The sequence below is a fragment of the Rhizobium terricola genome, from assembly GCF_012927355.1.
Lineage (GTDB): Bacteria > Pseudomonadota > Alphaproteobacteria > Rhizobiales > Rhizobiaceae > Allorhizobium > Allorhizobium terricola.
The window spans coordinates 1-57,671 of record NZ_JABBGK010000003.1; the positions used below are offsets into that span (position 1 = coordinate 1).

Annotated in this window: 51 protein-coding genes (1 of these 51 running past the window's edge); 26 read left to right on the top strand and 25 right to left on the bottom strand. The window is 62.0% G+C overall.

Annotation, left to right across the window (positions count from 1 at the left end; genetic code table 11):
- Positions 1-233: 233 nt before the first annotated feature.
- The 4 genes from HHL25_RS15100 (at position 234) to HHL25_RS15115 (ending at position 5,665) form a co-directional block, all read left to right on the top strand.
- Positions 234-1,196, top strand: a complete 963-nt coding sequence (locus HHL25_RS15100; protein WP_169592991.1) for an ornithine cyclodeaminase family protein — start codon at positions 234-236, stop codon at positions 1,194-1,196.
- Positions 1,196-3,658 carry an ATP-dependent helicase HrpB gene (hrpB, locus tag HHL25_RS15105; RefSeq protein ID WP_169592996.1) on the top strand — a complete coding sequence of 821 codons (2,463 nt, stop codon included), beginning with the start codon at positions 1,196-1,198 and terminating at the stop codon, positions 3,656-3,658. The genes HHL25_RS15100 and hrpB overlap by 1 nt, the downstream gene beginning before the upstream one ends.
- Positions 3,659-3,689: 31 nt before the next feature.
- Positions 3,690-4,994, top strand: a complete 1,305-nt coding sequence (locus HHL25_RS15110; protein WP_169593008.1) for an ActS/PrrB/RegB family redox-sensitive histidine kinase — start codon at positions 3,690-3,692, stop codon at positions 4,992-4,994.
- Positions 4,995-5,098: 104 nt separating this feature from the next.
- A complete protein-coding gene (locus tag HHL25_RS15115) occupies positions 5,099-5,665 on the top strand; it encodes an ActR/PrrA/RegA family redox response regulator transcription factor (protein ID WP_169593994.1) in 567 nt (188 codons plus the stop codon).
- A gap of 2 nt (positions 5,666-5,667) precedes the next feature.
- Here HHL25_RS15115 and HHL25_RS15120 read toward each other — a convergent pair whose 3' ends face one another.
- Positions 5,668-6,153 carry an MmcB family DNA repair protein gene (locus HHL25_RS15120; protein ID WP_169593012.1) on the bottom strand — a complete coding sequence of 162 codons (486 nt, stop codon included), beginning with the start codon at positions 6,151-6,153 and terminating at the stop codon, positions 5,668-5,670.
- A gap of 177 nt (positions 6,154-6,330) precedes the next feature.
- Between HHL25_RS15120 and HHL25_RS15125 the strand changes: the two genes are divergently transcribed.
- On the top strand, positions 6,331-6,993 hold the full coding sequence (locus HHL25_RS15125; protein ID WP_169593017.1) for a L,D-transpeptidase: 663 nt from the start codon (positions 6,331-6,333) through the stop codon (positions 6,991-6,993).
- Between the two features lie 73 nt (positions 6,994-7,066).
- Here HHL25_RS15125 and HHL25_RS15130 read toward each other — a convergent pair whose 3' ends face one another.
- The 6 genes from HHL25_RS15130 to hslV form a co-directional block, all read right to left on the bottom strand.
- A complete protein-coding gene (locus HHL25_RS15130) occupies positions 7,067-9,238 on the bottom strand; it encodes a malate synthase G (protein WP_169593021.1) in 2,172 nt (723 codons plus the stop codon).
- A 111-nt stretch (positions 9,239-9,349) separates the two neighbouring features.
- Positions 9,350-11,353 (bottom strand): hydantoinase/oxoprolinase N-terminal domain-containing protein, encoded by a 2,004-nt coding sequence (locus tag HHL25_RS15135; RefSeq protein WP_169593024.1) that lies wholly within the window; start codon positions 11,351-11,353, stop codon positions 9,350-9,352.
- A gap of 89 nt (positions 11,354-11,442) precedes the next feature.
- Positions 11,443-12,861, bottom strand: coding sequence for a cytochrome P450 (locus tag HHL25_RS15140; protein WP_169593026.1), 1,419 nt, complete (start codon positions 12,859-12,861; stop codon positions 11,443-11,445).
- Between the two features lie 39 nt (positions 12,862-12,900).
- Positions 12,901-13,812, bottom strand: a complete 912-nt coding sequence (locus HHL25_RS15145; protein WP_246701864.1) for a DUF1402 family protein — start codon at positions 13,810-13,812, stop codon at positions 12,901-12,903.
- A gap of 179 nt (positions 13,813-13,991) precedes the next feature.
- Positions 13,992-15,299: an ATP-dependent protease ATPase subunit HslU gene (gene hslU / locus HHL25_RS15150; protein ID WP_169593031.1), complete on the bottom strand. Its 1,308-nt coding sequence runs from the start codon at positions 15,297-15,299 to the stop codon at positions 13,992-13,994.
- A 32-nt stretch (positions 15,300-15,331) separates the two neighbouring features.
- Positions 15,332-15,859, bottom strand: coding sequence for an ATP-dependent protease subunit HslV (gene hslV, locus HHL25_RS15155; RefSeq protein ID WP_169593033.1), 528 nt, complete (start codon positions 15,857-15,859; stop codon positions 15,332-15,334).
- A 191-nt stretch (positions 15,860-16,050) separates the two neighbouring features.
- Here hslV and hisB point away from each other — a divergent pair, with 191 nt between their 5' ends.
- The 6 genes from hisB to coaA all read left to right on the top strand — a co-directional run bounded on the left by hisB (position 16,051) and on the right by coaA (position 20,298).
- On the top strand, positions 16,051-16,659 hold the full coding sequence (gene hisB / locus HHL25_RS15160) for an imidazoleglycerol-phosphate dehydratase HisB (RefSeq protein ID WP_169593996.1): 609 nt from the start codon (positions 16,051-16,053) through the stop codon (positions 16,657-16,659).
- 101 nt (positions 16,660-16,760) lie between these two features.
- Positions 16,761-17,411: an imidazole glycerol phosphate synthase subunit HisH gene (hisH, locus tag HHL25_RS15165; protein ID WP_169593035.1), complete on the top strand. Its 651-nt coding sequence runs from the start codon at positions 16,761-16,763 to the stop codon at positions 17,409-17,411.
- Positions 17,412-17,438: 27 nt separating this feature from the next.
- Positions 17,439-18,173, top strand: coding sequence for a 1-(5-phosphoribosyl)-5-[(5-phosphoribosylamino)methylideneamino]imidazole-4-carboxamide isomerase (gene hisA / locus HHL25_RS15170; protein ID WP_169593038.1), 735 nt, complete (start codon positions 17,439-17,441; stop codon positions 18,171-18,173).
- Positions 18,174-18,186: 13 nt separating this feature from the next.
- A complete protein-coding gene (hisF, locus tag HHL25_RS15175; protein ID WP_169593041.1) occupies positions 18,187-18,963 on the top strand; it encodes an imidazole glycerol phosphate synthase subunit HisF in 777 nt (258 codons plus the stop codon).
- Between the two features lie 19 nt (positions 18,964-18,982).
- Positions 18,983-19,306 carry a phosphoribosyl-ATP diphosphatase gene (locus HHL25_RS15180; protein WP_169593044.1) on the top strand — a complete coding sequence of 108 codons (324 nt, stop codon included), beginning with the start codon at positions 18,983-18,985 and terminating at the stop codon, positions 19,304-19,306.
- Complete coding sequence (coaA, locus tag HHL25_RS15185; protein WP_169593047.1) at positions 19,303-20,298, top strand: type I pantothenate kinase; 996 nt, start codon at positions 19,303-19,305, stop codon at positions 20,296-20,298. The genes HHL25_RS15180 and coaA overlap by 4 nt, the downstream gene beginning before the upstream one ends.
- A 58-nt stretch (positions 20,299-20,356) precedes the next feature.
- Here the strand turns inward: coaA and HHL25_RS15190 are convergent, their stop codons facing one another.
- The 4 genes from HHL25_RS15190 to HHL25_RS15205 all read right to left on the bottom strand — a co-directional run bounded on the left by HHL25_RS15190 (position 20,357) and on the right by HHL25_RS15205 (position 23,742).
- Complete coding sequence (locus HHL25_RS15190) at positions 20,357-20,983, bottom strand: alpha-ketoglutarate-dependent dioxygenase AlkB family protein (protein WP_169593049.1); 627 nt, start codon at positions 20,981-20,983, stop codon at positions 20,357-20,359.
- 35 nt (positions 20,984-21,018) lie between these two features.
- Positions 21,019-21,489 (bottom strand): peptidoglycan-binding protein LysM, encoded by a 471-nt coding sequence (gene lysM, locus HHL25_RS15195; RefSeq protein WP_169593052.1) that lies wholly within the window; start codon positions 21,487-21,489, stop codon positions 21,019-21,021.
- A 103-nt stretch (positions 21,490-21,592) separates the two neighbouring features.
- A complete protein-coding gene (gene arfB / locus HHL25_RS15200; RefSeq protein WP_169593055.1) occupies positions 21,593-22,030 on the bottom strand; it encodes an alternative ribosome rescue aminoacyl-tRNA hydrolase ArfB in 438 nt (145 codons plus the stop codon).
- A 101-nt stretch (positions 22,031-22,131) separates the two neighbouring features.
- The gene (locus HHL25_RS15205; protein ID WP_169593057.1) at positions 22,132-23,742 is read right to left on the bottom strand and encodes a phosphoenolpyruvate carboxykinase; all 1,611 of its coding nucleotides are present in this window, start codon (positions 23,740-23,742) and stop codon (positions 22,132-22,134) included.
- 330 nt (positions 23,743-24,072) lie between these two features.
- Here HHL25_RS15205 and HHL25_RS15210 point away from each other — a divergent pair, with 330 nt between their 5' ends.
- The 12 genes from HHL25_RS15210 (at position 24,073) to trxA (ending at position 41,683) form a co-directional block, all read left to right on the top strand.
- Positions 24,073-24,795, top strand: coding sequence for a response regulator transcription factor (locus tag HHL25_RS15210; protein ID WP_205927887.1), 723 nt, complete (start codon positions 24,073-24,075; stop codon positions 24,793-24,795).
- Positions 24,796-24,841: 46 nt separating this feature from the next.
- On the top strand, positions 24,842-26,623 hold the full coding sequence (locus HHL25_RS15215; protein ID WP_315853080.1) for a sensor histidine kinase: 1,782 nt from the start codon (positions 24,842-24,844) through the stop codon (positions 26,621-26,623).
- Complete coding sequence (locus HHL25_RS15220) at positions 26,620-27,078, top strand: HPr kinase/phosphorylase (protein WP_169593061.1); 459 nt, start codon at positions 26,620-26,622, stop codon at positions 27,076-27,078. The genes HHL25_RS15215 and HHL25_RS15220 overlap by 4 nt, the downstream gene beginning before the upstream one ends.
- 129 nt (positions 27,079-27,207) lie before the next feature.
- Positions 27,208-27,609 carry a PTS sugar transporter subunit IIA gene (locus HHL25_RS15225; RefSeq protein ID WP_169593064.1) on the top strand — a complete coding sequence of 134 codons (402 nt, stop codon included), beginning with the start codon at positions 27,208-27,210 and terminating at the stop codon, positions 27,607-27,609.
- Positions 27,610-27,628: 19 nt separating this feature from the next.
- Entirely contained in the window at positions 27,629-27,901 is a 273-nt protein-coding gene (locus tag HHL25_RS15230) for an HPr family phosphocarrier protein (RefSeq protein ID WP_169593066.1), read from the top strand.
- Positions 27,902-28,079: 178 nt separating this feature from the next.
- Positions 28,080-29,480: an adenosylhomocysteinase gene (ahcY, locus tag HHL25_RS15235; RefSeq protein ID WP_169593069.1), complete on the top strand. Its 1,401-nt coding sequence runs from the start codon at positions 28,080-28,082 to the stop codon at positions 29,478-29,480.
- Between the two features lie 363 nt (positions 29,481-29,843).
- A complete protein-coding gene (locus tag HHL25_RS15240; RefSeq protein WP_246701843.1) occupies positions 29,844-32,282 on the top strand; it encodes a sensor histidine kinase in 2,439 nt (812 codons plus the stop codon).
- Positions 32,279-33,817, top strand: coding sequence for a tRNA (adenosine(37)-N6)-threonylcarbamoyltransferase complex ATPase subunit type 1 TsaE (tsaE, locus tag HHL25_RS15245; protein ID WP_169593075.1), 1,539 nt, complete (start codon positions 32,279-32,281; stop codon positions 33,815-33,817). The genes HHL25_RS15240 and tsaE overlap by 4 nt, the downstream gene beginning before the upstream one ends.
- Complete coding sequence (locus HHL25_RS15250) at positions 33,814-34,545, top strand: nucleotidyltransferase family protein (protein WP_169593077.1); 732 nt, start codon at positions 33,814-33,816, stop codon at positions 34,543-34,545. Before tsaE ends, HHL25_RS15250 begins: the two co-directional genes overlap by 4 nt.
- Positions 34,546-34,548: 3 nt before the next feature.
- Positions 34,549-37,740 (top strand): double-strand break repair protein AddB, encoded by a 3,192-nt coding sequence (gene addB, locus HHL25_RS15255; protein ID WP_169593080.1) that lies wholly within the window; start codon positions 34,549-34,551, stop codon positions 37,738-37,740.
- A complete protein-coding gene (gene addA / locus HHL25_RS15260; RefSeq protein ID WP_169593082.1) occupies positions 37,730-41,287 on the top strand; it encodes a double-strand break repair helicase AddA in 3,558 nt (1,185 codons plus the stop codon). The genes addB and addA overlap by 11 nt, the downstream gene beginning before the upstream one ends.
- A 75-nt stretch (positions 41,288-41,362) precedes the next feature.
- The gene (gene trxA / locus HHL25_RS15265) at positions 41,363-41,683 is read left to right on the top strand and encodes a thioredoxin (RefSeq protein WP_169593085.1); all 321 of its coding nucleotides are present in this window, start codon (positions 41,363-41,365) and stop codon (positions 41,681-41,683) included.
- Positions 41,684-41,731: 48 nt separating this feature from the next.
- Here trxA and HHL25_RS15270 read toward each other — a convergent pair whose 3' ends face one another.
- From HHL25_RS15270 to HHL25_RS15305, 8 genes are all read right to left on the bottom strand, one after another.
- On the bottom strand, positions 41,732-43,027 hold the full coding sequence (locus tag HHL25_RS15270) for a bifunctional folylpolyglutamate synthase/dihydrofolate synthase (protein WP_169594001.1): 1,296 nt from the start codon (positions 43,025-43,027) through the stop codon (positions 41,732-41,734).
- A 94-nt stretch (positions 43,028-43,121) separates the two neighbouring features.
- Positions 43,122-44,024, bottom strand: coding sequence for an acetyl-CoA carboxylase, carboxyltransferase subunit beta (gene accD / locus HHL25_RS15275; RefSeq protein WP_169593088.1), 903 nt, complete (start codon positions 44,022-44,024; stop codon positions 43,122-43,124).
- 38 nt (positions 44,025-44,062) lie between these two features.
- Positions 44,063-44,902 (bottom strand): tryptophan synthase subunit alpha, encoded by an 840-nt coding sequence (gene trpA / locus HHL25_RS15280; protein WP_169593090.1) that lies wholly within the window; start codon positions 44,900-44,902, stop codon positions 44,063-44,065.
- 1 nt (position 44,903) lies between these two features.
- On the bottom strand, positions 44,904-46,124 hold the full coding sequence (gene trpB / locus HHL25_RS15285) for a tryptophan synthase subunit beta (protein ID WP_169593093.1): 1,221 nt from the start codon (positions 46,122-46,124) through the stop codon (positions 44,904-44,906).
- A 2-nt stretch (positions 46,125-46,126) separates the two neighbouring features.
- A complete protein-coding gene (locus tag HHL25_RS15290; protein WP_169593095.1) occupies positions 46,127-46,795 on the bottom strand; it encodes a phosphoribosylanthranilate isomerase in 669 nt (222 codons plus the stop codon).
- Positions 46,796-46,870: 75 nt separating this feature from the next.
- Positions 46,871-47,626, bottom strand: coding sequence for a M48 family metallopeptidase (locus HHL25_RS15295; protein ID WP_169593097.1), 756 nt, complete (start codon positions 47,624-47,626; stop codon positions 46,871-46,873).
- Positions 47,627-47,711: 85 nt separating this feature from the next.
- Complete coding sequence (locus tag HHL25_RS15300; protein ID WP_169593100.1) at positions 47,712-48,143, bottom strand: DUF2852 domain-containing protein; 432 nt, start codon at positions 48,141-48,143, stop codon at positions 47,712-47,714.
- Between the two features lie 138 nt (positions 48,144-48,281).
- Positions 48,282-49,562: a polyhydroxyalkanoate depolymerase gene (locus HHL25_RS15305; RefSeq protein ID WP_169593103.1), complete on the bottom strand. Its 1,281-nt coding sequence runs from the start codon at positions 49,560-49,562 to the stop codon at positions 48,282-48,284.
- Between the two features lie 343 nt (positions 49,563-49,905).
- Here HHL25_RS15305 and HHL25_RS15310 point away from each other — a divergent pair, with 343 nt between their 5' ends.
- Positions 49,906-50,505 (top strand): nitroreductase family protein, encoded by a 600-nt coding sequence (locus HHL25_RS15310; RefSeq protein ID WP_169593105.1) that lies wholly within the window; start codon positions 49,906-49,908, stop codon positions 50,503-50,505.
- A gap of 68 nt (positions 50,506-50,573) precedes the next feature.
- On the opposite strand, the gene gyrB is transcribed toward HHL25_RS15310, so the two are convergent.
- From gyrB to HHL25_RS15335, 5 genes are all read right to left on the bottom strand, one after another.
- Entirely contained in the window at positions 50,574-53,009 is a 2,436-nt protein-coding gene (gene gyrB, locus HHL25_RS15315; RefSeq protein WP_169593108.1) for a DNA topoisomerase (ATP-hydrolyzing) subunit B, read from the bottom strand.
- Between the two features lie 140 nt (positions 53,010-53,149).
- A complete protein-coding gene (locus HHL25_RS15320) occupies positions 53,150-53,515 on the bottom strand; it encodes a helix-turn-helix domain-containing protein (protein WP_169593110.1) in 366 nt (121 codons plus the stop codon).
- A complete protein-coding gene (locus HHL25_RS15325) occupies positions 53,512-54,069 on the bottom strand; it encodes a Smr/MutS family protein (RefSeq protein ID WP_315853081.1) in 558 nt (185 codons plus the stop codon). The genes HHL25_RS15320 and HHL25_RS15325 overlap by 4 nt, the downstream gene beginning before the upstream one ends.
- Positions 54,069-55,172 (bottom strand): murein transglycosylase A, encoded by a 1,104-nt coding sequence (gene mltA, locus HHL25_RS15330; RefSeq protein ID WP_169593113.1) that lies wholly within the window; start codon positions 55,170-55,172, stop codon positions 54,069-54,071. The genes HHL25_RS15325 and mltA overlap by 1 nt, the downstream gene beginning before the upstream one ends.
- Positions 55,173-55,183: 11 nt before the next feature.
- Complete coding sequence (locus tag HHL25_RS15335; RefSeq protein ID WP_169593116.1) at positions 55,184-55,882, bottom strand: Tim44/TimA family putative adaptor protein; 699 nt, start codon at positions 55,880-55,882, stop codon at positions 55,184-55,186.
- Positions 55,883-56,025: 143 nt separating this feature from the next.
- On the opposite strand from HHL25_RS15335, the gene HHL25_RS15340 reads away from it, so the two are divergent.
- Positions 56,026-56,532, top strand: coding sequence for an FxsA family protein (locus tag HHL25_RS15340; RefSeq protein ID WP_169593118.1), 507 nt, complete (start codon positions 56,026-56,028; stop codon positions 56,530-56,532).
- A 90-nt stretch (positions 56,533-56,622) separates the two neighbouring features.
- Positions 56,623-57,096 (top strand): protein-export chaperone SecB, encoded by a 474-nt coding sequence (secB, locus tag HHL25_RS15345; protein WP_169593121.1) that lies wholly within the window; start codon positions 56,623-56,625, stop codon positions 57,094-57,096.
- A 61-nt stretch (positions 57,097-57,157) separates the two neighbouring features.
- Here secB and dnaQ read toward each other — a convergent pair whose 3' ends face one another.
- Positions 57,158-57,671 carry the 3' portion of a DNA polymerase III subunit epsilon gene (gene dnaQ, locus HHL25_RS15350; protein ID WP_169593123.1) on the bottom strand. Its footprint extends 191 nt past the window's final position, so only the last 514 of its 705 coding nucleotides appear in the window; the start codon falls outside the window, past its right edge — the gene reads right to left on this strand; its stop codon occupies positions 57,158-57,160.

Consider the following 57,671-nt stretch of genomic DNA (forward strand, 5'->3'; position numbering starts at 1 on the left):
CCAAAAATCAAACAAGTTATTGATATTAAACTGGAATTCCAGTCTCTTGATACAGAGACGGCAGAATAGGGGTCAAAAGCCGGACGGCAGGCGCGTCGGCTCGGACCACCATTCCGCACAGACGACATATCCCCGTGTACCGGGCCACACTTCCGCAGACGCCGCGCCGGATTCGCGCTTGAACGGGGCAGCGCAGTTGCTAGTGTCGGCGCCAAATCGACACGGAGAACAACATGCTCGTCCTGCACGAAGGCGAAACCGCCCAGGCCCTGAAGTGGGCCGAACTCATTGATGCGATCGAACGGATGTTCCGCAGCAGCTGCGTGATGCCGGTCCGTCACCATCACGATGTCGCCGTTCCCGGCGAGGCGAACGCGACCCTGCTTCTAATGCCGGCCTGGGTTCCGGGCGACTACATAGGGGTGAAGCTGGTCTCTGTGTTCCCCGACAACCATCTGCGCGGCCTGCCCGCCATCTTCGGCAGCTACATCCTGTCATCGGGAAAGACCGGCAAGATGCTCGCGGTCGTGGACGGCGGCGAGCTGACGGCGCGGCGGACCGCGGCCACCTCGGCGCTCGCGGCCAAGTATCTCGCTCGCGAAGATGCGTCAGACCTGCTGGTCGTCGGAACCGGCCGCCTGTCGCTCAACCTCATCCAGGCGCATTCCGCGGTCCGGCCGATCGGCCGTATCTCGATCTGGGGTCGTAACCCGGCCAATGCGGAAAAGACCGCCGAGGATGCTCGCGCGCTCGGGTTCGCGGTTTCTGTCAGTACCGACCTCGAAAGCGCGGTCCGCACGGCCGACATCATATCCTGCGCCACACTCTCCCATGAACCGCTCGTCCATGGGGCATGGTTGAAGCCCGGGGCCCATCTCGACCTGATAGGCGCCTTCAAGCCGACCATGCGCGAAAGCGATGACGAGGCCGTGCGCCGCGCCAGCGTGTTCGTCGACACCCGCGCCGGCGCGATGAGCGAGGCGGGCGACATTCTTCAACCCCTGAAGGCGGGTATCATCACCGAGGCCGACATCAGGGCCGACCTGTTCGATCTCGCCGTCGCGCGCCACGCGGGCAGGACCAGCGCCGAGGAGATTACGCTGTTCAAATCCGTCGGGGCTGCACTCGAGGATCTCGCCGGCGCCATTCTCGCCTACGAAACAGCGATGGAGCCGTTCGCGCGCCAGGAGGCCTGATGGCGAGAGCCCTGCCCTTCCTTCCGGTCACCGAGAGCCTGCCGGCGTTGACGGCGGCACTCGCGAATGCGAACCGGGCGATCCTGTCGGCGCCTCCGGGCGCCGGCAAGACGACGATCGTACCGATCCACCTGCTCGACCAGACCTGGCGCGGCGACGGCAGGATCATCCTGCTCGAGCCCCGCCGGCTTGCTGCACGCGCTGCCGCGAGCCGCATGGCGAACCTGCTTGGAGAGACGGTCGGGGAGACTGTGGGCTATCGCATGCGGCTCGACAATCGGATTTCGGGTCGCACACGCATCGAGGTGGTGACCGAGGGTGTGTTTGCCCGCATGATCCTTGATGACCCGGAGCTTTCCGGTGTCGCGGCCGTGCTGTTCGACGAATTTCACGAACGCTCGCTCGACGCCGATTTCGGGCTGGCACTGGCGCTCGACACCCAGTCAGCGCTGCGGCCGGATCTCAGGCTGCTGGTGATGTCCGCGACCCTGGACATCGAGCGCATCGCGGCCCTGCTTGTCGATGCGCCCGTGATCCGCAGCGAAGGCCGGAGCTTTCCGGTCGACATCCGCTATCGCGACCGGCCCGGCGGCGAGCGGATCGAGGATGCGGTCACCGCGGCCATCGTCGAGGCGCATCGGACGGAGAGCGGTTCGATCCTCGCCTTTCTGCCCGGCCAGGCCGAGATCAAGCGCGTGGCAGAACGGCTCGACGGGCGTTTCGACCAGACGACGCTGATCACGCCGCTCTACGGCAATCTCGGCCAGAAGGAGCAGGACGCGGCGATCCGTCCCGCGCCTGAAGGATACCGCAAGATCGTGCTTGCCACGTCCATCGCCGAAACCTCGATCACGATCGACGGCGTTCGCGTGGTGATCGACAGTGGCCTGCAGCGGTTGCCGGTGTTCGAGCCCTCAACCGGTATTACCCGCCTGGAAACGGTCAAGGTCTCCCGCGCATCGGCCGACCAGCGGGCGGGACGGGCCGGACGTACGGAAACGGGACTTGCGATCAGGCTCTGGCATTCCGGCCAGACGGCGGCACTTCCGGCCTTCACGCCCCCGGAAATCCTGTCGGGTGACCTGTCGAACCTCGTGCTCGACATGGCCCATTGGGGGGTACTCGATCCTGCATCGCTCTCCTTCATCGATCCGCCGCCCAAAGTCGCCTGGAACGAAGCCAAAGCCCTGCTTCAATTGATCGGCGCCTTGGACGCCGCCGGCGCGATGACACCCAGCGGACGGAAGATCCGCGACCTCGGCCTTCCCGTGCGTCTCGGCGCCATGGTGCTTTCGGCATCGGGCGCCGGCGCCGGCAGGCAGGCGGCGGAGCTTGCCGTACTGCTTACCGAACAGGGGCTGGGCGGAACCGGTATCGACATAGAGGAGCGGCTGCGACGCTTTCGCCAGGAAGGCGGCGAGCGGGCCGCCTCGGCACGCAGGCTGGCCGAACGGCTGGCGCTGAGTGCGGGCGCGGGGAAAGGTACCGAGAGCCCGACGGGTGCCGGCCCGTTGCTGCTTCATGCCTATCCCGACCGTATCGCGATGCGTCGTGGGGCAAGGGGACGCTTCGTGATGGCGAATGGCCGCGGCGCCGAAGTATCGGAAACAGAAAGGCTCGCGGGCGCCGACATGTTGGTGATCGCCGACCTGACCGGCCGGGCCGCCCAGGGGCGCGTCCTTGCCGCCGCGGAAGTCAGTCGGAGTGATATCGAATGCCTGTTGCCCGAGGCCATCCAGCGCCCGGAGGAGTGTTTCTTCGACGCTTCGAGCCGCCAGGTCCGCGCCCGGCGGGTCACGCGGCTCGGTGCCATCGTGCTCGACGAGACACCGCTTGCCAGACCGAACGGACCCCAGGCGGCCGAGGCGCTGGCCGAGGGCGTGCGCCAACTCGGGCTGACGTGCCTGCCCTTCTCGAAAGCGGCGGAACAGCTGCGACAACGCATCGGTTTCCTCAACCGCACGATCGGAGAGCCCTGGCCGGACATGTCGGACGAGGCGCTCATCGCGTCACTCGACACCTGGTTCACGCCGTTCCAGCATACCGTGCGCAGCGTCGACGACGTCACTGCTGCATCGCTTTCCGATGGATTGGCCGCTCTTCTTCCCCATGGGCTGCAGCGCGAGCTCGATCGCCTCGCCCCTACGCATTTTACGGCGCCGACGGGACAGAACCATCCGATTCGCTACGACGGCGCCGAGCCGGTTCTCTCTATCCGGGTTCAGGAACTCTTCGGTCTCAAGTCCCACCCGGCGATCGGTGGCGGCAAACTGCCGCTCGTCCTGGAGTTGACCTCGCCGGCCCATCGGCCCATTCAGACGACGAGGGACCTGCCCGGCTTCTGGGCAGGTTCCTGGAAAGATGTGCGCGCCGACATGCGCGGCCGCTATCCGAAGCATCCCTGGCCGGACAATCCGGCCGACGCCATGCCCACCACCCGCGCAAAGCCGCGCGGGACGTGACGCAACAACAGAAAAGACCGAGAGGCCGCAGATGATCACCACGCCGGATGCAACGCTCCAGTTCGGACCTTCGAGCCGACGCCTGCGGCTGCAGACGCTGGTCTGGCTCAGATGGCTGGCCGTGGCCGGGCAGAGCCTGACGGTCATCCTGGTCGACTTCTGGCTCGAGTTCCCCCTGCCCTTCACGACCTGCGCGGCTCTGATCGGTGCACTGGCGGTCGCCAACTTCGTGTTGTCGGCAAGCTTTCCGCCAACTTATCGACTGGAGCCGCTCGCCGCCTTCGCCGTCCTCAGCCTCGACCTGCTGCAGCTCGCAGCCCTGCTCTACATCACCGGCGGACTGGCCAACCCATTTGCACCGCTGATCTGCGTGCCGGTCATCATCTCCTTTGCCTCTCAGCCGCTGCGGCACGCGGTCGCGCTCTTCATCCTTGCAGTCCTCTTCGTTTCAGCGCTCGCCTTCTCGCCCTACCCTCTGCCATGGTACGGCGGCGATGCGCCCTTCCTGCAGCCGATCATGCAGGTGGGCGTCTGGGTCGCGATCACCTCGATGATGGCCTTCGCCGCCTTCTACGCCTATCGGGTTTCGCAGGAGGCGACGCTGCTTGCCGACGCTCTCTCGGCGACCGAGCTTGTGCTGCAACGCGAGAAACATCTCTCCCAGCTCGACGGCCTGGCTGCCGCGGCCGCCCATGAGTTGGGCACTCCTTTGGCAACGATCAGCCTCGTCGCCAAGGAGATGGAGCGTGAACTTGGCCAGGACGAGCGCTTCGGCGAGGACGTCCAGTTGCTGCGCAGCCAGAGCGAACGCTGCCGCGACATCCTGAAGAGGATCGCGACACTGCCCTCGGAGAGCGAGGCGCATATGCGCCGTCTGCCGCTGTCCTCGCTGATCGAGGAGGTGCTGGCACCCCATCGCGAGTTCGGCATCAAGCTGGAGCTCGTGGAGAAATCCGACCGAGCCAGGGAACCGGTCGGGGTGCGCAATGCCGGTATCCTCTACGGGCTCGGCAACCTGATCGAGAACGCAGTCGATTTTGCCCGTGAGAAGGTTGTCGTCACGGTCGAGCACGATGCCTCGCGGGTGGTCGTGACGATCGAGGACGACGGGGTGGGCTATTCGCCCGACGTGATGCAGAGGATCGGCGAACCCTATGTGACGAGCCGTCAACGGGACGACAAGGCAGGTGGCCTCGGGCTCGGCCTGTTCATCGCCAAGACGCTGCTCGAACGCTCCGGCGCAAGGCTGCGCTTCGAAAATCGCGGGCCTGAGACGCCGGGCGCCCGCGTCGAGATCATCTGGCCGCGCAATCGGATGGAGAGCAATCCGGCCTGAAATGACTTTACCCATCGGCCATTAGTGGCCATAACGACTTGCGACCTTTCGATATACTGCTGGGATGCCTGGCCATGACCGACATATCTCCATCCGATCCGAAGATGTCCGACCGCGCGCAGAAGGGCGGGGACGAGGCAATCGGCGCGGATCCCAATCTCCTGATCGTCGACGACGACATCCCGTTCCTGCGCCGTCTGGCGCGTGCCATGGAAAGCCGCGGCTTTACGGTAGAGACAGCCGCCTCGGTGGCCGAAGGGATCGCAAAGGCCAAGGCTGTGCCGCCAAAGTTTGCGGTGGTTGACCTGAGACTCGGCGACGGCAACGGCCTCGACGTCATCGAGGCCATCCGCCAGCACCGGACGGATACGCGGGTGATCGTGCTTACCGGTTACGGCAACATCGCGACTGCCGTCACGGCAGTAAAACTCGGCGCACTGGACTATCTGGCAAAACCCGCAGATGCCGACGAGATCTTCCTGGCGCTGACGCAGCGCCCGGGCGAGAAGGCGGTCGTTCCGGAAAACCCGATGTCGGCTGACCGGGTGCGCTGGGAACATATCCAGCGGGTCTACGAAAGCTGTGAGCGCAATGTTTCCGAGACGGCCCGCCGTCTCAACATGCACCGGCGCACACTCCAGCGCATTCTGGCAAAGCGCGCCCCGAAGTAAGCCTAGTCGCGGCCCGGCGAGCGGGCAGCCCATTCGGCCAGCATCAGGCGTTGAGCAGCCGCCCGCGAGAAGTCGAGCGTCACGGCCTTGCGAGTCGCCGGGGCCAGACGATGCTCGGGGGCCTCGCGCACCAGATGGGCGCCGTAACCGTCCGACAACAACAGCCCGCAATCCTCGGGGAAGATATACAGCGGCACCTCCGGGTGGGTAGCAAAGAACAGACGGTCACAATAGGCCCGGTAGTCGGGCCATTTCCGATCGACGCGGAAGTCCTCGATCGACGACTTGATCTCGATGATCCAGATCTCGCCCTTCTCCGACAAGCCCACGAGGTCGGCACGTCGGCCGTTCGAGAGCGCCAGTTCGGGAAGCAAGGCGAGACGCATGTCGTGCAACAGGATCTGCACCCCGCGCCGCACCAGCATGGCGCGATCGGACTGACGCCCGTCGATTAACGGATTGTTTACGGCGACGGAAAGAATCGTCATGAATATTGTCCAAACCGACCCTTTCGCATGTTGCAAAAAAACAATGCGGAGTCATTTTGCAGCGCCGAAGACATTCAGCCTTTGCCTGCTACTTGCAAAGCCGAGTTTAATCAAAAATAAACCATAATCAAAGATGGTCGAGAGAACCATCTCCTAGCCCACAGACACGAGTTTCCCATGCACCTTCGCAATGCATTGACTGTGTTCGGCCTCGTCGCGACGATCGCCCTGACAGGTTGCACTACCACGACCGAGACGAAGACTGCCGAAGCCGAAACCACGGCCAAGATCTTCACGGATTCCTACGGCAGCGTCACCGATGCCGGCTATGCGCTCCCGGCGATCCCGATCAACAAGCTCGACAAGAAGTTCCACCGCCAGATCGTCTCCTATCAGACGTCGGAAAAGGCCGGAACGGTTGTCGTGAACACCCGCGAACGCTTCCTTTATTACATACTGCCGAACGGCAAGGCGGTTCGTTACGGTATCGGCGTCGGCAAACAGGGCTTTGCGTGGTCCGGTACCGCCTACATCGCCTGGAAACAGGCTTGGCCGACCTGGCATCCGCCGAAGGAAATGGCTGCTCGCAAGCCGGAAGTGGCCAAATATGTCGAAGAAGGCATGGGGCCGAGCATCCGCAATCCGCTCGGCGCACGCGCGATGTACCTCTTCAACGAAAAGGGCCAGGATACTCTGTTCCGCCTGCACGGCACCCCGGAATGGGCTTCCATCGGCACCGCCGCCTCCTCGGGCTGCATCCGCCTGATGAACCAGGACGTGATCGATCTCTATAACCGCGTTCGCCCGGGCAAGAACGCCAAGGTCGTGGTCATCCAGTAAGGTCTCTCGGGAAACGAGACAAGAAAGCCGCCGGAGTGATCCGGCGGCTTTTTTCGTTGTCCTTCCGTTTCGCTCAGGCCTTCAAACTGGCCTTCAGTTCGCGCCGGCGGCGATGAAGGACCGGCTCGGTATAGCCGTTCGGCTGCTCGCGACCTTTCAGAACCAGATCGAGAGCCGCCTGGAAAGCGATCGAACCATTGAAGTCCCTGGCCATAGGCCGGTAAGCCGCATCGTCGGCATTCTGACGGTCGACGACTTCGGCCATGCGTTTCATGGTTTCGAGGATCTGGGCTTCGGTGACGACGCCGTGGTGCAGCCAGTTCGCCATGTGCTGAGCGGAGATGCGCAAGGTCGCGCGATCTTCCATCAGGCCGACATTGTTGATGTCAGGAACCTTCGAGCAACCAACGCCTTGGTCGACCCAGCGCACGACATAGCCGAGAATCCCTTGCGCATTGTTGTCAAGTTCGCGCTGGATCTCCTCTGGCGTCCAGTTGGGTCGCGGCGCGACCGGAACCGAGAGAATGTCCCGCAGGCTGGCCCGCGCACGCTTCTTCAGGCCAGCCTGAACCTCAGTGACATTGACGCGATGATAGTGCGTGGCATGCAAGGTTGCCGCGGTCGGCGACGGCACCCAGGCCGTGTTGGCGCCCGCCTTCGGGTGGGCGATCTTCTGCTCGAGCATAGCGGCCATCAGGTCGGGCATGGCCCACATGCCCTTGCCGATCTGCGCGTGGCCGGAAAGGCCGCATTCGAGGCCGATATCGACGTTCCAGTTTTCGTAGGCGGCGATCCAGGCGGCCTGCTTCATATCGCCCTTGCGAATCATCGGGCCGGCTTCCATCGAGGTGTGGATCTCGTCGCCGGTGCGGTCGAGGAAACCGGTGTTGATGAACACCACCCGTTCCTTCGCCGCACGGATGCATTCCTTCAGGTTGACGGTGGTGCGACGCTCCTCGTCCATGATGCCCATCTTGATGGTGTTGGGCGCCATGCCGATCAGCGCTTCGACGCGCGAAAAGATCTCGCAGGCGAAGGCAACCTCTTCCGGTCCGTGCATCTTCGGCTTGACGACATAGAGCGACCCCTTGCGGGAATTGGCCCGTCGGCCGTTGGGACCGATGTCGTGCAAAGCGATCAACGCGGTGACTGCGGCATCCATGATGCCTTCCGGGATCTCGTTGCCGTCGCGATCGAGGATGGCCGGGTTGGTCATCAGGTGGCCGACATTGCGGACCAGCATCAGCGAGCGGCCATGCAGGACGAGCGAACCACCATCCGGCGCGATGAACGTCTTGTCGGCGTTCAGCGTACGCGTGAAGGTCTTGCCGCCCTTGCTGACCTCTTCGGTCAGGTCACCCTTCATCAAGCCGAGCCAGTTTCCATAGACGACGACCTTGTCCTCGGCATCGACCGCAGCAACAGAGTCCTCGCAGTCCATGATGGTGGTGATTGCCGATTCGAGCCACAGGTCGTTGATCCCTGCCGGATCCGTCTTGCCGATCATGCCATCGGCATCGATGACGATCTCAATGTGCAGGCCGTTGCGGCGGAGCAGCAGGGCTTCCGGCTTGTCGGCGCCGCCGCGATAGCCGGCAAGCTGCGCAGGATCGGAAAGCCCGGTCACGGCACCGCCCGAAAGCGTGATGAATAGAGCGCCGGACTTGACCGACAGAGCCGCCACGTCGCTCCAGCTGCCCGCAGCGAGCGGTGCCGAGTCGTCGAGAAGCTTGCGACCCCAGGCGATGACCTTCGCACCCCGCACCGGATTGTAGCCCTTGCCCTTTTCCGCACCATCCGTCTCGGAAATCGCGTCAGTGCCGTAAAGGGCGTCATAAAGCGAGCCCCAGCGGGCGTTGGCAGCGTTCAAGGCATAGCGCGCATTCATGACGGGAACGACGAGCTGCGGGCCGGCGATCTCGGCGATCTCGGCATCGACATTCGAGGTCGAGACCTTGACCTCGCCGCCCTCGGGAAGCAGGTAACCGATCTCGCGCAGGAAGGCCTCGTAGACGTCCATATCAACCGGTGCGCCGTTCTCGCGATACCAGGCGTCGATCCGGGCCTGAAGGTCGTCTCGCTTTGCGAGAAGCGCACGGTTCTTCGGCGCGAGATCGTGGGCGATCGCCGAAAAGCCCGAGAAGAAGGCGTCGGCGTTCACGCCGGTCCCCGGAATGGCCTTTTCGACCAGGAAACTGTGCAGTTCCCGATCGATTGAAAGCCCGTGCAGTTCGATCCGGCTCATGATGTTTTTCCTCGCAAATTTCAAATGTAGTTCGATCATGCGACAATGATCCGTTCTCATTCATTGTCAATCGAGCACAAATTACAAAGATTTTTCACGAATTGGAAAAGGTCAGTCGTGCACCATCCGCGGTCTGCCGCTGGCAGTGGCTATGAAACGCGCCTCGACCAGCTTACGATTGCCCTCGATCTGCGGTGCGTCGATTTCTTCGACGATGGAGACGGCTGCATCGTCCGCACCGCTGTCGCGGGCATGGGCGAGAGCGGCCTCGGTGGCGCGTCGCCGCGCCGTGCCGAAGGCCTTTTCCTCGTCCGAGAAACGCATGTTCTCCCCGGCTCCGGAAACCACGAAGACACCCTCTTCCGGCACTGTCACGAACACCGTCACCGTGGAGCGGATGCGACCGACGACGGCTCCGATTGCGTTGGCCACATCGGCGTCGCCAGGTACCTCGCAAGGAACCGCGAGCATTTCGCCGATTGCCGGATAGTAGACAGGCGCGGATGCGCCAAGGCCGATCAGGGCGCGATCGAGTGAGAGTCCGAATTGCACGATACCCGGTTCCCGGCGCAAAGCGCGATCGATCAGCGTCGAGCGGGACGGATCGATGTCGCCGATACCGTCCTCGGCCAGGCACGCGGTAAGGATCACTTCCGACGACTGGCGCGTCAGGCGAGCGACGATGCGCTCGGCAAGCTCCTCGGGTGAGCCTGCAATCGGCTGACCGGTGCCGTCTTTCTGGCGCATGGCGAGCCGCAGTCCCAATTCCGCCGCCTCACGATTCCATTGGCCCTGCCGGCCCAGCACATGCATCGCATCCGATGGGGTCACGCCGCAGATGTGAACGAGGCCGCGCGCCACGAGCCTGTCGAGCGTTGCCTTTTGCGGCGTGGAGGTCAACAGCTGCTCGAGCGCCACCGGCACGTTGCTGATGCGCGCGAAAAGGGCTGCCTCCTGCGCCTGCAGGCCGGCGGCGAGGTGATCGGGGACGCCGGTCCTGATTGCCAGTCGACCGTCATGGCGACCGACATGGGTTGCGCGCAGCTGGCGCTCGAGGATCCCTATCACGTCCGCCCCATGCAGGGCCGCTGCGAGGCTCAGCGGAACCAGGCGGCGCGGCCCTAGCTCCATGCGCGCCATGAGACCGCGATCGTTGATCCGGACTTCCGAGTCCCCCCCGAGCCCAAAGGTGCGCATCGCGACGGCCTCGACCATCGTGCGATAGCCGCCGACGACGGCCCCCTCGGCATCGAGCCGCGGGCGTCCCTTCTCCATGATTGCCACGTCCGTGGTCGTACCGCCGATGTCGGAGACTACGGCATCATCGAGGCCAGTGAGATGCCGGGCGCCGACAAGGCTTGCTGCCGGTCCAGACAGGATCGTCTCGATCGGCCTCAGCCTCGCCTCGGCCGCGGAAATCAACGCGCCGTCCCCCCGCACCACCATCAGCGGCGCATCGATGCCCCGGCGACACAGGAAATCCTCGCAGGCGCCGACCAGCCGGTCGATCATCGAGACCAGACGTGCATTGAGCAGCGTGGTGAGCGCCCGGCGCGGACCGCCCAGTTTGGACGACAATTCGTGGCTGCAGGTCACCGGCAGGTGGCAGTTTTCGCGAAGGAAATCACGGACACGGATTTCATGGTCCGGATTGCGGACCGCGAAGTAACCGGCAACGGCGAAGGAAGAGACACCCTGTTGCAGCAGCGGCAATGCCTCTTCGAGCGCGCCAAGATCGAGCCGTGTCTCGTTGCCGTGAACGTCGTGGCCGCCGGGCAGATAGATGACGGGATCGGTGCCGACGGCTTCGGCGAGCCCGTCCCGCTTCAGGTCGTCCGGTCCGAAACCGATCATGACCAGACCGGCACGTCCGCCCTGCCCCTCCACGAGCGCGTTGGTGGCAAGCGTGGTGGAAAGGGAGACGAGACTGATTGCTTCTGCGGTGATGCCGGACGACTCGAGCACGTTTTCCAACGCCTCGCCGATGCCGACGGAAAGGTCATGCCGCGTCGTCAGAGCCTTGGCCTTGGCAAGAATACCTGCCGTTTCGCTGTAGAGCACGGCATCCGTATAGGTGCCACCGGTATCGATGCCCAGCAGGTAATGAAGTGTCACGCGGCAGCCTCGGAATTTCTGGAAAGACGAAGTGTTCGGAAGAGCTTATCGCACGGGATGTCGTGAGCACACTAGCTGACAAACGGCAATTATTGTGGAGTTGCAACACCCCGTGGACGAACCCGCATCGGAAGGCCGCCACCCGGCTGGGTGGTCAGCTTCTGCACCGGCCATGGCCGCGTTTCGTTCGTCACCGAGAAACGAAAACGCTGCATCAGAACGGCAAGCGCGATCACGGCCTCCTGGAGCGCAAAGGTCGCGCCGATACAGACACGCGGCCCGGCGCCAAAGGGCAGATACTGAAACCGGCCGATCCGCTCACGATTTTCCGGCAGGAAGCGCGATGGATCGAAGGCACGCGGATTCTCCCAATGAAGTGCGTGGCGATGCAGCGTCCAGGGCATGATGAGAACGGTCGTCCCCTTGCGGATATCGAGGCTCTTTCCGTTGGACGCCACGAAACGATCGTCGGCGAACGCCTGCCGGTTGATGGATGGTGCGGGCGGATAGAGGCGCAAGGCCTCCTCGAAAGCCGCGCGGACCCGAGGCATCCGATCGATCCATTCTACCGGGTCCGCACCCTCAGCGAGGACGCCATCGATCTCGGCCTCCATGCCGTCACGAACGGCGGGGCTGTGGGCAACGCAATAGAGCGTCCACGACAAGGCCCGCGCGGTCGTCTCGTGACCGGCGCCGATGAAAGTGAGGATGTTGTCCTCTATCTCGGCGGAGGTGAGACCCTGCGGCCCTTCGATGTCGAGCAACAATGTCAGGAAGTCGCGCGGCACATTCGCCCGGGTATCCGTCATGGCGGATCTTCTGGCGTCCATGGTTTTGCGGACCACGGAGCGGAACTTGCGCAGCACGCGATACCCTCTGATACGACTCAAGCGCGGCAACCATCGCGGGGCTCTCAAAAGGTCGAGCACATCGATACGACCCATGTGATGAAGAAGTGCCTCGACATCGCCGGCGATGTCACCATTGTCCGCAACAATCTCTCCGGAGAACAACGTATCAGCGAGAATCAAGTAGGTGAGTTCCGTCATGTCGACCGAGATGTCACGAACCAGTCCGTCGGGATCGGTCGTCGCGTATCGGTCGGCGAACGCCTCGCTCTGCTCGAGCATCTGCCGGGCAAATCCACGCGCGTGCCGCGGCGTGAAGACCGGAGCCATCGCCTTGCGGGAGCGCTTCCAGACATCGCCCTCCGCGGTCAGCAATCCGTCGCGAAGGATCGGACGCAGGACGAGCTGGCGGATCTCGTCCATCGGATAGTTCGTCGAGTTTTCCACGAGCACATGGCGAATGAGCTCCGGATCGTTGACGATCAGCGTCGTTCGGCCAAAGAAACGCGTCTCGATCCAGGGCAATGTGTAGGAGGGCTCGCCCCAAAGTTCGAGCGGATTGCGCAGAACGGTCCTGATGATTTCAAGGCGCGACGGCGGCACCGTGCGTGGCACCGGCGCTGGGGGTTCAAAGCGATCAAGACCATCGACAGCTGCCATGTCTCCGCTCCCGCGGCGGCCGCTCTGTGCGAACCTTCGTCAGAGCAGACCCTTGAGTTCATCCAGACGGTCATTGATCAACCATCCGTAATAGTTCTCTTCCGGCCAGGTCGAGCCACCGCCCGCATTGCGCCGGGCCAAAGCCTGGGCACGCTCGCGCGAGTTCCCGACATTGAACAGGGTGGCAGTCAATCCCGGGTTTCCGGAGATGTCCATGCCGGCAATCGAACGATAGTCATCGATCGCCTTGCGCAGCGCGGCCGCCATGTAGGCAAGCGAGACGTCGGGTTCCATGATGGCCTTGTAAACGCCTGCCGCGTCGGTCTCGTCGAGTTTCTCGTAACCGGACCGGTCATGCACCAGATCGGTCAGCATCAATGCGGTCAGAGGATTGATCTGGCCGAGGCCGAAGGTCTGGCCGGCATAGAAGGGCTGGAAGAACACGGCGCTGAGCCGGTTGTTCGGGTAGGACTTGCCGCCAACCGTATGACCGCGGAACGTCTTCTGCCAGACATCTTCACGACAGGACCAGAGCAGATAGGAATCATCGATCCCGGCGCATTCGGAGAACTCCGGGCGCGCGACAAAATCGGCAATATCCTCGTCTTCATAGGCGAAGCGGAAGCTGCTGCCCGCATAGGACGCCGCCTTCACGTAGTAACTCTGCAGACTGTCATAGGCGTCGACGTTGAAAGTGTGCTCGCCCACAATCGCTCCGACCATGTGGATCGGGTCGATCCCGTATGCCGATGCCGTCTTCCTGATCTTGGAACGCAGGCGCTCGTCGGTCGCCAACAGGTCACGCACCTTTTCGAACTTCAGGTCGAACGTCGTCTTTCCTGCCTTGGTCCGACGGACCGACGCACCGGGAATCGGTGGCTGCTCGGCATGGCGGTTGCCCTCGGGAACGATGCGCACCGATCCGGCATCGGCTCCGACCGGAGCGAGCATGACGAGCGCGAAGATGAATGCCCGAGTAAAAGACCGCACGATACCTGTGTCTCCAGATCTGAACTTCGACTTTGCCTTACGGGCGCAATGCATACAGAAGCGAGGCCGCCCTTGTCGACCTCGCTTTCCGTCACAAGGGCGGCATTCCAGCAGCAAATGCGCGCTTTTTTAGGTTTCGGTCACAGAATATAGCGCGACAGATCGGCGTCGGCGGCGATTCCCCCGACATGCTCGCGCACGTAGTCGGAATCTATCATGACGGCCGAACCGCCCCGGTCGGGAGCATTGAAGGAGATGTCATCCAGCACACGCTCCATCACCGTCTGGAGACGGCGGGCGCCGATGTTCTCGACCGAGGTGTTGAGCTTGACCGCAACGTCTGCCAACGCGTCGATTGCGTCTTCGGTGAATTCGAGATCGAGCTCCTCGGTCGCCATCAGTGCCTTGTACTGCCGGATCAGGCTTGCTTCGGTCTCCGTCAGGATCCGTCGGAAGTCTTCCTTGGTGAGCGGCTTCAGTTCGACGCGGATCGGCAGACGGCCCTGCAATTCGGGAAGGAGGTCGGACGGCTTCGAGACATGGAAAGCGCCGGATGCGATAAAGAGGACGTGATCCGTCTTCACCGGACCATACTTCGTCGAAACCGTGGTCCCTTCGACCAGCGGCAGCAGATCGCGCTGGACGCCCTCACGGGAGACGCCGGCACCCACGCCGCCATCGCGCGCGGCAATCTTGTCGATCTCGTCGAGGAACACGATGCCGTCGTTCTCGACCGAACGCACCGCCTCGCGCTGGATCACCTCATTGTCGATCAGCTTGTCGGATTCGTCGCGGATCAGCTCGGCATAGGAGGCCTTGACGGTGGTGCGCACCTTCTTGGTTCGACCGCCCATGGCCTTACCGAACATTTCGGACAGGTTGAGGATGCCGACATTGCCGCCAGGGACGCCCGGGATCTCGAAACCCGGCATTCCATTGCCGCTGTCGGCGATCTCGATGTCGATCTCCTTGTCGTCCAGCAGGCCGTCACGAAGCTTCTTGCGGAAGTTGTCACGGGTCGCGGGCGAGGCCGTGGAACCGACGAGCGCATCAAGCACGCGTTCCTCGGCGCCGGCATGGGCCTTGGCCTGAACCTCGGCACGCTTCTTTTCGCGCACCAGGCCGATGCCCACCTCGACCAGATCGCGGATGATCTGCTCGACGTCGCGGCCGACATAGCCAACCTCGGTGAACTTGGTCGCCTCCACCTTGATGAAGGGAGCACCGGCGAGCTTCGCCAGGCGACGCGAGATTTCGGTCTTGCCGACACCGGTCGGGCCGATCATCAGAATGTTCTTCGGCATCACCTCGTCACGAAGGCTCTCGTCGAGCTGCTGGCGCCGCCACCGGTTGCGCAACGCGATGGCCACGGCGCGCTTTGCTTCGTGCTGCCCGATGATGAAACGGTCGAGTTCGGAAACGATCTCGCGGGGAGAAAAGGTCGTCATAGCGGTTGTTCCAGTCAGGTCCAGGAAGGGGCTCAGTTCTCGCTGTCGAGTGTCTCGACGACGATGTTGTCATTCGTATAGACGCAGATCTCCGCGGCGATCGCCATGGCCTGCCGGGCGATTTCTTCCGCCGACTTGTCGCTGTCCATCAAAGCCCGTGCCGCCGCAAAGGCATAGTTGCCGCCGGAGCCGATCGCCATGGTTCCGTGCTCCGGTTCGAGCACATCGCCGTTGCCGGTGATTGCGAGCGTAATCGACTTGTCGGCCACGAGCATCATGGCTTCGAGATTGCGCAGGTACTTGTCGGTACGCCAGTCCTTGGCAAGTTCGACGGCCGCACGCATCAGCTGGCCTGGATACTGTTCCAGCTTCTTTTCGAGCCGCTCGAGCAGCGTGAAGGCATCCGCGGTCGCGCCAGCGAACCCGGTGATCACGTCGCCCTTGCCGATGCGGCGGACCTTGCGGGCATTGCCCTTCATCACGGTCTGGCCGAGGCTCACCTGTCCGTCACCGGCCATGATGACCTTGCCGCCCTTGCGTACTGTAATAATCGTCGTCATTGAGGCACCTGTTGGCCCGCGACACGGGCTTTCGATTGGATGCGCTTTGGCGCGCCGTTGGATCCTATGTAAGTTGGCGCGCGGCGAATGCAATCTCATGACGCAATGCGGCAAAGCAGGGCCTGCTTTTGCTGGATATTTACCGGACCGCCTGATAAGGAACCCCTGACCAAGGCATGGAGCAGACCCTGATGGGCGAAACGACGATCCAGCGCGCGGGAAGCATTTCGCGCAAGACCAACGAAACCTCCGTTTCGGTATCCGTCAATCTCGACGGCACCGGCGCCGCGAAGATTTCGACGGGCGTCGGTTTTTTCGACCATATGCTGGATCAGCTCAGCCGACATTCGCTCATCGACATGGAAATCGACGTCAAGGGCGACCTGCATATCGACGATCATCACACGGTCGAGGATACCGGCATCGCGATCGGCCAGGCGATATCCAAGGCACTCGGCGACCGCCGCGGCATCACCCGCTACGCTTCGATCGATCTCGCCATGGACGAGACCATGACCAAGGCGGCGATCGACGTTTCGGGCCGGCCTTTCCTCGTCTGGAACGTGGCGTTCAGCGCACCCAAGATCGGGACATTCGACACCGAACTGGTCCGCGAATTCTTCCAGGCACTCGCCCAGAATGCCGGGATAACCCTGCATGTGCTCAATCACTACGGCGCGAACAATCACCATATCGCCGAAACCTGCTTCAAGGCGGTGGCGCGTGCCCTGCGCAGCGCGGTCGAAATCGACCCGCGCCAGGCAAGCCGCGTTCCCTCGACCAAGGGCACCCTCGTCTGAGGCCGGGCCGCCCAATGGCGGCAAGACCGGTGTGATCTTAGCTTTGCGATGCGTCGAGGCCGCTGCCCTCTGCGTCGCGTTTGAGAAAAGGACGTTCCACGATGCGCGTGGCGATCATCGACTATGGTTCCGGAAATCTCCGCTCGGCGACCAAGGCCTTCGAGCGTGCCGCCCGCGAAAGCGGTATCGACGCTGTAATCGAACTGACAGACAAGGCCGATCGCGTGGCGACCGCCGACCGGGTCGTTCTGCCGGGAGTTGGCGCCTACGCCGACTGCCGCAACGGCCTCGACGCCGTTTCGGGAATGCATGAGGCGATCGTCGAGGCGGTCGAGACGAAGGCGCGGCCATTTCTCGGGATCTGTGTCGGCATGCAGCTGATGTCGAGCCGTGGGCTGGAAAAGGCGATCACCCCCGGCTTCGGCTGGATCAAGGGCGACGTGGTCGAAATGACGCCCAGCGATCCGTCGCTGAAGATTCCTCAGATCGGCTGGAACACGCTGGACCTTCGCCGACCGCATCCGCTTTTCGAGGGCGTCAAGACCGGACCTGACGGTCTGCACGCCTACTTCGTGCACTCCTACCACCTGGCCGCAGAAAACGCGGAAGACGTGATCGCCACCACCGACTACGGCGGCCCGATGACGGCGTTCGTCGGCCGCGACAATGTCGCTGGCGCGCAGTTCCATCCGGAAAAGAGCCAGGCGCTCGGCCTCAAGCTGATCGCCAACTTCCTTTCCTGGCAACCGTAAGTTTCCTCGAGTTTCGGGTATTTCCGCATGATCCTCTTTCCCGCCATCGATCTCAAGGACGGCCAGTGCGTGCGGCTCAAGCTGGGCGACATGGACCAGGCGACCGTCTACAACACCGATCCCGCCGCTCAGGCCAAGGCCTTCGAGGACCAGGGTTTCGAATGGCTGCACGTGGTCGATCTCAACGGCGCCTTTGCCGGTGAAAGTGTCAACGGCGCCGCCGTAGACGCCATCCTGAAAGCCACGAAGAACCCGGTGCAACTCGGCGGCGGCATCCGCAGCCTCGAGCATATCGAGAACTGGCTGCAACGCGGTCTTTCCCGGGTGATCCTCGGCACGATTGCGGTGCGCGATCCAGGACTCGTGATCGAGGCCTGCAAGGCTTTTCCCGGCAAGATCGCGGTCGGGATCGACGCCAAGGGCGGCAAGGTCGCAGTCGAGGGCTGGGCGGAGGCGTCCGAACTCGGCGTCATCGAGCTCGCAAAGAAGTTCGAGGGCGCAGGCGTCGCGGCAATCATCTACACCGACATCGATCGCGACGGCATCCTGACCGGGATCAACTGGGAATCGACGCTTTCGCTGGCCGATGCCGTTTCCATTCCGGTGATCGCCTCGGGCGGGCTTGCCTCCATGGACGACATCCGCCGGATGCTGGAACCGGATGCAACAAAGCTCGAAGGCGCGATCTCCGGGCGTGCCCTCTATGACGGCCGCATCGACCCTTCCGAAGCCCTGGCGCTGATCCGCGCCGCCCGCACCTGAACGAGGTGAGACCATGACGCTGAAAGCCCGTGTCATTCCCTGCCTGGACGTCAAGGACGGCCGCGTCGTCAAGGGCGTCAACTTCGTCGACCTGATCGACGCTGGCGATCCGGTGGAGGCCGCCAAGGCCTATGATGCCGCCGGTGCCGACGAGTTGTGCTTCCTCGACATCACCGCGTCTTCCGACAATCGCGAAACGATCTTCGAAGTCGTCGCCCAGACCGCCGATCATTGCTTCATGCCGCTCACCGTGGGTGGCGGGGTGCGCAGCGTCGCCGACATCCGCAAGCTGCTGCTCTGCGGCGCCGACAAGGTGTCGATCAACTCGGCGGCAGTGAAGGATCCCGATTTCGTCGCCGAGGCGGCCGACAAGTTCGGCGACCAGTGCATCGTGGTATCGGTCGACGCCAAGAAGGTTTCCGGCGCCGGCGAGGCCGACCGCTGGGAGATCTTCACCCATGGCGGGCGCCAGCCGACAGGCATCGACGCCGTCGAGTTTGCCGCCAAGGTGGTGGCGCGCGGCGCGGGCGAACTGCTGGTCACCTCGATGGACCGCGACGGCACGAAGAGCGGCTATGACATCGCGCTCACCCGCACCATCGCCGACAGCGTCCGCGTTCCCGTGATTGCCTCCGGCGGGGTCGGCAATCTCGATGATCTGGTTGCCGGGATCACCGAGGGTCATGCGACCGCGGTGCTTGCAGCCTCGATTTTCCACTTCGGCACCTATTCGATCGCCGAGGCCAAGCAGTACATGGCACAGCATGGCATCGCCATGCGCCTCGATTGAGCCAGCGAAAGGCGCCGCGATGAGCGATTTCTCCCTCTTCGACCTCGAACGTATCGTTGCCGATCGTGCCAAGGCCCGCCCGGACGAATCCTGGACTGCAAAGCTGGTGGCCGGCGGACAGCCGAAAGCGGCCAAGAAGCTCGGCGAGGAAGCGGTCGAAACCGTGATCGCGGCCATCGGCAACGACCGCGAAAACCTCGTCTACGAGAGCGCGGACGTGCTCTATCACCTGTTGGTCGTATTGAAAATCGCCGACATCCCGCTAAAAGCGGTGCTAGACGAGCTTGAACGGCGTACAGCCCAGACAGGCCTCAAAGAGAAGGCCAGCCGGCAGGATCCATGACCACAGCGACGCGGGAATCCGAAACGCCAGAGGCACTCGACCACTTCCAGGAAAATGGATACTCGCCGTATCTATTCTTCAATTCCGAGGAATGGTCGCATTTCCGCGCCGACACGCCGCTGACGCTTACCGAGGACGAACTGCGCCGGCTGCGTTCGATCGACGACCCCATCGATCTCGACGAGGTCCGCCGCATCTATCTTTCCCTGTCGCGCCTGCTCTCGGCGCATGTGGAGTCGTCACAGCTGCTGTTCGAACAGCGCAACCAGTTCCTTAGCACTTCAGGGCTTGCAAAGACGCCGTTCGTCATCGGCATCGCCGGTTCGGTGGCGGTCGGCAAGTCGACGACCGCCCGTATCCTGAAGGAGCTCCTGGCGCGCTGGCCGTCGAGCCCAAAGGTCGACCTCGTCACGACGGACGGTTTTCTTTATCCGAATGCCCATCTGGTCCGTCACAAGATGCTCAACCGCAAGGGGTTCCCGGAGAGCTACGACATCGGGGCGCTGCTGCGCTTCCTGTCAGCCATCAAGGCCGGTTTGCCGAACGTCAAGGCGCCCGCCTACTCGCACCTCACCTACGACGTGCTCCCGAACGAATTCAAGGTGGTCGACCGCCCGGACATCCTGATCTTCGAAGGCATCAACGTCCTGCAATCGCGTGATCTGCCGGCAGACGGCAAGATCGTTCCGATCGTTTCGGATTTCTTCGATTTTTCGATCTACATCGATGCGGACGAGGCGCTGATCCATCGCTGGTATGTCGACCGCTTCATGAAGCTTCGCCAGACGGCATTCCGCGATCCCAGCTCCTACTTCAATCGCTATGCGTCGATCAGCGAGGACGATGCGCTTGCCATCGCCGAGGACCTTTGGGCCAACATCAATCTGAAGAACCTGCGCGAAAACATCCTGCCGACGCGTCCGCGCGCCGATCTGATCCTGCGCAAGGGTGACAATCACCTGGTCGAGCAGGTTGCGCTGCGAAAACTGTAGGCGATATATACCCGGCAATCGATTCAATAGCGCGCTATATGTCCGAGGGCCTGGGCCTTCACGGGTTGACACGACGCAGTGTCAAATTGATGCGGCCGCCATTCTTCAGCAAGGTCGAGGTTGCCGGGTAGATCCGGTCTACGCCGTGGAAACACAGGCGCCCCTGCCCGCCGATCACGAACACATCGCCGCTCGAGAGCTTCAGCGACATGGTCGGGTCCTTGCGGTCAGTCCCTCCGACGCGGAAAAGACAGGAATTGCCGAGCGAAATCGAAACGACCGGCGCGTCGAAGTCCTTTTCATCGCGATCCTGATGAAGTCCCATTCGGGCGCCGTCGTCATAGAAGTTGACGAGACAGGCCTCCGGCGGCTTGTCATAGCCTGAAACCTTTTCCCAGATCCCGAGCAAGGTTTCTGGAATGGCCGGCCACGGCTTGCCCGTCACCGGATGCGTGGATTGGTATCGATAACCGCGTTCACGGTCGGTCACCCAGCCGAGCGATCCGCAATTGGTCATGCGAACCGACATCTCCTTTCCCGTGCCGGGCATTGCAGGCACGAAGAGCGGCGCTTCCGCCACGATCGCGCGGATCGTGGCGACCAGTTCCTCCTGGTCTTTCCGGTCGATGAGGTCCGGAAGATAGCGAAGACCTTCCGGCAGGGTACGCTTGGCTCTTTCGGGCATATGCGGGGCCAGCGGCCGTCTCCTTTACCGTCCGGTCAGGCAAGATCCGGAATGCGCAGGACCTGACCCGGGTAGATCTTGTCGGGATGGGTCAGCATAGGCTTGTTCGCCTCGAAGATCACGGTGTGTTTTGCACCTTTGCCCTTGCCGTAGTGCGCTTCAGCGATCTTCCAGAGGTTGTCGCCCTTCTTGACCGTATAGAAGACCGGCTCCTTGGCCGCGACAGGAGCCGCGGATGGCGTATCGGCAATCTTCAGCTCCCCGGCCTCGACCTTGGAGATGCCGAGCGTGTTGCCGACCGCGATGACGACCTTCTCGAAAGCCGACTGGTCCTTCACAACGCCAGTCAACACGACCTTGTCGTCGACAACCGCGACATCGACCTTGTCGGTGCCGAGATCATGCGAGGCGAGTTCCTTCTTCACGGCTTCGGCGTCCGGCGCCTCGTCGTCGGCTCCGATACCGAGTTTCTTTCCGGCACTCTTGATAAAGCTGAACAGACCCATGAGACTTTCCTTTCCGCTGTGTGAGGCTCAAGATGAAGCCACTCCACAACAAAGCACAAGCAATTATCTAAAATATGTCGTGCTATATTAGGTCGCACCTGGCCTATTGATCGCCTCCAGGACGCCCACGCATCTTCTTGACTTCCGACCGTCCCGACTTCTCCTTGAGCCGGCGTTCGACGGACCCCTTGGTTGGCTTTGTCTTCTTGCGCGGCGGTGGCGGCGGAGCGGCAGCAGCCAGGATCAGTTCCTTCAGACGCTCCCGCGCGTCCTCGCGATTGCGGTCCTGGCTGCGAAAACGGCTGGACTCGATCATGAGGATGCCCTCCTTCGAGACCCGACGCCCGGCAAGTTTCAGGGCATTCTGCCTGATGCGGTCGGTGAGGGCCGGTGAGCCGGCGATGTTGAAGAACAACTGGACCGCGGTCGCCACCTTGTTGACGTTCTGACCGCCCGGCCCGCCTGCCAGGACGAATTGCTCCGTCAGTTCCCAGCCGGCAATGGTGATGCGGTCGTTGATGTAAAGTGGATCGCTGGCCATGGTCTGTCTCCGTGAGTTCTCTTTCATATCCGAACGTCAGGGAAAACAAAAAACCCGGCGGAGCGATCCGCCGGGTTTTTTCTTTGGCTCTCGCGCCGTCGTTATTCGGCTGCGATATTGGCACTCGGAGCGGCAGCGCGCACCGTGTGGTCGACGTGGTCCTCGAACTTGGCGAAGTTGGTGATGAACATGGCCACCAGCTTCTTGGCCTGCGCGTCGTATTCCGACGCATCCGACCAGGTCGAACGCGGATCAAGGATCTTCGTGTCGACGCCATCGACCGCGACGGGTACGGCAAAGCCGAAGTTCGGGTCGATGCGGGTTTCCGCCTTCTTCAGTTCGCCGCTCAACGCACCCGCGAGCAAAGCGCGGGTGGCCTTGATCGGCATGCGGTGACCGATGCCATAGGCGCCACTGGTCCAGCCGGTATTAACCAGCCAGCAGTCGACATTGTGCTTGGCGATCAGGTCGCGCAGCAGATTGCCGTACTCCGCCGGATGACGCGGCATGAACGGAGCGCCGAAGCAGGTCGAGAAGGTGGCTTCCGGTTCGGTAACACCTTTTTCAGTGCCGGCGACCTTTGCCGTGTAACCCGACAGGAAGTGGTACATGGCCTGTTCCGGGGTCAGGCGGGCGATCGGCGGCAAAACACCGAAGGCATCTGCCGTCAGCATAATGATCGTCTTCGGATGGCCGGCGCGACCGGTGTCCGATGCGTTCGGGATGAAGTGCAGCGGATAGGCGCAGCGGGTGTTCTCGGTGCGCGAGGCATCATTGAAGTCCGGCACGCCCGCTTCGTCGAGTACGACGTTTTCGAGAACGGTGCCGAAACGCTTGGTCGTCGCATAGATTTCCGGCTCGGCTTCAGCCGACAGGCGGATGGTCTTCGCATAGCAGCCACCTTCGAAGTTGAAGATGCCATGCTCCCCCCAGCCGTGCTCGTCGTCGCCGATCAGCGTCCGGCTCGGATCAGCCGAAAGCGTGGTCTTGCCGGTGCCCGAGAGGCCGAAGAAGACGGCCGAGTCGCCCGCCGGACCGACATTGGCCGAGCAATGCATCGGCATGACGCCCTTCGGCGGCAACAGGTAGTTGAGTGCGGTGAACACCGACTTCTTCATTTCGCCGGCATAGGACGTGCCACCGATCAGGACGATGCCGTTGGTGAAGTCGCAGGCGATGACCGTTTCGGTGCGACAGCCGTGACGGGCCGGGTCGGCGCGGAAGCTCGGCAGGTTGATGATGGTCAGCTTCGGCTGGAATTCGACCAGAGTCGAACGCTCCGGGCGGATCAGCAGGTTGCGGATGAACAGCGAGTGCCAGGCGAGCTCGGTCACGACGCGGGTCGGGAGCTGGTTTTCCTTGTCGGCGCCACCGACGAGGTCCTGAACGAAGAGTTCTTTGCCCGCGGCATGCGCCAGCATGTCCTTGTGCAGGATGCCGAAATGTTCCGGAGACATCGGCTTGTTGTTGTCCCACCAGATGTGGCCATCTGTATGGCTGTCCCGGACGATGAACTTGTCCTTGGCCGAGCGACCGGTGTGCTGACCGGTTACCGCACAGAGCGCGCCATCGGCGGTCAGTACGGCTTCGTTGCGGCGAATCGCCTCTTCATAGAGGTCGCGCTCACGGAAGTTGTAGTAGACGCGAGCCGCGTCACCCAATCCGATCGCTACTACCCCTATGAGGGGATTATTTACACCAAGCTCCTCCATGAGCGCGCATCCTCTAGTTAATACAAAGTGACGGTGAATTTCCGGGAACCTAGTGTCCGGGTTTTCAAAACGCAAGAAGCTTGCGCAAAAATAATCAATAATATCAAATAATTAATCGATTTAAATCGAAATATGTATTTTTAAATCGGTTTACAAAGGTGCGATCGACCTGTCCAAAGGCGCGCCTGAGGCCCCCGTCGGCAACGCCCCCTTTATCTTTGCCACAATTTGTTCCACCTTTATCCTCAATAAGCGCATGCTCAATGTCGCCACACCCTGGGCTGGGAACTTTACCAGGAGCAGCGCTTAATGATGACGGAGACCAACACCATGCAGACGATCGCGCTCGTAGACGACGACCGCAATATTCTCACTTCGGTGTCGATTGCGCTCGAAGCGGAAGGATACAAGGTCGAGACCTATACCGACGGCGTCTCGGCGCTGGACGGACTGCTCGCACGACCGCCGCAACTCGCCATCTTCGACATCAAGATGCCCCGCATGGACGGGATGGAACTCCTGCGCCGGCTGCGTCAGAAGTCGGATCTGCCGGTCATCTTCCTCACGTCGAAGGATGAAGAGATCGACGAACTGTTCGGCCTGAAGATGGGCGCGGATGACTTCATCACCAAGCCGTTCTCGCAACGCCTGCTGGTCGAACGGGTGAAGGCGATCCTGCGGCGTGCGGCGAGCCGCGAGAGCCTTGCCGCCGGCGGTCCCGCCAAGGCCGGCGCCGAACAGCAGGCCCGCACGCTCGAGCGTGGACAGTTGGTCATGGACCAGGAACGCCATACCTGCACATGGAAGGGTGATCCGGTCACGCTGACCGTCACCGAATTCCTGATCCTGCAGTCGCTGGCGCAGCGTCCGGGGGTCGTGAAGAGCCGCGACGCGTTGATGGATGCGGCCTATGACGAGCAGGTCTATGTCGACGACCGCACAATCGACAGCCACATCAAGCGCCTGCGCAAAAAGTTCAAGATGGTCGATACCGACTTCGACATGATTGAAACACTCTATGGAGTGGGCTACCGCTTCCGCGAAGCAGCGTGAACGCCGCCATGACCGGGATAAGCCCGGTCCGGCAAAAGGGTTGAGCTTGGTCAAGCAAGTTACCGACGGAACTATCGACGAACTGGACAGCCTGAGCGAACAGCGCCGTTTCCCGGTACACCCCTTCACGCTGGTGCGCCGGATCTTCGGCCATGCCCTGTTCTCCAGCCTGACGCGCCGGATCGTGTTCTTCAATCTCGCCGCGCTCATCGTGCTGGTCGGCGGGATCATGTATCTCAACCAGTTTCGCGAGGGACTGATCGATGCCCGCGTGGAAAGCCTGCTCACCCAGGGAGAGATCATCGCCGGGGCGATTTCGGCTTCGGCCTCGGTCGATACAAATTCGATCACCATCGACCCGCAGAAACTTCTCGAATTGCAGGCTGGCCAGAGCATCACGCCGGTTCCGAACGACGAGGACCTCGAGTTCCCGATCAATCCGGAACGCGTCGCTCCGGTGCTGCGCCGGCTGATTTCGCCGACCCGCACGCGTGCCCGACTGTTCGACGCAGACGCCAACCTGCTACTCGATTCGCGCCACCTCTATTCACGCGGCCAGGTGCTCCGTTTCGATCTGCCGCCGGTGGAAAACGAGAATTCGGGCATCACCGACTGGGTCGCGCGCATCTTCAACACGATCCTCCAGCCCTCGAACCTGCCCGTCTACAAGGAAGCGCCGGGCGGCGACGGATCGATTTATCCGGAAGTCATGAATGCGCTGACCGGCGTGCGCGGCGCAGTCGTGCGCGTGACCGACCAGAGCGAGCTCATCGTTTCGGTCGCGGTACCAGTCCAGCGCTTCCGCGCCGTCCTCGGCGTGCTGCTGCTTTCCACGCAGGCGGGCGACATCGACAAGATCGTCCATGCGGAGCGTCTTGCGATCCTGCGCGTCTTCGGCGTCGCGACGCTCGTCAATATCGTCGTTTCGCTCCTTTTGTCCTCCACCATCGCCAACCCGCTGCGACGCCTGGCAGCGGCGGCCATCCGCGTTCGACGTGGGGCGAAGGAACGCGAGGAGATTCCGGACTTTTCCGCGCGTCAGGACGAAATCGGCAACCTGTCCGTTGCGCTCCGCGAAATGACCACCGCGCTTTACGACCGGATCGATGCGATCGAAAGCTTTGCGGCGGATGTCAGCCACGAACTCAAGAATCCCCTCACGTCGCTACGCAGCGCCGTCGAGACCCTGCCGCTCGCCAAGAACGATCAGTCTCGGCAGCGGCTCATGGACGTCATCCAGCACGACGTTCGCCGCCTCGACCGACTGATCAGCGACATCTCGGACGCTTCCCGTCTCGATGCAGAGCTCGCGCGAAGCGATGCCAAACCGGTGGACCTGGAGGTGCTGCTGTCCAGCCTTGTCGAGGTATCGCGCCAGATCCGCAGCACCAAGAAGCCGGTTGAGCTCGAATACGTGATCGACCAGAAGCCGGGCACCAAGGCGCGTTTTGTCGTCAACGGCCACGACTTGCGACTCGGCCAGATCATCACCAACCTGATCGAGAACGCGCGCTCCTTCGTGCCGGAGATTGGTGGCAAGATTACCGTCAGGCTGTCGCGGACCAAGAGCCGCTGCCTCGTCCAGGTGGAGGACAACGGTCCAGGGATCCAGGCGGAAGACATCGACCGGATCTTTGAGCGGTTCTATACAGACCGGCCGGAAGGAGAAGGTTTCGGCCAGAACTCGGGCCTGGGGCTGTCCATCAGCCGGCAGATCGCCGAAGCGCATGGCGGCACGCTGAAAGCAGAGAACGTATTCGAAGCCGGCACCGGCCGGAGGCTCGGCGCCCGCTTCATCCTGGCCCTGCCCGTCGAGGCCGCATCTTGAGCGGCGCGCCCGCCAATGTCCATGGAACGGCAATTGTCGTGGGAACGACCGGCCTGATTTTCCTCGGTCCTTCGGGATCCGGAAAGTCAATCCTGGCCTTCGACTGCCTCTGCGAGGCGCGTTCGGCAGGCCAGTTCGCGGCGCTCGTCTCCGACGACCGGGTTCTGATCAGTCGATACGGCGACTGCGTAGTGGCGACGCGTCCGAACCAGATCAAGGACCTTATCGAACTGCGGCATGCGGGCATCGGCCGTTTCCGCAGTATTCCCCGCACCGTACTCTCCTATGCCGTGCTGCCGATCAACCGGGAAACAGCCGACCGGCTGCCCCCTGAAAATGCACGCGTGGCGCTCTGCCGCGACACTACCCTGCCGGCAATCCACCTCCCCACCGATGTGCGCTTGCCTTTTGCCTTCATAAATGCCTTGATCGGCGCCGAGGTGCCTCTGATATAGGCACATTCAACTTAGTTTGCGCTTGAACTTCGGATTTTCATCGCCAAGATGGCGTCCCACTCATGGACGAAATTGCTGCGTTGCGTTATTTCCGCCAACAGTTCGCGCAGCCAAAGGGGCAGTAGAAGAATGATCGGACTTGTGCTTGTCACTCATGGCAAGCTGGCTGAAGAATTTCAGCATGCAGTGGAACATGTCGTCGGACCGCAGAAATTCATCGAAACCGTCTGTATCGGTCCCGATGACGACATGGATCAGCGTCGACAGGATATTCTCGACGCCGTCATGCGTGCCGATGACGGTCACGGCGTCATCATTCTGACCGACATGTTCGGCGGTACACCGTCCAATCTCGCCATCTCCGTGATGAACACCGGTCGCATCGAGGTCATCGCCGGCGTGAACCTGCCGATGCTGATCAAGCTCGCAGGCGTTCGCGGAGAAAACGACATGGAAAAAGCCCTTGTCGACGCGTCCGACGCCGGGCGGAAATATATCAATGTTGCCAGCCGCGTGCTCAGCGGCAAGTGACCGTCTCGAAAGTCCCTCCATGTCGAATTCCCGGGAACTGCTGATCATAAACAAACGCGGCCTTCACGCTCGTGCATCCGCAAAGTTCGTGCAGACGGTCAGCGGCTATGATGCGATGGTTCACGTGACAAAGGATGGGACCACCGTGGGCGGTACATCGATCATGGGACTGATGATGCTGGCGGCGAGCCCTGGCTGCACAATTCACGTCAGCGCATCCGGAAGGCAGGCTGAAGACGTACTTCAGGCACTTGAAGCGCTCGTAGGCGACAAATTCGGCGAAGAGATCTGATCGCAACCAAACATATAAAGACATAAGGACTTCTTTATGTCTTCTTGCCATCCGTAACGATCCCTGCTAGATCCGGATCAGAAACCCGTCTTTTGCAGAGGGGCCATCAATGGCGCTTGTCTCGCATCCGATCCGGAACCCGATATTGCGCTGACATCATCCTAGCCGGGAGAATTCCATGAGCACTCAAAACGACTACATCGTCGCGGACATTGGCCTTGCCGATTTCGGCCGCAAGGAAATTGCCATCGCCGAAACCGAAATGCCGGGCCTGATGTCCTGCCGTGCCGAATTCGGCGCCGCGCAGCCGCTGAAGGGCGCCCGCATCACCGGCTCGCTGCACATGACGATCCAGACCGCCGTCCTGATCGAGACGCTGGTCGCCCTCGGCGCGGAAGTGCGCTGGGCATCGTGCAATATCTTCTCGACGCAGGATCACGCAGCCGCCGCGATCGCGGCCGCCGGCATTCCCGTCTTTGCGATCAAGGGTGAGAGCCTGATCCAGTATTGGGAATACACCGACAAGATCTTCCAGTGGGCCGACGGCGGCGTGTCCAACATGATCCTCGACGATGGCGGTGACGCCACCATGTACATCCTCCTCGGTGCGCGCGCCGAAGCTGGCGAGAATGTGCTGTCCAATCCGGGTTCCGAAGAAGAAGAGATCCTGTTCGCCCAGATCAAGAAGCGTCTTGCCGCATCGCCGGGCTGGTTCACCAAGCAGCGCGACGCAATCAAGGGCGTGACCGAAGAGACCACGACCGGCGTGCATCGTCTCTATGAGCTTTCCAAGAAGGGCCTGCTCCCCTTCCCGGCCATCAACGTCAACGACTCGGTCACCAAGTCGAAGTTCGACAACAAGTACGGCTGCAAGGAGTCCCTCGTCGACGGTATTCGCCGCGGCACGGACGTGATGATGGCCGGCAAGGTCGCCGTCGTCTGCGGCTATGGCGACGTTGGCAAGGGTTCCGCCGCTTCGCTGCGCGGTGCGGGCGCCCGCGTGAAGGTCACCGAGGTTGACCCGATCTGCGCGCTTCAGGCTGCAATGGACGGTTTCGAAGTCGTCACGCTCGAGGACGTCGTTTCCTCTGCCGACATCTTCATCACCACCACCGGCAACAAGGATGTCATCCGCATCGAGCACATGCGCGCGATGAAGGACATGGCCATCGTCGGCAACATCGGTCACTTCGACAACGAGATCCAGGTTGCCGCGCTGCGTAACCTGAAGTGGACCAACGTCAAGCCGCAGGTCGACATGATCGAGTTCGCCGGCGGCAACCGCATGATCCTGCTTTCGGAAGGCCGCCTGCTCAACCTCGGCAATGCGACCGGCCACCCGTCCTTCGTAATGTCGGCCTCGTTCACCAACCAGGTTCTGGCCCAGATCGAGCTCTACACGAAGCCCGGCCAGTACAAGAACGAAGTCTATGTGCTGCCGAAGCACCTTGATGAGAAGGTTGCTCGCCTGCATCTCGAAAAGCTCGGCGTTAAGCTCACCGAGCTCTCGGAAGAACAGGCTGCCTATATCGGCGTCACGCCGCAGGGTCCGTTCAAGGCAGACCACTACCGCTATTGATATTCTTCTGGATATCTACAAAACCTAGTAGCCGCGGCCTTGACAAAGGCCGCGGCTTCTTTTTTGGGCCCGACCCTTCCCGGGGATTCCCTAAGGCAGTATTGTTTTAGAACTTGATTCGTGGCCCGCCATCAGGTGCGCCCACGGAATGGGATGTCTTGTCGACGATGCGGCACATAGGACGGAGACAGACCGAGGATGTCGGTAAAAAATAGTGGCCCGCTGGAGTGGGAAACGGCGACGGGTGATCTTAAGGCTCCGCGGCAGGAGCGTGCGGATCACGCGAAAAAATTGGCCGTCGAGAAGTCAGTCCGGCGCAGCGGTCTGGTCGGCGGTCGTCTGCCGCGACTGTGGACCACGTGCATGAGCGGTACGGTCCTCGCCGGGTTCTCCGCCCAGGGCATGGCTCAGGCCGAAGCGGTCGTTGTTCCGGCCGAACGCCTCTTCACGTCGGCGGACATGACCGGCTACGCGCTGGTCGTCGGTGTCCTTTCCGCCATCCTGCTGTCGGCTGGCTGGCTCATCCGTCAACGTGGCCGTCTCGAAGCGGAGGGCAACGAGATGCGCGCGGCGCTGTCCGACGCCAATCAGCGGATCTCGCGCTACCAGGCGCTCATCGCCGACAAGAATCGGCGGATCGTCATCTGGGACGGTCAGAGCAGCAAACCGGAATTTCTGGGGCAATTGCCGGCCGAAACCGGTGCTCCGCAGTCGGATGGGGAGTTTCTCGCTTTCGGCCGCTGGTTGAAGCCCGCATCGGCCAGCGAGTTGGAAAAAGCAATCGAGACCCTGCGTTTCAAGGCCGTGAGTTTCGACGTGATCGTCGAAACTCAGCGCAACGAAGTGATCGAGGTCCAGGGACGCCTGTCCGGTGGGCGTGCCTTTACCCGTTTTGTCGCCCTCAACAATCTCCGCGCCGAGCTCGCAGAGCTCAAAATCGAGCGAAATCGCCTCCGCAATTCAATCGCCACTTTCGAATCCTTGCTCGATTCCATCGAGCAGCCGGTCTGGCGCCGCGATGCCGAGGGACGGCTTACATGGGTCAACCATGCCTATAGCGAAGCCGTCGAGGCAGGCTCCCCGGATCAGGCCGTGCGCGAGGGACGCGAGATCCTCACCAGCCTGACCCGCGAGAAGATCAAGGCCGGCACCACGCCGGAATCGCCGTTCCATGACGTGGTATCGACGGCCGTGCGCGGCAATCGCACCTTCTTCGACGTCGTCGACATTCGAGAGGCCTCCGGCTCCTGCGGCATGGCGATCGACGTCAGCGGTGAAGAAGCCTTGCGCGAGGAGCTCGCACGCACGCTGAAGAGCCACGCGGAAACGCTCGATCATCTTGCAACTCCCGTCGCAATCTTCGACGGCGAGCGCCGCCTGCAGTTCTATAACCAGTCCTTCGCACAGCTCTGGGAACTCGAACCGGCATTTCTCGATTCCCGTCCCGACAACAGCGAACTGCTCGACCGGCTGCGGTCGGCCCACAAGCTGCCGGAACAGCTGAGCTGGAAGGCCTGGAAGGAAAATACCCTTTCAGTCTACCGCTCGCTGGAAACCCAGACCGACCTCTGGCATCTGCCGAACGGCCAGACGCTGCGCGTCATTGCTTCCGCCCATCCTCAGGGCGGCGCCACCTGGGTCTTCGAGAACCTGACGGAACAGGTCGATCTCGAAACCCGCTACAACACGCTGCTGCGGGTCCAGGGCGAGACGATCGATCATCTTTCGGAAGGTGTGGCCGTTTTCGGCCCCGATGGCCGCATTCAGCTCTCCAATCCGGCCTTCCGCGCGCTCTGGGGCGTGACCGAAGCCGATGCGAAGCATGGAACCCATATCCGCGCCATCGAGACTGCATGCGCTCCCTCCTATGACGGCGCAGACGGCTGGAAGTCCTTCGCCAAGATCATCACGAGCTTCGAGGACGAACGTCCCTCAAGCCAGGGCACCCTGGAGCTCTATTCCGGACTCGTCCTCGATTATGCCGTGACGCCGCTACCGAACGCGCAGACCATGCTGACCTTCGTCAACATGACCGACAGCGTCCGGGCCGAGCGGGCGCTCAAGGAAAAGAACGAAGCGCTGCGCAAGGCGGACGAGCTGAAAAATGACTTCGTCAAGCACGTCTCGTATGAACTTCGCTCGCCTCTGACCAACATCATCGGCTTCACCGACCTGTTGAAGACCCCGGCTATCGGCCCGCTCAACGATCGGCAGGCGGAGTATGTCGATCATATTTCGACCTCGTCTTCGGTGCTGCTGACGATCGTCAACGACATCCTCGATCTCGCGACGGTCGATGCCGGCATTATGCGGCTCGACTATTCCGACATCGATCTCAACGACCTGCTCGACGACATCTCCATGCAGATGACCGATCGCCTGCAGGAGGGCAATGTCGCCCTGGAAATCTCGGCCTCGGCACATCTCGGCCATATCGTTGCCGACCAGCAGCGCCTCAAGCAGATTCTCATCAAGATCCTGACCAATGCCGTGAATTTTGCGCCGGAAGGTTCGTCGATCGACATGCGCTGCTGGCGTGAAGGCACCGATTTCGTCTTCTCCGTCCATGACAACGGATGCGGGATGACTAAGGACATGCTGGAAACGGTCTTCAACCGCTTCTCAACCAACGGCAAGGGCGGAAAACGCAGCGGCGCGGGTCTCGGCCTCTCGATCGTGGAAAGCTTCGTCAACCTGCACAACGGCACTGTCACGATCGACAGCGAACCGGGTCGCGGCACGACCGTGGCCTGCCGCATTCCGTCCGCCGCACCGCAACAAGCCATCGCCGCAGCCGAATGACCGAAACGAATACCAGCCTGAACCTTACCCTCCAGAACGAAGCCGACACGATTCGCCTGGGCGAGGAACTGGCCCTGGTGGTGAAGTCGGGCGACTGCCTGGCGCTTCGCGGCGACCTCGGCGCCGGCAAGTCGACCCTGTCGCGCGCGCTACTTCGCGCGATGGCCGACGACGACTATCTCGAAGTACCGAGTCCGACCTTCACGCTTGTCCAGAACTACGACCTGCGCCTTCCGGTCGCTCATTTCGACCTCTATCGGCTCTCCGATCCGGCCGAACTCGAGGAGATCGGCTTCATGGATGCGCTGGAAAACGGTGTCTGCTTGGTGGAGTGGCCGGACAAGGCCGGTGACTGCCTTCCGCAGACACGGATCGACATCAGCTTCGCCTTCGATCCTGCCGGTGGGCGGACCATCTCGATCACCGCTTCGGCCACCAAGATAGCCCGGATCAAACGGGTGCTTTCGATCCGCAGGTTCCTCGACAGCCGTGGCTATGCCGGCGCCCGCCGGCGTCACCTGACGGGCGACGCGTCGACCCGTGCCTACGAGTATATCTATCCCACGGATGGTGGCGCGCGACGGATCCTTATGGATGCGCCGAGGCAGCCCGACGGCCCTCCGATACGCGATGGAAAGCCCTATTCGCAGATCGTGCATCTTGCGGAGGACGTCTATCCCTTTGTCGCCATCGACCTGGCCCTTCGTGCACGTGGCTTCGCCGCACCGGAAATTTTTGAAAGCGACTGCGAAGCCGGACTCCTGCTGATCGAGGATCTCGGTCCGGACACCGTGCTGGACGAAGGTGGACGACCGATCGCCGAACGCTATCGAGCGAGCGTCGCATGCCTCGCAGCCCTTCATGCGACGCCTTTCGAGCGGGACATTCCGCTGCCCACCGGCGGCGTACATCACGTTCCGGACTACGATCGCACTGCGATGAAAATGGAAGCCGAGCTGCTGATCGACTGGCACCTGCCCTGGAAACGCAACGGCGAGCCGGCAACGGCTGCAGAGCGCGCCGAATATCTGGCGATCTGGGACGCATTGATCGACCAGCTCGCAGATGCCGAAAAGACCCTTGTCCTGCGCGACTTCCACTCGCCGAACATCATCTGGCGCGGCGACAGGCAAGGCATCGACCGGATCGGCCTTATCGACTTCCAGGACGCAATGATCGGGCCGTCGGCCTACGATCTCGTCTCGGTGGTGCAGGATGCCCGCGTAACCGTCGAGCGCGATCTCGTCGATCAACTGATGACCGACTACCTGTCGATCCGGCGGTCGGAAAGCGATTTCAATGAGGCGAGCTTCCTCAAGGCCTGGTCCATCATGTCCGCCCAGCGCGCCTGCAAGCTCAACGGGCTTTGGGTGCGGTTGATGACGCGCGACCATAAACCCGGCTACATGAAGCACATGCCGCGCACGCTCTGGCACCTGTCGGTGGCTTTCGAGCATGAAGCACTCGCCCCCTTGCGCGATTGGTGCGCCCGGGTTGGAATCGGCGAGAACGAATCACTTCCGCAGGCACGATGAAGATCACCAACGCGATGGTGCTCGCAGCCGGGCTCGGCACCCGGATGCGGCCGATCACCGACACGATGCCGAAGCCGCTTGTCCGGGTCGCGGGCAAGCCGATGATCGACTACGTGCTCGACGCGCTGGTGGTGGCCGGCGTCGAACGTGCCGTCGTCAACGTCCATCATTTTGCCGACCAGATGATCGAGCATCTTGGTGGCTATGGCGGGATAGAGATCCTGATTTCGGACGAGCGTGACGCCCTGATGAATTCCGGTGGGGGCCTGGTCAAGGGGCTGAAGCTTCTCGATCGGTCGCCCGCTTTCGTCATGAATGCCGACCTGTTCTGGATTGGCGATCAGGCACTCGGGAGACCCAACCTGACCTTGCTCGCCGATTTCTTCGACCCGTCCCGCATGGACATGGCACTGCTCTGCGTGCCCCTTGATCGAACGACCGGCCACAACGGCAAGAAGGATTTCTCGATGGCGCCCGACGGGCGCCTCAAGCGCTACCAGCCCGGTGATCCGAATCCCGTCGTTTATGCCGGGGCGATCGCGTTGATGCCGCAGCTTTTTGACGATGCGCCTCAAGATGCCTTCAACCTCAACATCTATTTCGACCGCGCGATCGCCGATGGGCGACTCTATGGCACGCTGCTCAACGGCCATTGGATGACGGTCGGCACGCCGGAGGCGATCGAAGAGGCGGAAGCGGCGATACGACACCACGGCAGCGGAGCCTGAACGGTGAGTCGGGCGAGGTCACCGCGTGTTCTGACGATCCCTGCGGGGCGGCCCTTCCTCAAGGTTCTGGCCAAGGCTCTTCTCGACGGGACGCTTGCTCAGGACTACCGCTACGACCCCTCCGACCCTCTGTCGCTGGCGAAGGTGACGATCCTCGTTCCCACGCGTCGTGCCGCCCGTGTCCTCAGATCGGCCTTCGTCGACCTGCTCGGCGGACAATCGGCGATCCTTCCGGTTATTCGTCCCCTCGGCGAGACGGAGGACGACAACGGTTTCTTCGAAACCGATGCCCCCGCGCTCCTCGATCTCGCGCCTCCGATCGGCGGCACCGTCATGCTTCTGGAGCTCGCGCGGCTGATCCTTGCATGGCGCAACCAGCTGCCCGCCATCGTCCGCAGTATTCACGCCGACACGCCGCTGGTGGCCCCGGCGAGCCCCGCGGACGCAATCTGGCTGGCGCGATCGCTCGCCGAGCTGATCGACGCCGTGGAAACGGAAGGACGCGACTGGGCCGATCTCTCCAAGCTCGACGCGCGCGAGTTCGCGTCTTGGTGGCAACTGACACTCGAATTCCTGCAGATTGCGACCGCGTTCTGGCCGGCTCGCCTCGAAGAACTCATGCGTTCTTCTCCCTCCCGACACCGCGACGCGGTCCTCAAGGCCGAAGCCCAGCGCCTCGGACGGCTTGAAGAGGACTATCCGGTGATCGTCGCGGGCTCGACAGGTTCCATTCCGGCCGCGGCCGAACTCATCGCGGCGATCGCGGAGAAACGGCAGGGCGTCGTGGTGCTGCCCGGGCTCGACAAGACCATGCCGGCCGAAGATTGGTCGAGGCTGGCAATCGAACCGGAGACCGGCCGTCCGGCCGACACAGCGGGGCGCGGCCATCCGCAATACGGGCTTTTTCGCCTCCTCGAACGCATGCAGATCGACCGCGAGGAAGTCGAAGCACTGGATCTCGCGGAGGACGATCTCGCCGATCGGGCCGAGATCCTGTCGCGCGCGCTCGCGCCGGCCGGTGCAACGGATGCGTGGCAGGCCTGGCGCAGCGCCTTCGGCGACCAGCGCTTTACACGGGCCTTTTCCAACGTATCCTTGATCGAGGCGGCCAATGAACGGGAAGAGGCTACCGCGATCTCGATCGCCCTTCGCCTCGCGCTGGAAAAGCCCGGCGCCGACGGGGGCGAGAGCCGCGTTGCGCTGATCACGCCGGACCGCGCGCTGGCCCGGCGCGTCACAGCCGAGCTTGCCCGGTTCGGCATTGTCGCCGACGACTCTGCCGGCACGCCTTTCAGCGCCACGCAGCAGGGCATCCTCGCCCAACTCATGCTTGAGGCGACGCTTCGGCCCGGTGATCCGGTTGCTTTGGTTTCGGTGTTGAAGCATCCGCTCGCACGGTTCGGCCTGCCAGAATCCACGTACCGTGCAGCGGCTGATGCACTTGAAACGATCGCGCTTCGCGGTGGTATCGAGCCGGTCGATCTCGCCATGCTGTCGGCACTTTTCGATCGCCGGCTCGCCGAGCATGAGACCGACAGGCATGCACCACAATGGCGCCGTTCACTGGATCCCGAGGCGATCAATGCGGCACGCGATCTCGCGGTCCGCATTTCGCGGGCCGTCGAGCCGCTGGTTTCAGTCCTGGTCCGCATCGCGGACGGGCGCGTGCTCACCGACAAGCTGTCGATCAGCCAGTGGGCCGAACGGACCGGACGAGTGCTTGAAGCCGCCTGCGCGGACGAACGCGGCGATCTCTCGGCACTCTGGTCCGACGAGGCCGGTGAAACGCTGGCCGACAAGCTCGGCGAGATCATGTCCGCGGACGGACATATCGAGGCGGATGGACCGCAATGGATCGACATCTTCGGCGCCCTGACCGCCAGCGACGCGGTCAAGCCGAAAGCGATGCGCCATCCCCGCGTCTTCGTCTTCGGCACGCTTGAGGCCCGCCTGCAAAGCGTGGACATGACGGTGATCGGCGGCATGAACGAAGGGTCGTGGCCGGGACAGACCACCAACAACCCCTTCCTTTCACGCCTGATGAAAGCCGAGATGGGCCTGGAGCCGCCTGAACGGCGGATCGGCCAGTTGGCCCATGATTTCGAGATGGCCAGCGGCACCCGACACCTCGTCTACTCCCGAGCCTTGCGCCAGGGCTCGGCACCCACAGTGGCGTCGCGCTGGCTGCAACGCCTGCTGGCGCTCGGCGGCAAGCCGTTCGAAAAGGAGCTCAAGGCGCGTGGAGACGTCTACCGCCATTATGCGAGCCTGATCGACCGGGGAGACAATCAGCTTGCCGCCCAGCGCCCAGCACCAAAACCGCCTGCAGACCTGCAACCGACGCAGTTTTCCTTCAGTGAGGTTGGGCGTTTCCGGCGCGATCCCTATTCGCTCTATGCGCGTCGTATCCTCAAGCTCGATCCGGTCGACGGCTTCAACGAGGATCCAGGCGCTGCGGAGCGCGGGACGCTTTATCACAGGATCATCGAGCGCTTCGTCAGCGAGGGCCACGATCCTGCCCTGCCGCAAGCCGAAGAAGCCATGCAGCGCATCACAAACGAGCTCTTCGATCAGGAACGCCTTCCAACTCATATCGACATCGTTTGGCGGCAGAGGTTCGCTGCGATCGGCCGAGCCTTTGTCGAATGGGAGCGTGCACGCCGACCCGAGATCCGCAAAACGTTGACCGAAGCCCGAGGCGCGATCGAATTGTGGAATGGCATCAAGATCACCGGCGTCGCAGACCGCATCGACGTGAAAGGCGGGGGCTTTGCGGACATCATCGACTACAAGACGGGGCTGAGCCCCAGCAGTGCCCAGGCACGGAGCTTGCTTGATCCGCAGCTCGCGCTCGAAGCGGCGGCACTCAGAGCCGGCGCCTTTCGCGATGCGGGTCCCCTGACGCCCGAGAACTTGCTCTATGTGCGCCTCAAGCCCAGCGAGACCTTGCGCGTGGACCAGGTGAACAACGAACTCAACGGACGCGGAGACAACAAGAAATCAGCGACCGACCTTGCCGACCAATCGGTCGACGAACTGGCCAAGTTTGTCGAGGCTCTCAGGAGTGGCACTCGGGGCTATGTCTCACGCCTGATGCCGGCGCAGCAGAACGATTTTGGCGGCGAATACGATCATCTGGCCCGTGTTGCGGAGTGGTCGACAGCCGAGACGGAGGAAGCCTCCGGTGACGAATGACGATCTGACCTCGCTTCCTTCCGGCAACGATCCCGCTGTCTGGCGGGATTGGACGACGTTACAGCAGGCGACGGCATCCGATCCCCGGAATTCGGCCTGGGTGTCGGCCAATGCCGGTTCCGGCAAAACCCATGTGCTCACCCAGCGGGTGATCAGGTTGCTCTTGGCAGGCGCCCGGCCCTCATCCATTCTCTGCCTGACCTACACGAAGGCGGCGGCGTCCGAGATGTCGAACCGCGTTTTCTCGCGGCTCGCCGAATGGGCCACACTCTCGGACGAGGCACTGACCGAACGCCTCTACGAAATCGAGCGGACAAGGCCGGACCAGCTCAAGCTCGCGCAGGCAAGGCGGCTCTTCGCCAAGGCGCTAGAGACACCCGGCGGCCTGAAGATCCAGACCATCCACGCCTTCTGCGAGGCGCTGCTGCACCAGTTTCCGCTGGAGGCCAATGTCGCGGGGCATTTCAATGTCCTCGATGACCGGGCCGCCTATGCGGTGCTCGCCGAAGCGCGCCGTTCCCTCCTTATAGCAAGCTCGTCAGAGGACGATGCCGCCCTTGCGGAGGCCTTTTCCCTCGTGCTCGGCATCGGAGACGAAAGCGGCCTGGAAGCCCTGCTGGGCGATCTCGTCGCCAACCGGCATGCCGTTCGAGAATTTTCCAGAGCCGCCCGCGCTGGCGGTGGTGTCGAATTCACACTTCGCAGAGGACTTGGCCTTTCCGCCGACGAAACAGAAGAGAGCCTGGCCGCGAGTTGCTGGCCATTGCCCGGCCTCGAAGGGTCGGTTCTTCATCACTACCTCGATCTTGCCCGGGAAAAGGGTGGCGAGAAGGTCAAGGCGACCGCCGAGGCACTCGGCCACGCCAGCCGGGAGCGTGATCCGCTGCGGCGCATGGCCCTCCTGGAGGAGAGCTTTCTCACCAAGGCCGAAACGCCGAAGGCAGACGTCTCTCTGATCGCGGCGGCAATGACCAAGGTGGCACCCGCCCTTCGCGATGCCGTCGCCCTCGCGCGCGACCATGTCGTCGCGTGCCGGGACCGGCTACGCGTCCTGAGAATGTTCAACGCGACCATGGCCGCGCTAACGCTCGCCGAACGACTGGATGCCGACTACGAGGATCTGAAGAAGAAGCGCAGCCAACTCGATTTCGAGGATCTGATCGCTCGCACCGCCGAGCTTCTGATCCGAAGCGATGTCGGCCCATGGGTGCATTACAAGCTCGACCAGGGTATCGACCACATTCTCGTCGACGAGGCGCAGGACACCAGCCCGATCCAGTGGTCCGTCATCCGCTCGTTGCGCGAGGAGTTCTTCTCGGGAGACAGCGCGCGCGCATTGACGCGCACCTTCTTTGCTGTCGGCGATGAGAAGCAGTCAATCTACTCGTTCCAGGGCGCTCGCCCGGAACGTTTCGCAGAGGAGGCCTCGGTCACCAGAAGCGAGGTGGAGCGCAGCGGCGAGGCGTTCAGCTCCCTGCGCCTGCCGCTCTCCTTCCGCTCGACGGAAACGGTCTTGACTGCCGTCGACCAGGTCTTCCGGGCCCCGGATAATGCCCGAGGCCTGAGTGCGGCAGGCACGGATATAGTGCACATGTCGAACCGCATCGGTCATCCCGGCTCCGTCGATCTCTGGGACATGATCACGCCGGAGCCCGCGGAAAAGACGGAGGACTGGACCGCTCCCTTCGATGCGACGCCGGAAAGCGCTCCGTCCGCCGTGCTTGCCCGGCGTATTGCCTATGCCGTCGAAGGCTTGATTGGCAAGGAGACCATCGTCGAGAAAGGCGTCCGCCGCCCGATCCGGCCCGGTGATATCCTGGTGCTGGTGCGCAAGCGTGACAACTTCGTCAACGCGCTGACCCGTGCGCTGAAGCGGCGCAACAACATTCCCGTTGCCGGAGCCGACCGGCTCAAGCTCACCTCGCATATCGCGGTCCAAGATCTCCTGGCACTCGGCCGCTTCTGCCTGCTTCAGGCCGATGACCTCTCGCTTGCGGCTCTTCTCAAGAGCCCGCTCTTCAACCACAGCGAAGACTATCTCTTCGACCTGGCAGCGCTCAGGCCGGTGGAAACCAGCCTCTGGCTCCGTCTCGCCCAGTCCGCCGAAGAAGACCCTTTACGCTGGGAACGGACGAAACGGCGACTTGACGGCTTCATATCGCTTTCGCGGACGCTCCCGGTCCACGATTTCTACGCCCGCGTGCTCGGCGTTCATGGCGGACGCCGCTCCTATCTGGCGCGGCTCGGCACGGAGGTCAGCGATATTCTCGACGAATTCCTCAGCTTCGCGCTGGCCTTCGAGACGGCCGGCATGCCGGGTCTTCAGGCCTTCGTGTCGACGCTGGAGACCGAGGCGCCCGAAGTGAAGCGCGAGCAGGACAAGGATCGGGACGAAGTGCGGATCATGACCGTGCACGCCTCGAAAGGCCTGGAGGCACCTATCGTCTTCCTCGTCGACGGCGGCGGAAAGGCCTTCAATCACAGTCATCTCGCCAATTTTCGCATGATCGAGACCGGCGGTGGCGTACCGCCCTTGCCGATCTGGGTACCGGGCAAGGGGCTTGCAAACGCGCTGACGGATGCGGATGTCGAGCGCCGCAAGCAACTCGCCGAGGAAGAATATCGACGCCTGCTCTACGTGGCGATGACCCGAGCCGCCGACCGACTGGTGATTTGCGGCTATCGCGGCGTTCAGGAGCCGGGAGACGTCTGGCATCGCATGATCGCCGACGCACTCAGTGCCGATCCGAGCCGATGCAAGGAGGTCGAATTCGCTGGGCCGGACGGAACATGGAACGGCCTTTCATGGCGATTGGCTGCTTCGGAAAAGGCGTTCGACACACAGGCCGAAAGCCCGGCCAACCTGCCCGATGACCGGTTGCCGGAGGCTCTGCTCCGACCACTGCCAGCGACCAGCGGCCTGCCGCGTCCGCTCAGTCCCTCAAGCGCCGGCGCGATCATCATCGACGAAGCGGATGACGCACTGGTGACGTCCCCGCTGTTTTCCGACCAACCGTCCGCAGGCATCGCGCTTCAGAAGGGACGACTGATCCATCGGATGCTGCAGATGCTGCCGTCCCTTCCTGAGCCCGATCGTGAGGCGGCCGCCTGGCGCTATGCAGCACGCGCCGCCCGATTCTGGCCCGCGGGGGAACGCGACGCGCTGGTGCAAACGGTGATGGCGGTGCTCGAGCATCCCGACCTTGAAGGCGTATTTACCGGCCATGCGCAGGCGGAGGTTTCGGTGATGGGGACCTTCGTCCTCAATGACGAGGAACGAGCGGTTTCCGGTCGTATCGACCGGATGGCCGTGCTGAAGGACAGAGTCGTTCTGGTCGACTACAAGACCAACCGAAGTCCGCCGCGAAATGCCGGCGATGCGCCCGTCTCGCACAGGGCGCAGCTCGCCATCTATCGGGAAATCCTGCGTCCTCTCTATCCCGGCTGCCACTTCGATTGCCTGCTCGTATACACCGAGACCGGGACGGTTCTCAGCCTCGACGAGGCCTCGCTGTCACAATCGCTTGCTGCGCTCAAGACATCGTGAGATACCGCATATTGAAAAGATGCCGCGAGACATCACATATCTAGTTACAAATCGATACCGGCAAAGGAGCAGCCCATGGCTACGGTGAAAGTCGACAATTCCAATTTCCAGAGCGAAGTTCTCGAGGCGGCTGAACCGGTCGTCGTTGATTTCTGGGCAGAATGGTGCGGTCCGTGCAAGATGATCGCTCCGAGCCTTGAAGAAATCTCCACTGAGCTTGCCGGCAAGGTGAAGGTCGTGAAGGTCAACATCGACGAAAACCCGGAGATTGCCGCCAAGTTCGGCGTGCGGTCGATCCCGACGCTTGCCATGTTCAAGGGTGGCGAAGTGGCCGACATCAAGGTTGGCGCTGCTCCGAAGACGGCGCTTTCGAGCTGGATTTCCAGCGCCGCCTGATTGGCTTTGCGACTGAAATGGAAAAGCCGGGTTCAAACCCGGCTTTTTTCATTTTGGCGGGGTGCCGTTGTCTGAGAGCACATTGCCGACAAGATAGAGCGATCCACCGATCAGGATGCGTGGCGCCGGCATGTCCGGATCCAGACGCTCGGAAATTTCTTTAAGCGCTTCAGCAACAGACGAGACGGGAGCCGCGACCAGTCCCGCATCGAAGGCGGCCTCAGCCAAGGCTACCGGATCAAGCGCCGCGTCGGTACCACGGATCGGAACGGTGAAGACGTCCTGCGCAATATCGGCGAAAGCACGGAAATAGCCGACCGGATCCTTGGTGTTGATCATCCCGGTGACAAGATAGAGCGGTCGAGACTGGCGCTCCTCGAACCCTGCCATGGCCTCGGCTATAACCTCGCCGGCGCCGGGGTTGTGACCGCCATCGACCCAGATCTCCGCTCCGGCCGGGGCAAAATCCATCAGCTTGCCTTCCGTCAGCCGCTGAAGACGGCCCGGCCATTCCACCCCACTCATCGCCTTCTCAGCCACCGCATTGGTGACCTCGAAACCAGCCGCCTTCACTGCGCGTATCGCCGCTGCCGCATTGGCATACTGGTGCCGGCCCGGAAGACGCGGCACCGGCAGATCCATGAGGCCGAATTCGTCCTGGTAGACAAGTCGACCGAATTCTTCGTGGGCGCCGAAATCCTGACCAAACACGGTGTGGGGGCAACCGAGCCGCTCCGCCGTGGCAATCAATACGTCCCGGGCGGACTCATATTCCTGCTGGCCGATGACGACGGGATGCCCACGTTTCATGATCCCGGCCTTCTCGGCGGCGATCAGCTCGACTCGATCGCCGAGATAGGGCTGATGATCAAGAGAGATCGGCATGATAACCGAAACCGCCGGATGGTCGATGACGTTGGTCGCGTCGAAACGACCGCCGAGACCGACCTCGATGATCGCCACGTCGGCCGGGTGCTCGGAAAAGAGGAGGAAGGTGGCAGCCGTCAGGATCTCGAAGACAGTGATCTGTTGTCCGCCATTGGCATCGGCGATTCGACGCAAGACCTCGGCGAGAACCTCGTCTTCGACCAGCTTGCCTGGGCCTCCCTTGACGCCTATGCGATAGCGTTCATGCCAGTTCACCAGGTGCGGCGAGGTGTGCACGTGCACACTGAGGCCCTGGGCCTCCAGCAACGCGCGACAGAAGGCTGTCACCGAGCCCTTGCCGTTGGTGCCTGCGACGTGGATGACGGGGGGAAGCCGCAGCTGCGGATTGCCCAGGACGTCAAGCAGCCGCCGGATACGGTTGAGAGAGAGATCGAAACCCTTGGGGTGAAGCCCCATGAGCTCGTCGATTACCTGTTCTGCCTTGCTGAAGGCGGGCTCGGCCATGATCTTGATTCCGCTCTTCGCCTCGATCGACAGGCAAACCCCGGCCTCAGGCCGAGGCCGCCTCCACGACCGGCTTGGCAGCCGGAACGCCGGCACCGACCGGACGCTTCATCATGATTTTCAGGACGCGCGCCAGAAGCGACGGGATCTCGTGCCGCTTGACCACCATGTCGATCATGCCATGTTCCAGGAGATATTCCGAGGTCTGGAAGCCCTCGGGAAGCTTTTCGCGGATGGTCTGCTCGATGACGCGCTTGCCGGCAAAGCAGATCTCGGCTCCCGGTTCTGCGATGTGCAGATCGCCCAGCATCGCATAGGATGCCGTCACGCCACCGGTGGTCGGGTTGGTCAGGACGACGATGTAGGGAAGACCGGCCTCCTTCAGCATGTTGACGGCAACGGTGGTGCGCGGCAGCTGCATCAGAGAGAGGATGCCTTCCTGCATGCGGGCGCCGCCGGAAGCCGGGAACATGACCAGCGGGCACTTTTCAGCAATCGCCCGTTCGAACGCCTTCACGATCGCCTCGCCGGCGGCGATGCCGAGCGAGCCGCCCATGAAGTTGAATTCGTGGACGACGGCAACGAGCTTGACGCCCTCGACGGTGCCGACACCGGAGAGGATCGTATCTTCCTGCTCGGTCTTCAACCGGCTGTCTTTCAGCCGGTCGACGTATTTCTTCGAATCACGGAACTTCAGCGGATCCTGCGCCACCTTCGGCTGCGACAGGGCCTCGTACTGACCATTGTCGAAAAGGTCGATGAGGCGTGCTTTCGCAGGCATCTTCATGTGATAGCCCGAAGCCGGGATCACCCACTTGTTTTCCTCGAGATCCTTGTGAAAGACCATCTCGCCGGTTTCGGGGCACTTGATCCAAAGATTCTCGGGAACCTCGCGGCGGCCCAGCATGGAATTGATCCGCGGCCGCACGTAGTTGGTAATCCAGTTCACTTGACTAACTCCTGACTGTCCCAGTCAATATGGGAAGACTATTCGGCAGCGGCAAGGCGAGCGGCATGAACGCCGGCCGACAGGCCACGGACGAAGGTGGCTACCGACTGAACGGTGTCGGCGGTCGCCTTGCCGTCCTTGTCGAGCGACGTGGCCACCTGATTGACGATCGCCGTACCAACGACGACGCCATCGGCCGATGCGCCGATGAGACGCGCATGCTCGGCCGTTTTGACGCCGAAGCCGACGCAGACCGGCAGATCGGTCTTGCTCTTGATGCGGTCAACGGCACCGGCAATCTTCGACGGATCGGGTAGCGCCGAGCCGGTGATCCCCGTCATCGACACGTAATAGACGAAGCCCGACGTATTGGTCAGCACCTTGGGGAGGCGCTTGTCATCCGTCGTTGGCGTCGTCAGACGGATGAAGTTGATGTCGCGCTTGCGGGCCGGGATGCACAATTCACTATCCATTTCGGCGGGAAGATCGACAATGATGAGGCCGTCAATACCGGCCTCCAGGGCGTCGTCGAGGAAACGCTCGACGCCATAGACGTAAACAGGGTTGTAGTAGCCCATGATGACGATCGGGGTCGTGTCATCCCCCTTGCGGAATTCGCGGGCCATCTGCAGCGTCTTCTTCATCGTCTGGCCGCCCTTCAGCGCCCGCTGGCCTGCCAGCTGGATCGCGGGACCATCGGCCATCGGATCGGAGAAGGGTGCGCCAAGCTCGATGATGTCGGCGCCAGCGCCGGGAAGCGCCTTCATAATTTCCAGCGAGGTTTCGTAGTCCGGATCGCCCCCCATGAAATAGGTGACGAGCGCCGGCCGGCCCGCGGCTTTCAGTTCGGCGAATTTCTTATCCATGCGAGCGGTCATGTCAGAGCCCCATTCCGAGAATCTTGCCGACGGTGAAGATGTCCTTGTCGCCGCGGCCGCACAGGTTCATGACAATGATCTGGTCCTTGTCCATGTTGGGCGCGCGCTTGATCACTTCGGCCAGTGCATGGCTGGGCTCTAGCGCGGGGATGATACCCTCCGTGCGGGTGAGCATCTGGAATGCGGCGAGCGCCTCGTCGTCCATGATCGGCACGTATTCGACACGGCCCTGGTCCTTGAGCCAGGAATGCTCCGGACCGATGCCGGGATAGTCGAGACCGGCCGAGATCGAGTGGCCTTCCTTGATCTGTCCGTCGCCGTCCTGCAGCAGATAGGTGCGGTTGCCGTGGAGAACGCCCGGCGAACCGGCGGTCAGCGAAGCGCAGTGCTCCTCGCCGTCCAGGCCCTTGCCGCCGGCTTCGACGCCGACGATCTTGACCGATGTGTCATCGAGGAAGGGATGAAAGAGACCGATGGCGTTGGAGCCGCCGCCGACCGCAGCCACCAGCATGTCCGGCAGGCGGCCTTCGGCGGCCAGCATCTGCTCACGGGCCTCACGACCAATCACCGACTGGAATTCGCGCACCATTTCTGGATAGGGGTGCGGCCCGGCGGCGGTGCCGATCATGTAATAGGTGTCGTCGACATTGGTGACCCAGTCACGCAGCGCCTCGTTCATTGCGTCCTTCAGCGTGCCGTGACCGGCAGTCACCGGCTTCACCTCTGCGCCGAGAAGCTTCATGCGGAACACGTTCGGCGCCTGGCGCTCGACATCGGTCGCGCCCATGTAAACGACGCAAGGAATACCGAAGCGGGCGGCGACAGTCGCGGACGCCACGCCGTGCTGGCCGGCGCCCGTCTCGGCGATGATGCGGGTCTTGCCCATCCGCTTGGCCAACAGGATCTGGCCAAGGCAGTTGTTGATCTTGTGCGATCCCGTGTGATTGAGCTCGTCGCGCTTGAAGTAGATCTTCGCGCCCCCCAACTCCTCGGTCAGCCGCTCGGCGAAATAAAGCGGGCTCGGACGACCCGTATAGTGGGTGTTGAGATGGGCGAGCTCCGCCTGAAATTCGGCGTCGGTCTTTGCCTTTTCCCACTCGGCCTGCAGGTCGAGGATCAGTGGCATCAGCGTCTCGGCCACGAAACGTCCGCCGAAAATCCCGAACAGGCCGTCTTCGTCGGGTCCTTCACGGAAGGAATTGGGTCTCGGTGTCTCGTTCACTCTCAGCTCCCTGAAACCGGCTCGCGAACCGAAGCTCGGTCGATCGCCGCGAAAAACTCATCCATCTTGTGCAGATCCTTGACGCCCGGTGCGCTCTCCACGCCGGACGACACGTCAATACCGCGGGCACCGGTCTCCATCAGCGCATCGGCGATGTTGTCCTTGTTGAGGCCACCGGAAAGCATGTAATCGACACCGGCGTCAAGCGTACGCAGGACGCGCCAGTCGAACGACACACCGTTGCCACCCGGCAGATCTGACCCTGCCGGCGGCTTGGCGTCGAACAGAAACCGATCGGCTATACCGATATAGGGCTCGATCCGCTTCAGATCATCAAGCTCGCGGATGGAAAATGCCTTCATGACCGGCAGGCCGGTGACGGCCTTGATGGTCAACACCCGCTCAGGGCTTTCCTTGCCGTGGAACTGCAGAATGTCGGGCCTGACAAGCGCGATGATCTCGTCGAGGTCGTCATTGTCGGCGTCGACGGTAACAGCGACGATCTTGGCGCGTCCCCTCGCCCGGTCGGCCAGCACGCCGGCCAGGTCCGGCTCGATGTTGCGCGGGCTCTTGCCGAAGAAAATGAAGCCGACATGGGTCGCGCCGCGTTCGACGGCACGATCGACCGCCTCCGGCGTCTTCAATCCGCAGATCTTGATATCGGGTCTCATGGCAGCGGAAGTCGCACGAAAACGCAAAAGAGTCGAGCCAATTTGCGACAACGCCGGTTCGCGAGGCTCAAAGTCTCAATCGAAATCGATGGCGTGCAGCTGGGTGCCGTGACGCTTGAGCCAAGCCTTGGCGGTTTCCATGTGCGGGCACAGTTCACGGCATAGTGACCAGAAAGCCGGGCCGTGGTTCATCTCGCGTAGATGGGCTACCTCGTGGGCGGCGAGATAGTCGATCACCGGCGGCGGCGCCATGACGATGCGCCACGAAAAACTCAATGCCCCATCCCAGGAACAGGAACCCCAGCGGCTGCGGGTGTCTTTCAGGGTCAAAGACTTCACGGGCTTGCCGACAGCTCTGGCATGAACGGCAACGAGACCCTCCAGATCGCGCCGCGCCTCCTTTTTCAGGAATGTCGCTACGCGCCGACCCAAATGTTCTTCCATGCCGCTGACGCTCAACACCGGCCCGACCTCGGAATCGATCGCTTCGGTCAAGCCGCGCAGCTGACCGGAGTGGATGATCCGATGAGAGACACCGCGCAGAAGGATTTCGCCACCGTCGGCCAAATGCTTGTCGGTCGAAAACTTGGCAAGCCGGCTTTCCAGCCAGCCGCGATGCCGATCGAGGAAGTCGGCGATCTCGCGGTCCTTCAGGCCGGGCGGGACCGTCATCTTCAGGCCCCGGCCGCCCGGTTCAATGCGGAGCGTGATCCGGGTCGCACGCGGGTTGCTGCGGACCACCAGCGGCATTTCGCGACCGCTCACATCGAGCACGCGGCTCGATGTCATCGGGGTCTTTGTCCGTGCCGGTTTCTGCAGGAAAGAAAACATGGCCTCGTCTTAGCCGATTCGCCCGGGGAACGCATGAAAAAGCCGGCACGCCAAGGTGCCGGCCCATTACCGCAAGGCTCGGCGTTCAGACGCCTGCGGCGCCCGATGCCGCGTCATCACCGTCGGGACGGACGGCGGAACGATCGCGCATGAAGCGGTCGAACTCCTCCTGGTCCTTGGCGCGACGCAGTTCCCGCACATAGCGGTCGAAGTCGGCGCGCATCTCATCAAGCTTGCGGCGCTCTTCCTCGATGCGTTCGATCTCGGCCTTGCGCCAGTCGTCGAAGGCCACATTGCCCGTGGAGAAATGGGCGTTGCGAAAACCGCTCGCGCGGCATTTGCCGAACATGCCGTCGGCAGTCTGGTTGGCGCTCCGCTTGAACTCACGGAAGCGATCACCGAACAGAATATAGGCCAGCATGGCCAGTCCCAGAGGCCAGAACACCATGAAGCCGAGCACCATCAAGGCAACGGTCGCCGGCGTCCAATCCGGCCGAAGCAGTGCTGACTGGTTCATCATCGATTACCCTCGCTTTCTTCGGCGGCGGGATGCCGGCCGATGGGAATCGATGTGGGAAAGGCTCCCCTCGCCTTCAAGGAGAGCCTTTCGGCAATCGGCTAATGTACTGAAACCCTCACGGAAAACGTGAGACCGTCAGGTCGATTTCCCGCCCTTGATGACGCGCTTGACCGGACCCGTCTTCACACTCCCCGAATGTTGGGTGGCAAAGGCGACGATACGCGGAGCAATTTCCTTGCGGAATCGGGAGCCGTTGAACACACCGTAGTGCCCGACGTCCGGCTGCAGGTAGTGCATACGCTTGTCGTCGGGGATGTTCGAGCAGATCGTCTGTGCCGCACGCGTTTGGCCGACACCGGAGATGTCGTCATTCTCGCCTTCGACGGTGAGCAGCGCCACGTTTCGGATGGCCTTGGTGTTCACCAGCTTGCCACGGTGCATCATCTCGCCCTTGGGCAAGGCATGTTTGATGAAGACCGTGTCGACGGTCTGGAGATAGAACTCCGCGGTCAGGTCCATGACCGCCAGATATTCATCGTAGAAGTCGCGATGCTTCTCGGCCGAGTCCCCGTCGTTCTTGACGAGGTGCATGTAGAAGTCCTTGTGGGCGATCATGTGACGGTCGAGGTTCATCGACATGAAACCGGACAACTGAAGAAAGCCCGGATAGACCGCGCGCATGAAACCGGGCTGCGGCCACGGCACGTTCATGATCACGTTGTCCTTGAACCAATCGAGCGGCTTGTTCTGGGCGAGCTCGTTGACGGCCGTCGGGTTGATGCGGGTGTCGATCGGACCACCCATAAGGGTCATCGATGCGGGCGCCAGCGGATCATTGTTGTCTTCCATGACGGCGACGGCCGCGAGTACGGGCACCGAGGGCTGGCAGACCGCGACCAGATTGGTATCGGCGCCAAGGTGGTGAACCATCTCGATAACGTAGTCGATATAGTCGTCGAGATCAAAGTTGCCGTCCGTGACGGGCACCATCCGGGCATCGATCCAGTCGGTGATGTAGACGTCGGCGCTCGGCAGCAGCGCCTCGACAGTGCCACGCAACAGCGTCGCATAGTGACCTGACATCGGGGCGACGATCAGGATGCGCGGACCGGTTCCCTGCCCCGCCGGAAGATCACGGCGAAAATGGATGACGTTGCAGAACGGCCGTTTCCAGACGATCTCTTCGGTGACTGCGACGGGCTGGCCGTTGACCACCGTGGTGGGCAGACCGAATTCCGGCTTGCCGTAGCGACGCGTCACGCGTTCGAACACTTCAAAGCCCGCGGCGAGCGTTCGGCCGACAACCGTGTGGGATAGCGGATTGAACGGATTGCGATAGGCGAGCCGCATTGCGTCAGCGGTCGCCCGAAAAGGCGCCATTGCCGCATGGTTCATCTCATAGAGCTGGTAGAACATGAATCCGCTGCCTTTTCGTTTCCGCAGTCCGAGCCGTCTGACGAATCTCAAAACTAGCAGAGTTTGGTTAATTAGGAACTGCTATGTTCGTCGTAGGGTCACAGGCGCAAGACCGTCGCTCCACATCCGATACGCACTATACGCACAATCGCACCGAGGCGTTAAAAGTTCCACGCCCGAAGCTGGTTAATGTTTCACGCATTGGCAGACCGGGGTGCCGTCACTTTCCAGAGCCGGTATCCTTGCAAGGTTTGCCCAGCCCTATATCTACTTCTGCGTCACTTTACCGAAGCCGGTGATTTCCCAGCCGGCGTTTGCAGCCCCCTTCGGAGCAGATCCTTCCATGACCAAGAGCAACGACCGCGTATCCGAGTATGATATCGACCCGATCTTCCTTGATCGGTGGTCTCCACGTTCCTTCACCGGAGAAGCAATGGAGGAGAAGGCATTGCTGACCCTTCTCGAGGCCGCGCACTGGGCGCCGTCGGCCAGCAATTATCAGCCGTGGCGGTTTGTCTACGCTCTCAACACATCGCCGGACTGGGGACGATTCCTGGGACTGCTCGCCGAGTCCAACCAGGTCTGGGCGAAGTACGCTTCGGCCCTGGTCTTCTTTTTCTCCGATACGCTGAGCCGTCGCGACGATGGCACTGAACCGAAACCCTTCCGTAGCCACAGCTTCGATACCGGTGCCGCATGGGCGATGCTGGCGCTGCAAGCCGTTCGTTCGGGTTATCTCGCGCATGGGATGGGTGGCGTCGACTTCGATCGTGCAATCGTGGAACTCGGCGCCCCGGCGGGTTTCAGGGCTGAAGCAGCGGTTGCGATCGGCCGCCGTGCGGAAAAGGCTCTGTTGCCCGAGCACCTGCAGGCCCGTGAGGTGCCGAGCAATCGCAAGGCGCTTCGGGATGTCGCCTTCGCGGGAACTTTCCCGCGAAGCTGATTTATCGGCAGTTAACCAAGTGTTTCACGTGAATCACTCCTTAGCCGGATTCACGAAACCTGCGCACCCTAGATATCGAGGTTCGCAACGCTCAGCGCGTTGTCCTGAATGAACTCGCGGCGAGGCTCGACCTCGTCGCCCATCAGGCGGGTAAACAGACCATCGGCGTCAGTCGCATCGTTGACGCGCACCTGCAGCAGAGACCTGACGTTCGGATCGAGCGTCGTTTCCCAAAGCTGCTCGGCATTCATTTCTCCGAGACCTTTGTAACGCTGCATGGTCAGGCCCTTGCGGCCGGCCGCAAAGATCGAGTTCAGAAGCGCACGCGGGCCGGAGATCTCGCTCTTTTCCTCCTTGCGCTTCAAGACCGGCGGCACGCCGTAGATGTCGTGCAGGCGGGCCGAGAGTTGGTCGATGTGGCGAGCATCGGCGGAGCCGATCAGCGCCACGTCCAGGCTCGCGACTTCCTTGACGCCACGAACCATGCGCTCAAAGCGGAGGCCCCCCTCGTCGGTCACATGTCCGGTCCAGCCGCGCTCGGTCTCCTCGGCAATGAGGTCGAGACGCTTGGCCACGTCGGCGGCCGTCGCCTCTGCGCGTTCACGGTTGTCGGTGAGTTCCGGATTGAGCGCGCCGGAGATTGCGGCCTGCTCGATCACATTGCGATTGTATCGGGAATGGAGGCCGTCGATCAGCGTGCGCAGCCGCAACGCATCCTGGATCACTTCGCGCAGATCCTGACCGGCGCGGACTTCACCATTGCCGAGGGTCAGCGTGGTGTCTTCTAAACCCATGCTGATCAGGTAGTCCTCGAGGGCCTGCTCGTTCTTCAGATACTGAACGGACTTGCCGCGCGCGACCTTATAGAGCGGCGGCTGGGCGATGTAGATATGGCCGCGCTCGATCAGTTCCGGCATCTGCCGGAAGAAGAAGGTCAGCAGCAGCGTCCGGATGTGCGCGCCGTCGACGTCAGCATCGGTCATGATGATGATCTTGTGGTAGCGCAGCTTCTCGGCGTTGAATTCGTCCTTGCCGATCGAGGTACCGAGCGCGGTGATCAGGGTGCCGATTTCCTGACTAGACAGCATCTTGTCGAAGCGTGCGCGTTCCACGTTCAGGATCTTGCCTCGGAGCGGAAGGATCGCCTGGCTCTCGCGCGAGCGTCCCTGCTTCGCGGATCCGCCTGCGGAGTCACCCTCGACCAGGAAGAGTTCCGACTTCGCCGGATCACGTTCCGAACAATCGGCGAGCTTGCCGGGCAGCGACGCAATGTCGAGTGCGCCCTTGCGGCGGGTGAGCTCGCGCGCCTTGCGGGCGGCTTCACGCGCGGCGGCGGCTTCTACAACCTTGCCGACGAGGACCTTCGCATCCGAAGGGTGCTCCTCGAGCCAGGTCGAGAGCGCTTCGTTGACCAGGCTTTCGACAACCGGCCGCACTTCCGAAGACACAAGCTTGTCCTTGGTCTGCGACGAGAACTTGGGATCCGGCACCTTTACAGACAGAACCGCGGTCAGCCCTTCGCGGCAGTCGTCACCAGTGAGGCTGACCTTTTCCTTCTTCGTGATGCCGGACGTGTCGGCATAGGAGGTGATCTGGCGGGTCAACGCGGCGCGGAACCCGGCCATGTGGGTCCCCCCGTCGCGCTGGGGAATGTTGTTGGTGAAGCAAAGCACATTCTCGTGGTAGCTGTCGTTCCACCACATGGCGACCTCGACGGTGATCCCGTCCTTCTCGCCACGGATCGCCACCGGCTTCTCAACGAGCGGCTTCTTCACGCGATCGAGGTAAGCGACGAAGGCTTCGAGACCACCGTCGTACAGCAATTCTTCCTGTCGAATGTCTGACTTGCGTTTGTCAGTCAGGAGGATGCGAACGCCTGAGTTAAGGAAGGCGAGTTCGCGAAGGCGATGCTCCAGCGTGCCGTAGTCAAATTCGATCTGCGAAAAGGTCTCCAGGCTCGGCAGGAACGTGACTTCCGTACCCGAGCGGCCTTCGTAGTCACCGGTGGCAACCAACGGCGCATCTGCGACGCCGTGGGTAAAACTCATTTCGTGGATCTTGCCGGCACGCCGGATCTTCAACTTCAGCTTCGTGGAAAGGGCGTTGACCACCGAGACGCCGACGCCATGCAGACCACCAGACACCTTGTAGGAGTTCTGGTCGAACTTACCGCCGGCATGCAACTGGGTCATGATGACTTCGGCCGCAGACACACCCTCGCCCGTATGGATGTCGGTCGGAATGCCGCGGCCATTGTCGGTGACAGTTACCGAACCGTCCGCATTCAGCGTCACGGTAACAATGTCGGCGTGCCCTGCCAACGCTTCGTCAATGGCGTTGTCGACGACTTCGTAGACCATGTGGTGCAGGCCCGAACCGTCGTCGGTATCACCGATATACATGCCGGGACGCTTGCGCACCGCATCAAGGCCCTTGAGCACTTTGATCGAATCGGCGCCATATTCGGCCGGGCCACCATTTTCGTTGATCGGCGTGTCGGTCATTCAGCAATCTTTCCAGTCATCATCTCAAAAACCCGCATCTTCGAATCAGCGGCTTCAAGCGCTTGGACTATAGGAGGTTTGAGGCAAGTTCCAAAGCCGGGATGCGGATATCCCGTGGATATGCGGCCATTCTCGGGCCGTCAGGCCGTTTTTCCCGCCGCTTCGAGCAGGTTCCGGAGATCCCTTACCATGTCCGGCGAAAGGTGGCGAATCTTCCGGGCCAATTCGTTTGCCAAGGCCGTGTAGTCCGCCGGCATTCCGGAGGTGTCGACGACGACCCTCGGATCCGACGCCCCCGCCACCATGAAGAGCTCTTCGGCCTCGTCCCAGATGATGTTGAAGTAGCCCGCGACACGCTGGAGGAAATCGAAATTCGGCGTTCCGCGGCGTCCATGTTCGAGTGCCGAGAGGTAAGCGGGCGACACGCCGATGGCCGCGGCCATCTCCTTCTGCGACACACCCTTCCTTTCACGAAGGCGTCGAAGGGCCTCGCCAAAGGGTGTCATCGCCGCTCCCCCGTGCTGCGCGACAGGCGAACATAGAGTGCCCCATCGCCACCATGCTGACGCGCCGCGGCTTCGTAGCTCGATATGAGGTACCGAAACTCCGCCTTGGAAAACCACAGCGGCACCGCGCGCTTCAAGGCACCTTCGCTTCCAAGGGAGCTTCCCTTGCCGGTGATCACCAGGACATGGCGAAGGCCTCGTTCATGGGCGCGAATGAGAAAGTCGAGAAGGATGGAATGTGCTTCGCTCTGGATCAGGCCGTGCAAGTCGATGCGCGCTTCCAGCGCCAGATGCCCCCGCGAGAGTTTGCGCTTGACCGGCTTTTCGAGCGGATGATGTATGCCACCGGGTTTCTTCTGGCGGCCATTCGTTTCATCCGAGGCCTGCGATGCGGCAAGATCAGCCTTTGCAATCGGCTGTCCGGTGGCCTGCTCATCGAAATCCTCCTCGAATTCGAGAAGGTCCTCAAGTCGCCCGGGCATCGGCCGGGTGGAACGCGCGACCTTGCCCCAGAGGATGCGATCTTCCGTGCTGAGTTTTCTGCTGCCCGCCACTAGCCGAACCTCGATGCCGCCTGCTTCGGCACGAGTATATAGAAATCAGCGGCATCGCGAACAGCTCCGGCGCGTTCGCCCGCGACATCCCCGGAGCCCGTGAAGATATCCCCCCTTGCCGGTCCGACGATTGCCGTTCCCGTATCGAGGGCGAGCATCAGGCGGGCAAACGGCCGACCATGGTCGAGGCGCGTCAGGCTTTCGGAATGAATGAAGAAGGGGTAGCCGAAGCTGTGGATCAGCCGATCAACCGCCAGTGACCTCCCAGCGACCAGCGGCACCTTCGCCGCGGCAATCGGCCCGAGCGAGATATCTTCGACCTCCGCCTCGCGGAAGAAGATGTAGGAGCGATTGTGCCAGAGAACCTCGTCGACTTTTTCCGGATGGGCGGCGAGCCACGCCCGGATCGTCTGCATCGACACTTCGTCGAGCGTAATCTCTCCGCGGTCAATCAGGAGCCTGCCGATCGCCGAAAAAGGATGACCCGCCTTGGCGGCATAGGTGATCCGCTTCAATCCTCCGTCCGGATAGCGCAACCGGGCGGCGCCCTGGACATGGGCATAGAAGACGTCAACCCTGGATCTGGCCCAGGCTATCTCCAGGCCCCTGCCCTCAAGATAGCCTTCATCGATCGCGCGACGGTCCGGATAGGCCGATATGCCTTGGCCTGTCCTCAGGCCGAAAGCATAGCTGACATCCAGGCCGGCCGGGCGATTGCTCTCATCGAGATCGACCAGATCGTCAGGCCGACGATAGAAGGGAAAGCAGAATTCGGCATCGGGCCGGTCCGACACTAGGACTTCGGGTTCATAAAACGCCGTGACGAAACCACGATTGCCGTTCGACTGCTCGATCAGGAAAGGCCGGCATTCTGCTTCAAAAAAGGCCCGCGCTTCGGCAGCACTTGCCGGATGGGCGACGGCCGCGGCATCAAGAAGCGGCAGGAGATCTGCCGAGGAAAGGCCGCTCGATCCGGTTCGATAGGGTTTGACGTCCCTGATCTGCCGTCGACAGTTCGCGAGAGCCGCGAGGAGCGCCGACGGATCGTCTTCACGCCAGCCTGGCAACGCATCAAAGCCCACCGGCGTGAAGCGAAAGTCCATGTTCTCGACCCTTACGCCTCGGATTCGGTAGCGACGAGCTTCCAGTTCGGATCGCGCGACCGGACGTCGCGAGCAAAGGTCCAGAGATCGTTGACCTCGGAGACTTGTTCGGCGTCGCCGTCGATCAGGGCGCCGGCCTTATCATAGGTCGCCGTGATGAGCTGGCAGATGATGCGAACCGTGATCAGTTCCTCGTTGTCCTTCACAGCAGCCTGGGTGATCTCGGCCCTCTCGATGCCGACAAAGGTCGACTTCACCACCTCGCCACGAGACTCGCGATCGGCGATGACGGCTTCGAAACCTTCCAGCACCTCACGCGAAAGCAGGCTCTTGAGCGTCTTGCGATCGCCATCGGCAAAAGCCATGACGATCATCTCGTAGGCCATCCGGGCGCCGTTCAGGAATTCCTTCGGGTTGAAGTTCGGGTCATGCTTGACGACTTCGCGAAGCGAATCGTTGAGCGGTGTGCCGGGCTTGGCGAAACCGTCGATCGAGGCAAAGCGTTCATCAGCCACTGCATCCTCGCGGCGCGGCAGGGTCACGACCTTGCCATCTTCGCTTCCGGGGCCCTTGGCGAGGTCGCGCGGGCTATAGGGTTCGAACGGCGGCTTCTCGTTGCCGGTGCGACGACCGAGCACGCTGCGCAGCTGCAGGAAGATCAGAACTGCCGCGACAAGAAAGAAGAGAGTGACAAAATCGTTTGATCCCATAGCTATCTGCCGGCCTTGTTTAATTTCCCGCTCGTGACACCCATATAGTCTGCCTATGATCATCATTCAAATAGCCAATCGGCTTTCTTTGAACGGTGGCACGCACGGGTCCGTGAACAGCGGATCGATTGGAGAATAGAACAATGCGCATACCTTTGGCGATCCTACTGCTTCTACCCCTCGCGGAGATCGCCACATTCGTCTTCGTCGGGAAATATATCGGCGTCCTCGCGACGCTTGCCCTCATCATCCTCTCAGGCGTGGTGGGTCTCCTGCTCCTGCGCATTCAGGGCGCGGGCGTGCTCCGGCGCCTGCAGACCGAGAGCCGCAATGAGAAGGGGTCGGCGCGTGAGATCACCCGCGGCGCGATGATCGTGGTCGGCGCCTTCCTGTTGCTCATTCCCGGCTTTCTCACCGACATTCTGGGAATCCTGCTGTTCATTCCTTTCGTTCGCGAATTCGTGTGGTCGCTTGTTCGACCCCATGTGACCTTTGCGGGGGCAAGCCATTTCTCCTACCGTACAAACACGTCCTCGACTGAGAGAGATACCGGCCGTTCGACCGTCATCGATCTCGATACGGAGGACTATCAACGCGAACCCAACCGCCAGTCGCCCTGGTCTTCCGTGCGCGACGGACGCGAAGATTGAGCGGGGCTGGAGGCCGTCCGGCGCAAGGGTTGTAAGGCCTTTGCCGAAATGTTAGATGGCCTCACCAATTCAAGCCGCGAGGAACGCCCTATGGCAGACGAAAATCAGGGATCGCAGTCCCCTTCCCTCAACATTCTTGCCCAGTACATCAAGGATCTCTCGTTCGAGAATCCGGGCGCTCCGCGGTCGCTGCAGTCGCGCGACAAGGCTCCGGCGATCAACATCAACGTGAACGTCAACGCCAACCCGCTCTCGGAATCCGATTTCGACGTCGTGCTCGCGCTCAACGCTGAAGCAAAGGATGGCGACAAGGTCCTGTTCGCCTGCGAACTCGTCTATGGCGGCGTCTTCCGCGTCACCGGTTTTCCGCAGGAACACATGCTGCCGGTCCTCTTCATCGAATGCCCGCGTCTTCTGTTCCCATTCGCTCGCCAGATCGTCGCCGACGCAACGCGCAACGGCGGTTTCCCGCCGCTGATGATCGACCCGATCGATTTTGCCCAGATGTTCGCCCAGCGCGTTGCCGAAGAGCAGTCCCGGGCGAAGGTATCTGCCCCGAACTGATCGGCGCACACATAAGACCACATGGAAAGGCCCGGGTTGACCGGGCCTTTTTCGTATCGGATCAGTTGTACTTGCCCCAGATCGCCTTCTGGCCGAGCCGAGCCACCAATGCCGCGTGCCCGTCAATCTCCGCCTGGCTGACCCGTGGCGGCAACATCCGCGGACGGTCGTAACTGATCTCGATGATCTCGACTTCCTCATTGCCCGTTGCACCGGCGCGCCCACCTTCTGCCGGCATCAATCCGAAAGCCGCCTGGCGGCCACCGAGCATTTCGATGTAGACCTCGGCAAGGAGTTCGGAGTCGAGCAAAGCGCCGTGCTTGGTACGATGGGAATTGTCGATGCCGTATCGACGACAGAGCGCATCCAGCGAGTTTGGACCCATCGGATGCTTGCGTCTCGCCAGTGCGAGAGTATCAACCACGAGGTCGGTCGCGACCGGCGGACGGCCAAGACGCTCGAATTCCGCATTGATGAAGTTGATGTCGAAGGTGGCGTTGTGAGCGACCCACTTCGCGCCTTCGAAGAACTCCACCAGTTCTTCAACGATCTGCTCGAAGGGCGGCTTGTCCTTG

Excerpts from the sequence above, each read along its gene's own strand:
- HHL25_RS15100 (WP_169592991.1), top strand. The coding sequence starts at position 234 with ATGCTCGTCCTGCACGAAGGCGAAACCGCCCAGGCCCTGAAGTGGGCC.
- hrpB (WP_169592996.1), top strand. The coding sequence starts at position 1,196 with ATGGCGAGAGCCCTGCCCTTCCTTCCGGTCACCGAGAGCCTGCCGGCG.
- HHL25_RS15110 (WP_169593008.1), top strand. The coding sequence starts at position 3,690 with ATGATCACCACGCCGGATGCAACGCTCCAGTTCGGACCTTCGAGCCGA.
- HHL25_RS15115 (WP_169593994.1), top strand. The coding sequence starts at position 5,099 with ATGTCCGACCGCGCGCAGAAGGGCGGGGACGAGGCAATCGGCGCGGAT.
- HHL25_RS15120 (WP_169593012.1), bottom strand. The coding sequence starts at position 6,153 with ATGACGATTCTTTCCGTCGCCGTAAACAATCCGTTAATCGACGGGCGT.
- HHL25_RS15125 (WP_169593017.1), top strand. The coding sequence starts at position 6,331 with ATGCACCTTCGCAATGCATTGACTGTGTTCGGCCTCGTCGCGACGATC.
- HHL25_RS15130 (WP_169593021.1), bottom strand. The coding sequence starts at position 9,238 with ATGAGCCGGATCGAACTGCACGGGCTTTCAATCGATCGGGAACTGCAC.
- HHL25_RS15140 (WP_169593026.1), bottom strand. The coding sequence starts at position 12,861 with ATGGCAGCTGTCGATGGTCTTGATCGCTTTGAACCCCCAGCGCCGGTG.
- HHL25_RS15145 (WP_246701864.1), bottom strand. The coding sequence starts at position 13,812 with ATGCTCGCTCCGGTCGGAGCCGATGCCGGATCGGTGCGCATCGTTCCC.
- hslU (WP_169593031.1), bottom strand. The coding sequence starts at position 15,299 with ATGACGACCTTTTCTCCCCGCGAGATCGTTTCCGAACTCGACCGTTTC.
- hslV (WP_169593033.1), bottom strand. The coding sequence starts at position 15,859 with ATGACGACGATTATTACAGTACGCAAGGGCGGCAAGGTCATCATGGCC.
- hisB (WP_169593996.1), top strand. The coding sequence starts at position 16,051 with ATGGGCGAAACGACGATCCAGCGCGCGGGAAGCATTTCGCGCAAGACC.
- hisH (WP_169593035.1), top strand. The coding sequence starts at position 16,761 with ATGCGCGTGGCGATCATCGACTATGGTTCCGGAAATCTCCGCTCGGCG.
- hisA (WP_169593038.1), top strand. The coding sequence starts at position 17,439 with ATGATCCTCTTTCCCGCCATCGATCTCAAGGACGGCCAGTGCGTGCGG.
- hisF (WP_169593041.1), top strand. The coding sequence starts at position 18,187 with ATGACGCTGAAAGCCCGTGTCATTCCCTGCCTGGACGTCAAGGACGGC.
- HHL25_RS15180 (WP_169593044.1), top strand. The coding sequence starts at position 18,983 with ATGAGCGATTTCTCCCTCTTCGACCTCGAACGTATCGTTGCCGATCGT.
- coaA (WP_169593047.1), top strand. The coding sequence starts at position 19,303 with ATGACCACAGCGACGCGGGAATCCGAAACGCCAGAGGCACTCGACCAC.
- HHL25_RS15190 (WP_169593049.1), bottom strand. The coding sequence starts at position 20,983 with ATGCCCGAAAGAGCCAAGCGTACCCTGCCGGAAGGTCTTCGCTATCTT.
- lysM (WP_169593052.1), bottom strand. The coding sequence starts at position 21,489 with ATGGGTCTGTTCAGCTTTATCAAGAGTGCCGGAAAGAAACTCGGTATC.
- arfB (WP_169593055.1), bottom strand. The coding sequence starts at position 22,030 with ATGGCCAGCGATCCACTTTACATCAACGACCGCATCACCATTGCCGGC.
- HHL25_RS15205 (WP_169593057.1), bottom strand. The coding sequence starts at position 23,742 with ATGGAGGAGCTTGGTGTAAATAATCCCCTCATAGGGGTAGTAGCGATC.
- HHL25_RS15210 (WP_205927887.1), top strand. The coding sequence starts at position 24,073 with ATGCAGACGATCGCGCTCGTAGACGACGACCGCAATATTCTCACTTCG.
- HHL25_RS15225 (WP_169593064.1), top strand. The coding sequence starts at position 27,208 with ATGATCGGACTTGTGCTTGTCACTCATGGCAAGCTGGCTGAAGAATTT.
- HHL25_RS15230 (WP_169593066.1), top strand. The coding sequence starts at position 27,629 with ATGTCGAATTCCCGGGAACTGCTGATCATAAACAAACGCGGCCTTCAC.
- ahcY (WP_169593069.1), top strand. The coding sequence starts at position 28,080 with ATGAGCACTCAAAACGACTACATCGTCGCGGACATTGGCCTTGCCGAT.
- HHL25_RS15240 (WP_246701843.1), top strand. The coding sequence starts at position 29,844 with ATGAGCGGTACGGTCCTCGCCGGGTTCTCCGCCCAGGGCATGGCTCAG.
- tsaE (WP_169593075.1), top strand. The coding sequence starts at position 32,279 with ATGACCGAAACGAATACCAGCCTGAACCTTACCCTCCAGAACGAAGCC.
- HHL25_RS15250 (WP_169593077.1), top strand. The coding sequence starts at position 33,814 with ATGAAGATCACCAACGCGATGGTGCTCGCAGCCGGGCTCGGCACCCGG.
- trxA (WP_169593085.1), top strand. The coding sequence starts at position 41,363 with ATGGCTACGGTGAAAGTCGACAATTCCAATTTCCAGAGCGAAGTTCTC.
- HHL25_RS15270 (WP_169594001.1), bottom strand. The coding sequence starts at position 43,027 with ATGGGGCTTCACCCCAAGGGTTTCGATCTCTCTCTCAACCGTATCCGG.
- trpA (WP_169593090.1), bottom strand. The coding sequence starts at position 44,902 with ATGACCGCTCGCATGGATAAGAAATTCGCCGAACTGAAAGCCGCGGGC.
- HHL25_RS15290 (WP_169593095.1), bottom strand. The coding sequence starts at position 46,795 with ATGAGACCCGATATCAAGATCTGCGGATTGAAGACGCCGGAGGCGGTC.
- HHL25_RS15295 (WP_169593097.1), bottom strand. The coding sequence starts at position 47,626 with ATGTTTTCTTTCCTGCAGAAACCGGCACGGACAAAGACCCCGATGACA.
- HHL25_RS15300 (WP_169593100.1), bottom strand. The coding sequence starts at position 48,143 with ATGAACCAGTCAGCACTGCTTCGGCCGGATTGGACGCCGGCGACCGTT.
- HHL25_RS15305 (WP_169593103.1), bottom strand. The coding sequence starts at position 49,562 with ATGTTCTACCAGCTCTATGAGATGAACCATGCGGCAATGGCGCCTTTT.
- HHL25_RS15310 (WP_169593105.1), top strand. The coding sequence starts at position 49,906 with ATGACCAAGAGCAACGACCGCGTATCCGAGTATGATATCGACCCGATC.
- gyrB (WP_169593108.1), bottom strand. The coding sequence starts at position 53,009 with ATGACCGACACGCCGATCAACGAAAATGGTGGCCCGGCCGAATATGGC.
- HHL25_RS15320 (WP_169593110.1), bottom strand. The coding sequence starts at position 53,515 with ATGACACCCTTTGGCGAGGCCCTTCGACGCCTTCGTGAAAGGAAGGGT.
- mltA (WP_169593113.1), bottom strand. The coding sequence starts at position 55,172 with ATGGACTTTCGCTTCACGCCGGTGGGCTTTGATGCGTTGCCAGGCTGG.
- HHL25_RS15335 (WP_169593116.1), bottom strand. The coding sequence starts at position 55,882 with ATGGGATCAAACGATTTTGTCACTCTCTTCTTTCTTGTCGCGGCAGTT.
- HHL25_RS15340 (WP_169593118.1), top strand. The coding sequence starts at position 56,026 with ATGCGCATACCTTTGGCGATCCTACTGCTTCTACCCCTCGCGGAGATC.
- secB (WP_169593121.1), top strand. The coding sequence starts at position 56,623 with ATGGCAGACGAAAATCAGGGATCGCAGTCCCCTTCCCTCAACATTCTT.